Below are 57,356 nucleotides of genomic sequence, written 5' to 3'. Positions count from 1 at the left end.
CGTGCTCGAGGCCCGTTCCGCCACGGACGAACGTTGATTCGGGTCGGGTGATCATGGCCGGACGTGTCGTCTCTTCATCGGATTCGCCGCAGGACAAGCCGTCGAAGTCGCAGGGCGGAAGCTCCCGGGGGTCCGTCTCGAAACGTACCCCTCGCGAAGCGAGCGGCACGGCGCACGGTAATCGTGTGTCGCACCCGTCCCGTTCGTCGCGTTCGGTGTCGTCCGGCTCCTCCACGCGGGGGAGGGGAGACGTCGCTCCGAAGGGCCGTTCCCTGAGTTCCCGGAGCTCCCGCGGAACCTCTGATACGCGCAGCCGGGAAGGGGATTTCGTCGACGCGCGAACCATGCCGCCGCGCAAGTCGGTCTCCGAACGCCTCGACAGCCCTGATTTCGGCGGCCCCGGCCTATTCGCCCGTCCCAAGGTGGTGAACTTCCCCGAACGACTCAAGGAACGCCGCCAGGCGCACCGCCGGGAGGTCGCCATTCGCGCCGTCATTGTGGTGGCAGTGATCGCCGCCATCGTGACGCTGATCTGGGGCCTGCTGTTTTCGCCGTTGCTGCGTCTGCACACCGATCAGATCTCGGTCGGTGGCACGAACACATGGGTGTCGGAAAGCGAGGTCGCCAACATTGCGTATGCGCAACAGGGCAAGTCGCTGCTGCTGATCGACACCGCCGGCATGGAGGACAAGATCAGCGAACTGCCGGGCGTGACATCGGCCACCGCCGTGAAACACTATCCGCACGGATTGGATGTTACGGTGAAGGCCGAAATTCCGGCCGCCGTACTCCGCGCCTCCGACTCCGACTACACGGCCGTGGATCGCGAGGGCCGTGTGCTCAACGCGGTGAACGCCTCGGTGAAGGGCATTCCCGTGATCGAAGTGAAGGACGCCAAGAAGAGCCTGGACAGCAAGGCCGTCAAGCAGGCGCTGCAGGTGCTCGGCTCGCTGGATGAGTCCATGCGGCAGAAGATCACCAAGGTGGAGGCGAAGACCCAGGATTCCATCACCACCACGCTCGAGGACGGCTACACGATCATCTGGGGTAATTCATCGCAGATGAAACTGAAGAAGGCCGTGGTGGACACGCTGCTGTCGAACCCCGATCAGCTTGAAGGGGCGAAGACCATCGACGTCGCCGCCCCGGACAAGGCCACCATCAAATAGGGCGTTTACAAGGAACGCCAGGAGCGACAGGGGGAGAGCCCGTCAGTGCATCAGTTCGTCGGTGTCGTAGTTGATCGTCACTGGACCGTCATTGACCAGGCTCACCTGCATATGTGCGCCGAACCGGCCCTCCTTCACCGTCAACCCGTATGACTCGAGTTCACGATTGAAGTCGTGCCACACCTGTTCGGCATGATGGGGTTCGCCGGCGCCGGTGAACCCCGGGCGGTTGCCGCGGCGCACGTCGGCGAACAGCGTGAACTGCGAGATCGACAGTATGGCGCCGCCCACGTCGAGAATCGACTTGTTCATCTTGCCGTTCTCGTCTTCGAATACGCGTAGATGGGCGATCTTGCGGGCCAGCCACGCCACCTGATCGGGACCGTCCGCATCGGCGACACCCACCAGCAGCATGAATCCGCGATCGATGGACTGGGGAACGAACGGTTCTTCGAAGGAATTGCCGGGCTCGGGAACGACGTCCACGGATGCACGGCTCACTTTCTGCACTACGATACGCATGACGATCAGTGTAGGTATCGCCATACGACATTGCGCGGCCTCCCCGGATGGGGAAGACCGCGCAATGCGATATGTGTGGGTATGGGTACGTATTCGTCAGACGCTACGCCACGTATATGGCGTTTGCGTATACGTCGTCATTTGGTGCCGCGAAGTTCGGCCTCGATCTCCTCGAGGGACTTGCCCTTGGTCTCGGGGATGAACTTGGCCACGAATGGAATGGACAGCACGGCGAACGCGGCGAAGATCGCGAACGGGCCACCCACGTTGTTGTGAAATGCGGCAAGCAGCATCAGGAAGAACTGCGAGACGATGAAGTTGCCGATCCAGTTGGCGGCGGAACCGATCGACGTGCCGATGCCACGCACGGACAGCGGGAAGATCTCACCGATCATCACCCACGCCAGCGGACCCCACGAGACGGCGAAGCCGAGGATGTAGATGGCGATCAGCACCATCGTCGGGATGGCGGCGTGGCTTACGTCACCGAGGAAGTTGAGCAGGGCGAGTGCGATCAGCGAGACGGCCATGACGATGGATCCAATGAACAGCACGGTCTTGCGGTTGAAACGATCCATGAAGATCGTGGCGACGATGGTGGAGGCGAAGTTGACCACGCCGATGCCTACCGACACCCAGATCGCCTGGCTGGCCGGGAATCCAAAGCCCTTGATGAACACCTGCGGCAGGAAGTAGATCACCGAGTTGATGCCCACGAGCTGCTGGAACAGCATGATGCCGATGGCAGCGATGATGGCCGGGCGTGCGGTGGTGAACAGTTCCTTGACGCTGCCCTGTTTCTTGGAGCCTTCAGAGTTGGCGACACGCTGGATCTCGTCGAGTTCGGCGGTCACCTCGGTGGCGTCCATGTCCTTGCGGATCAGCTGCAACACCTTGAATGCGTCACGTACGTCACCCTGCTTGACCAGGTAGCGCGGGGATTCAGGCAGCAGGATGCCGCCGATCAGCAGCAGCACGGACGGAATGAGTGCGGAGCCGAGCATCCAGCGCCAGTCGCTGAAGCCGAGCAGGTTGTGGTTGAGGAAACCCAGGTTCGACACGTAGGCGAGCAGGATGCCGAACGTGACCATGAGCTGGAACAGCGTGGACAGCGAACCGCGATGCTCCTTCGGCGCGAGCTCGGCCAGGTAGGCGGGGGTAAGCGCGGATGCGGCGCCGACGGCCAGGCCGAGCAGGATGCGGGCCATCACCATCCATACGAATCCGGTGGCGGTGGCGGACAGGCCGGAGCCGAGCAGGAACAGTATGGCGGAGACGATAAGCAGCTTCTTGCGGCCGTACTTGTCGGACAGGCCGCCGATGGTCAGCGCGCCGATCATGGATCCGATCAGCACGGAGGAGGTGATGAATCCGGTCTGCGCCGCGTTGAGCGAGAATTCGGATTCGATCAGCGGCGATGCGCCGGAGATGATACCGGTATCGAAGCCGAACAGCATGCCTCCCAGCGCGCCGAAGATAAATATGAATGTGTTATTCAGTGGGAATCGCATCGAATCTCCTTTGTCTCGGTCCTTCCACATTCCATCCCATTGCCCTGATCCCGGAATCCGGCCGGGAAAACAAAAAAGACCTGAGACATGGTCCATACCATGTCTCAGGTCTTGCCTCGTTTTACCAAGTAGCAACCCTGCTGATCAAAACAACTGATTCCTCACAATATAGGAAAATGCAACAGTTGGCAACTCCGGGTGTTTCGCGTGTTGTTTGGTGTAGTGAACGGTGTGGAGGGGTGGAAACCGTTGGGAAACCGTTGGAATCGCAACAAAAAAGCCACCCAAGCGTGTGCTTGGATGGCTTAATTCGTGGAGCCGCCGGGAATTGAACCCGGGTCCGATGACCGTACCCTCAGTCTTCTACGTGCGTAGTCTGCTGGCCAGGTGGCTATCTGTCTGCCCCCGCCGATGTCGCAGACAACTGGCGGCGGGCATAGTCACAGCAAAAGTCCCCGAAGCGCCCTGTGACGCAATGCTTCAGGCAAGTCTCCTAATGACGCTCAGCATCTCCCCGGAAACATGGGAGAGTGAACGGAGCGGCTGCTCGCTGGTTAGATCTGGCGCGAAGCTCAGGCAGCGAGAGCGAACTCAGTGCGGTTAGATTTAGCACTTATTCTTTGCGGGAGGACATTAACGAGCGGACCCCCGCGTTCTCGGCACGCTTCCCTGCGACGAACAGGTCACCGTCGAAACCGATCGACCCCGATGTTGAATTATCAATCAACTGCCGACATAAAAAGCCGGACATCTCAATATAGCGTTGGGATGTCCGACCTGTCAACAAGGAGTGTCGCTCACGGCGAAATCATGAATCATATATTCATGATTTCGGCCGCGGGCGAACAGGGGGAGGAGAGATCGCTCACTCGGCCTTGTGCTTGGCCTCGTACTCGGCGATGTAGTCGGGCATGACTTCCGGGTAGTCCGGCCAGGCGCCGGCCTGGGTGCACACGTACGCGGCGGTGTTCACGGCGGCGCGGTGGGCTTCCTTGAGCGACTTGCCGAGCAGGATGTTGATGGTGAACGCGCCGGAGAAGGAGTCGCCGGCACCGATGGTGTCGGACACCTCCACGCGCGGCGTCGGCAGGGTGGAGATCTCGCCGTCCTTGGCCAGAATGGTGCTGAAGTCGGCGCCGGCGGTCAGGATCACGTAGTCGAGATCGTAGTTGTCCATGAACCACTTGCAGGCTTCCTCGTCGGTGCCGGTGATGCCGAACATCGGGCGCAGCAGGACGAGTTCGTCGTCGTTCAGCTTGAACACGGTGGCGTCGGCCAGCTGCTCTTCGATGAGCTCCTTGGAGTAGTGGTCGCCGCGGATGTTGATGTCGTAGTAGCGCAGGGTCTCGGGGCGGCTCAGCTTGAGCAGCTTCATGATCGTGTCATGCGATTCCTGCATGCGGCAGGCGAGGGAACCGTAGCAGATGGCGTCGGCCTTGCGCACCAGGTCGATGAGGTCCTGGGTGAGGGCGATGTGATCCCAGGCCACGTCCTTGACGATGGTCCACTCGGGGATGCCGTTCTCCAGCTTCACGTCGGCGCGGCCGGTGGGGTAGGCGTTGCGCTGCAGGATGGACTTGATGCCGGTCTTCTCGACCGCGGCCAGCAGCTCGTCGCCAAGCTCGTCCTGGCCGATGGCGCTGATCGAGTAGCCGTCGGCGCCGTTCTTGGTGGCGTGGTAGATGAAGTTGACGGGGGCGCCGCCTGCGCGCTTGCCTTCGGGGATCATGTCCCACAGGATCTCGCCAAGGCTCAGGACGATCGGCTTCTTGTCGGTCATTGGTTTTCCTTTCTTCTGCATCTCATCTCCGAGATGTGCTTGTTGTTTGGTTGTGGTTGATCGGTTTTCGTTCGTGTCGGCGTCCGGTTGTTCGCGGCCCTGGCGGGGTCACAGCCCTTCCATCTGTTCGACAAATTCTGAGGGGTGTTCGAGGAACTGTGCGGTGGCCACCGCGGCGGCGCCGTTGAGTGTGGCGTCGACGGGCAGGTCGGACAGTATGATCTCGGTGGTTTCGTCCAGCACGGGGATGACGCGCTGGGCCACGATGCTTCGCACCCGTTGCAGCATCGGCTCGCCGGCTTCCGCCATGATGTCGCCGATGACGATCTGCTTGGGGTTGAAGGCGTTGATGATGGTGACGCAGCCGTATCCGATGTAGGTGGACACCTCGTGCACCAGCGCGAGCGCCTCCGGATTGCCGTTGCGGGCGAGGGTGAACGCCGCGCGGCAGGCTTCGGCGTGGTGCATGCTTTCGGAGCCGGGAACGAGCCCGGATTCGTTGACCATCTCGTGGAAGGCGATGGCGGAGCAGTAGTTTTCCAGACAGCCGACGTTGCCGCATTCGCACGGCCGGCCGTCGGCGTCGATGCTGATGTGGCCGATCTCCGTGGCCGCGCCGAGTTCGCCGTTGACGAGTTCGCCGTGGTCCATGAGTCCGAGTCCCACGCCTTCGCCGATCAGATAGTAGCCGAGATTGCGTGACGTGGCTTCCGGGTTGAACAGGGCCTGGGCGAGCGCGCCGGCGCGGGCGTCCTGTTCGATGAATACGGGCACGCGGAATTCGGAGGCGAATTCGTCGATGAAGTTGACGTTGCGCCAGCCGAGCATGGAGGTGACCACGGCGGTGCGGCCTTCGTCGCGCAGGTAGGGGCCGGGCACGGCCATGCCGATGGCGACGATGGAGTCGTCCTTGTCGAGGATGGCGCGGATGCGGTTCTTGATGTCCTCGCAGGTCTGCGGAATGGTGTCGTTGCGTACCGGGGGCAGCGTCTGCATGGATTCGAGGTTGCCGCCGAGGTCGAACACGCCGATCTGGGCGAGGGAGCGCGCGAACTTGACGGCGATCACGCGGTATTTGGATTCGTTGAGCTGCAGTCCGATCGAGCGGCGCTTCTTGATGCCGTCGAGGTTGCCGGTTTCGCTGATCACGCCCATGTCGATGAGCTGTGCGGTGATCTTGGTGATGGCGGCGGGGGTGAGGTCGAGTTTGCGGGCGATGTGCGCACGGGAGCATACGCCGTCGCGATGGAGCAGCTGGATGATGCGGGATCGGTTCAGCTCGGCCATGGAGGCGTGCGTGCTGCCGGGTGGTGCGATCATGCGTCCTCCTTGACTTCGTTGTCGGCGGCAGGCGGACTTGCTATTACTGTAGTCCGTATCGTCGTCAATCGTTTGAATTACGTGTTGTGAATATATTAACCTCGTTAATCAATTAAGCGCAAACGCGACACGCGGATGCGAATGATTTTCCCGACGGCATGATGAAAGCCGACTCCGTCATACGCGTCGACGACCGGGTCCGATGACACAGGTGGAATCGGACGGCGTTTTATCGTTTCGATGTGGGAGAATGTGACCACGAGCACATCGTGCACATGACATATATACGAGTCCGGCGAGTAGGAGGGTGCGTTGCCAAGACAGAGAAACGCGGTCGTTGTCACGCATAGGCAGCTGGCGACCACCGGCACCGAAGTCAAGGAAGTGGTGGAGCAGCTCAAGGCCGCTGGCTTCGACGTGACGATCGTGGACAATCTCGAGGCCCCGCCGTTCGCGGCCAGTGAAGTGCAGACGTTCAACCCCGAAACCGAAATCGTGGTCGTGCTTGGCGGCGACGGAACGATCCTGCGCGCGGCGGAACTCGTCAAGGGCACCGACGTGCCGATCGTGGGCATCAACATGGGCCACGTCGGCTTCCTCGCGGAATTCGAAAGCTTCCAGACCCAGGATGCCATCGCCAAGATCGCCGCGCGCGACTACTCGATCGACGAACGCGTGATCGCATGGGTGGACGTGTGGATGCCGGGTGCCACCGAACCCATGCACGATTGGGCCCTCAACGACGTGACCCTGGAACGCGCCGACCGCGGCAAGATGGTGGAACTCAGCATCAGCGTGGACGACGTGGAGATGAGCTCCTTCGGCTGCGACGGCGTGATCGTGTCCACACCCACCGGGTCCACCGCCTACGCGTTCTCCGCGGGCGGCCCCATCATCTGGCCCAACGTGGACGCCCTACAGCTCGTGCCGCTCGCCGCGCACGCCCTGTTCTCCCGTCCGCTGGTCATCGGATCCAAGTCGTCGTTCACGCTCGACATCGCCGAGGACTCCTCGAGCGAAGGCTGGATCTGCTGCGACGGACGCCGTCAGCGGGCCCTGCCGCGAGGAACCCGCGTGGTGGTGCGGCAGTCGCCGAACTCACTGCGTCTGGCACGTCTGGTCGGCGTACCGTTCACCAGTCGTCTGGTAGGCAAATTCGATCTTCCCGTAATGGGATGGCGTGAGTCGGGCAAGAACCGCGGCTCAAAGGAGGGCAAGAGCCGGTAATGCTCGAGGAACTGGAGATCCGCTCACTTGGCCCCATCCGTCATGCAGTGGTGAATCCGGCTCGCGGCATGACCGCGATCACCGGCGAGACCGGCGCCGGAAAGTCCATGCTGCTCAACGCACTCCGACTGATATCCGGCGGCACCGTCTCCGCACGAACCGTATCGGAGGGCGACCGCGAGGCATGGGCGCAGGGCGTATTCGACGTCACGCCGGACAGCACCGTGGGCGCGCTCGCCCGCGAGGCCGGCGCCGAACTCGACGACGACGGACTGTTCCTCGCGCGCACCCTGCCCGCACAGGGCCGGTCGCGCGCCGTGCTTAACGGCAAAAGCGTGCCGCGTGCCATACTGCGTGATCTGACCGACGAACTGGTCGCCATCCATGGTCAGGCCGACCAATTACGTATGGCCGCGCCCGCCAGGCAGCGAGAGTTCCTCGACTCATATGCGGCCGACACGGCCGAGCTCGACGCCTACCGGGCCGCATGGAAACGACTCAACGACTGTGAGGCCAAACTCCGGGCGATCACCGAACAGGAGTCGGAGACCATGCAGCGCGCCGACTATCTGCGCGAATCCATCGACCGCATCGACCGCATCGACCCCCACGACGGCGAGGACGTCGAACTCAAGGCCATGCGCGACCGCATCGAAAACTCCGCCGCCATCATGCAGGGCGTCGGCGGCGCGCTCGCCGCGCTCGACCCCGGTCAGATGGGCGTGGACTCCGAGACCGGCGGCGCGCTCGCCATGATCGAACAGGCCGTGCACTCCCTGCAATCCATTGGCGTGCATGGCGTTTACGACGAGGCGGCCGAACGGCTGAGCACGGTGGAGACGGAACTGTCCGACATCGTCTTCTCGCTTGGGGGCATGCTCGAACAGGAGGACGGCGAAGGCGACCTCGATCAGATCAACGGGCGCATCCACGACCTCGACGAACTCACCAGACGATGGGGGCCCACGCTTGCCGATGTGATCGCATGGCGGGAAAAGGCCGGCTACGAACTCGAGGACCTTGACGCCTCCCCGGAACGCGTGGCGCAGCTCACCAGCGAGCGCGACGCAGCCCGCACGGCGGCGCTTGAGGCGGCCGATCGGCTGGGGGAGCGGCGACGTGAGGCCGCCGACGAACTCGCCGAACAGGTGACCGGCGAACTGGAATCGCTGGCCATGTCCGGAGCCCGGCTCGACATCGAAGTGAGGCGCCGCACTGACGACGGACTTGACGCCCATGGTGGTGACGATATCCGCTTCCTGTTCACCGCGTTCCCCGGCGCCCCGCGACTACCGATGGGCAAGAGCGCATCCGGCGGCGAGCTGAGCCGACTCATGCTCGCACTGGAACTGTCGGCGGCGCAGAAGGGATTCTCATCCGTGGCCGGGCAGGGCATGACGTTCGTGTTCGACGAGGTGGACGCCGGCGTGGGCGGCAGGACCGCGGCCGAGCTCGGCCGACGTCTGGCGAGACTCGCCGAGAATGCGCAGGTGATCGTCGTGACCCATCTGGCGCAGGTGGCCGCATGGGCGGACGCGCAGTTTGTGGTCTCCAAGCATGTCGCCGATTCGAAGTCCGACCCTGCCTCGGCCGACGCCGACACGGTCACCACCGTCGACGAAGTGCGTGACGACATGCGCGTGCACGAGATCGCCCGCATGCTCGACGGCGGCGAAACCGAAACGTCGCTGACGCATGCGCGCGAACTACTCGACGCCTGCCGACTGTGACATCGTCATGCCGGCACGGTGATGTCGGCTCCCGCGGATAGCGTGGGAGCCGTCAAGTTGCAGGGGAACCCGACTCGATGTCGATGACGCGAACACGTCCGGCGTGCGGTGGAACGGGTTGAGAAAGGCATGACGCCTGACCCTTTGAACCTGTTGGTTAACACCATCGTAGGGAGGAACGATTATGAGCGTACTGACGCCCGTATTGTCCATTGCCGGCTCCGACTGTTCCGGCGGCGCCGGAATCCAGGCCGATCTCAAGACCATGAGCGCCAACGGCTGCTTCGCCATGTCCGTGATCACGTCCGTCGTGGCGGAGAACACAGCTCGTGTGATCTCCGTACTCGACGTGGATCCGAAGATCATCGCCGACCAGATCGACGCCGTGTTCGAGGACATCCGTCCGAAGGCCGTCAAGATCGGCATGCTCGACAATCCGGACATCATGCAGGTCGTGGCCGACAAGCTCGTCGAATATAAGGCCGAAAACGTGGTCATCGACCCGGTCATGTACGCCAAGAACGGCGCGCCGCTCATGGACCCCAACTGCATCGACTCGCTCATCAAGATCGTGATCCCGCACGCCGACGTGCTCACGCCGAACATCCCCGAGGCCGAGTGCATCTCCGGCCTGAAGATCACCGATCTCGACGGTCAGAAGGCCGCCGCCAAGGCCATCCAGGAGATGGGCTGCACGTCCGCGCTCGTCAAGGGCGGCCACGCCACCGGCGACGCCATCGACGTGCTCTACGACGGCGAGCGCTTCTACGAGTTCTCCGCCAAGCGCATCAACACCAAGAACACGCACGGCACCGGCTGCACGTATTCGTCGGCCATCGCCGCCAATCTTGCGCTCGGTCACCCGTTCCACGAGGCCATCGACCGCGCCAAGAAGTATGTGACCATGGCCATCGAGCATTCGCTCGAGCTGGGCAACGGCAACGGTCCCACCAACCACTTCTGGGATCTGTATGCGCACGGCCTGGCCGGCTTCGATGCCAATGCCTGATTCCCGTCACGATTCCCGGATGACGACACCCGCCGGCGACACGTCCGCACCGATTCCGTCGGACGCGAACGCCGGCAAGGCCGCCATCTTCGACCTCGACGGCACGCTGCTCGACTCCATGCACGTGTGGACCGACGTGGACAATGAATTCCTGCACAAACGGGGGTTCGACGTGCCCGCCGACTATGCCGAATCCATCGCCCACCTGTCGTTCGAAGGCTGTGCGGAGTACACGATCCGCCGGTTCGGCCTGCCGGACAGTCCGCAGGATCTCATGGACGAATGGAACCGCATGGCATTCGACGCGTACACCACCACCGTGCCGCTCAAACCGCATGCGGGGGAGTACCTGCGGCATCTCAAGGCCACCGGCGCCAAACTTGCCGTGGCCACGAGTCTGCCGCCGCGTTTCCGCGAGGCCGTGCTGCGCCGACTGGGCGTCTACGATCTATTCGACGCGTTCAGCAGCGTGGGCGACGTGGGCGACGTGTCCAAGGACCAGCCCGACGTGTATCTGCACGCCGCCGCCCAGGTGGGCGTGAAGCCAACCGACTGCACGGTGTTCGAGGACATTCTCGTCGGCATCCGCGTGGTCAAGTCCGTCGGCATGCACGCATGGGCCATGTACGACGCGTCGTCGAAGAGCCACTGGCCACAGATCCAGGCCATCGCCGACGGCGTCATGCATGACTTCTCCGAAGCCCCCCGAATCCTCTGACCCTCTCGTTCTTCTTATTGCTTCGTGTCCCTCCCCGGAACTGGCCGGTAACAGCATTCTTCCGTGCTCCTCCCGAGGGAAGAAGCTGGCCGTAATAACGCCGGTCCCATTCCTTCGTGCTCCCTCCAAGGGAGGGAGCTGGCCGGCCAAAAGCCGGCCTGAGGGAGGGATCACGCCCCTCAGACCTCACTTAACACCTCCACCCACCCCGAAAGGACCATCATGCCCCTTACCCGTTTCCTCTCCGACCACCCCTTCGCCGAACGCCTCTACAAGGCCGCCGAACCCGTATGGGAGGAGGGCGTCGACCAGCCCTTCCTGCGTGAGCTCGGCGACGGCACGCTCGACCGTGAGAAGTTCGTGTTCTACATGCTGCAGGACTACCTGTACCTCAACGACTACGTGAACGTGCACGCACTCGCCTTCGCCAAGTGCGACGATCCGAAGATCCGCACGCACCTGTCGACCGCCATCGCCGGCGCGTCCAACGAGACCGAGCACGTGCACGACTTCTTCCGCGACGTGTTCGGCATCACCAGGCAGCAGATGGACGACGCCCGCCAGTCGGCGTTCGCCCGCGCCTACACGTCGAACATGATCGCCATCGCGCACACCAAGCCGCTGGTCGACGTGCTCGTCGCCCTGCTGCCGTGCGCCTGGGTGTACGCCGACTACGGCACGCGCATCGCCGCGCGCATCGGCGACGGGATCGAGACGAACCCGTACCGCGCATGGATCGACATGTACAAGACCGACGAGTTCTGGAATTCCGCCGTCTGGCTGATCGACGACATCGAGAGGCTCTCCGCCGACCTGACCGAGGAACACAAGCAGACGCTCGTCGAACAGTTCGTGGTGGGCGTGGAGCACGAGTACATGTTCTGGGACAGCGCCTACCGCCTCCAGCAGCGCTGGAAGCCCGAGTGGAAGTAGCCTCGGACTCCTCTGACTCCCCTCGACGAGGGGAGTCAGAGAGCCAGGCCTGATCGGCCTTATGCCAGTCTGCGGAACGTGGTCGGATAGTCGTGTCGGCTGCGAAGCGCCGACGCGCCCAACGCCATCACGCCGACGCCGAGCATGATCGGCAGTGCCACCCACGGCGAGACGAGTGTGGACATCAGCGTGAACCCTGTCATTGGTATCAGCGTGATCAGTATCGGAATGTTGAGCGTGCCGGTGGTGGTCGCATGGGACGCCAGCAGCACCTGCTCATTGACGAACGTCAGCGCCGGCACGGCGATCAGCGTGTAGACCATCTCCGGAGTGGTCAGGGAGCGGACCGTCAGCGCGCCGCCGTATAGGCAGTACAGCACCGGCGGCAACAGCATGACCAGGCCCAGCATCATGGGAAGCATGCTCTTCGCCAGCAGATACTGCGTCATCGAACGTCCCGAGCAGCGCATGGCCTCCACCGTGCCGTCGGTCTTCAGCGGTGCGTTCATGCTCATGGTGAGCGTGTGCCCATTCGGGTAGGAGGTTCCCGCGGTAAGCGCCGGAGGGAAATAGGCGATCATCGGCCCGAACAGCATGAACACCATGGCGGTGTACTCGTTCCCCAACCACACGACGAATCCGACGATGTAGACCAGCATCATCACCACCATCAGCACGGTCATCAGCCAGAATGGACGGCTGCGCCTGCAGATCATCCAATCCTTCCAGAGTATTGCCTTCATCATTGTCTCCTTTGCAATGGGTTGTTCCACGACGTCGCGCTATTTCATGTGCAGTCCGAAGTCCACGTCGGTGGTCTCCCTCCCGAGCGTGGCGGCCTCCATGAACGCCGGATAATCGGTGAAATCATGGGTCATGCAGTCCTTGACCAGATGCCGGTTATCAAGGATCACCACGCGGTCGGTCACCTCCCAGCAGTAGTCCAGATCATGGGTGATCGTCATGATCGTGCGGCCATCGGCCCGAAGCTGCTTCATGAGCTCGATGAGCAGCTGCCGGGTGAGCGGGTCCACGGCGTTGGTGGGCTCGTCGAGCATGATGAGCTTCGGATCGAACAGCATGCCCGTCACGATGCCGGCACGCTTTTTCAATCCCGACGACAGCTCCTTCACCTTCTTGTCGAGATGCTCGCCGAGTTCGAACGCCCGGACCATCGGCAGCTCGTCCAGATGCGTGATATCCACCGGATGCGAGTTCTCGTGCGTGGCGTAGAGCATGGCGCGGAACCGGATGTTCTCGCGCACGGTCATGTCGGCGGTCAGATTGTTCGAGTCGGTGAGCTGGAACACGTCCCGCATGGAGGGGAATACGTCCGCGTTGATCACCGCGTCGCCGTGCTGAGGGCGCAGCAGGCCGAGAATCACGCCGAACAGGGTGGTCTTGCCCACGCCGTTGTAGCCGAGAATGCCGATCGACTGGCCGGCCGGCACGTCAAGATTGATATGGTTGAGCACGGGCTTGTGCTTCTTGTATCCGAAGGTCATGTTTCGCACGGACACGGCGATCGGTGCGCTCGTGTCGGGCTTGGTTCGTCCATTGGCGGGAGCGGTGATGGGTTTGGTGGTGGTTGCGGTCATGATGAGTGCCTTTCCTGTGAAGAAGATTGACCAGAGAAACAGAACGAATGCGGTCAGTAGCGGTTCGGTCAGCAGCAGAAGACCGTTCGTGCCGACGATGACGGTGCGTAGTGACGGCACGAGCAGACGGAATGCCAGTATGATCAGCGCGCCGAGCACGCCGGACGGCATGAGTGCGACGATTGCCTGCGCGATCAGATACTGTCGTTTCGGCCGGCCGTTCGCCGTGAACGCGGTCAGTGTGCCGTTGCCGATGTCGCCGCGGATGAGCTCCATCGCGCAGGTGGGTACGAACGACATGAGAAACATGATCAGTGTGACCTGCAGCAGTACCGTGGCGAATGTTCTGCCGGGCTGGATGGCCGTTGCGAGTGCGATGAACAGCACCGTCATGATGCCGGTCACGATCAGCATGATCAACAGCCCGGTATTGCGACAGATCTGCAGCAGATCCTTGTAGAAGATGGCTTTCATATGAGCCTCACATGCCTGATGAGGGAATTTTGGGCAGGCTCACGCCAGCCCTATGCAATAAGTGATTAATAGATACCTATTTTTTGGGAAACGATCTCTCCCGCTGGCTCCCCTCTCCGAGGGGAGCTGTCCGCAAAGCGGACTGAGGGGAGCGTTGCGCTCAGATGGTGTTCGCCTATCCTTCCCCTTGAGGGGAAGGTGTCCGGCAAAGCCGGACGGATGAGGTGACCGTGCCCGGAATCTGACTGGTATCTGACCGGTATCCGATCGCACCTCCCCTCAGTCACCTGCGGTGACAGCTCCCCTCAACGAGGGGAGCCTGAGGAATTCAGCCGCGTTGAATCCGCGCGACGGGTTTGACTCGATAAGGGGAGCCGGAGAAGGGCAGCTAGCCGCCGGCGACGATCTGTTTCAGGGCGGCGACGTGGGCTTGGAAGGCGGCTCGTCCGGCGTCGGTGAACGACGCCCAGGTGACCTTGTACCCCTTGCCGCTGCCGCGTTCCGCCTTCTTGCTCAGCGTCACGTATCCATGGTCGGCGAGCGTCTTCAGATGCTTGGAACAGACGGCATCACTCACGTCGAGCGTGTCCCGCAGCGCGTCGAACCGTAGCTTGTCGTATGCGTCGAGCATCCCGCAGATCCGCAGCCGGACCGGCGCGTGAATCGTCTCATCAAACTTCGGCTCGATCGGGGAATCGTTCGATTTATCGGGCATGCGGATCCTCCTCCGGAGCCACGGGGAGCCTGCTCACTCGGGTCCATTCCCGAATGTGCCAGCGTTCCAGCCCGTAGATCGCCAACGCGGTGAGGACGGCAAGGACGATCGCGCCGATCCAATTGCCGCCGATGAATCCCCATGCGAAGCCGGTCCATGGCAGGAGCAGCTGCGCGATTATCGACGTTAGGTAGGCGGCGAAGAATCGACGATCTCGGAATGCCGCTCGTTTGGCCGAATTTGTAGCGAATGCTGGCATGCCGGTGGTTTTCCGGTACCGAGCGATGAGAAGGAGCGGGGAAAGCACGATCAGCACGAGTGCCGTCATAGTGACGATGTATGCGATGTCCGAGACGAAGCGGCCGCCAAACATCAGTCCAATGCTCCAGTAGGCAAGAACTCCGGGTATATAGAGCAGAGAAAGATGAATACACATCGCCCGCATCCCGTGCTCCGATCGTTTGGCCATACGATCGCGGTCGGAATTCAGTTCATGCAGGCTGTTCAGTGCATCCAGAGCCCCGAGGGCGTCGATTCCGGAAGCGGTATCCGAAGGCATGGTCTCGCTATCACCTGCGGCGGCATTCGGCATGACGGTGTTCGTGGCTGTGGTGATGGACATGTCGGTCCTTTCCTCTCCTGCGCCGGTTGCGGCGGCCTGCGGTTCGGCTTCCGGGTTTCGTGTTTCGTCTGTCATCGCATCCTCCCGACGATGAACCGGTGAACGGTGATGCGGATCGAGGAAAACCCCTTTCCGTTGTGGAAAGCATACCTCTTTCCGTAGTGGAAAGAAGTTCGCGTGTCGCGCTCGCTAAGATGACATACGGATCGCGTCCGATGGACCGGTCGAACCGTATGGCGGTCGTGAAAAGACGGGCCGTACGTCGTCGGACGCCAGCGAAGTCAAGAGGTCAGTCAAGGAGAACGCAACAATGAAGATAGCCGCATTCGAAGTGCGCGACGACGAACGAGAATCATTCGCCGATGAATCGCAGCGCGTCGGCGTGGACGTCGAGCTCCACGCCGAATGCCTTGCTCCGTCCAACGTCGGTCTCGCGGCCGGCTGCGACGGCGTGAGCATCCTCGGGCAGAGCCATATCGACGCCGCGATGATCGACGCGCTCGCCGACGTCGGTGTGAAGGTGGTCGCCACGCGCACCATCGGTTACAACCATATCGATCTCAACGCCGCCAAACGTCGCGGCATCATGGTGCTCAACGCCGACTATGCGCCCAACGGCGTGGCCGAGTACACGGTGATGTTCATCCTGCTCGTGCTGCGCAACTACAAGCCCGCCCTGTGGCGCGGCCAGGTCTACGACTTCTCGCTCGAAGGACTGCAGGGCCGCGAACTGCGCAACCTCACCGTCGGTGTGATGGGAACCGGTCGCATCGGCGCCACCGTGATCCAGTGCCTCACCGGCTTCGGCTGCCGCATCCTCGCCTACGATCCGCATCCGAACCCGAAGGTCGCCGAGCATGCCGAATACGTGGATCTGGAGACCCTGTACGCGCAGAGCGACGTGATCACGCTGCACATGCCACTGCTCGACTCCACGTTCCACATCATCAACCGCGAGACCATCGCCAAGATGAAGGACGGCGTGGTGCTCGTCAACTGCGCCCGCGGCGAGCTCATGGACCTCGACGCGCTGATCGACAACATCGAAGCCGAGAAGATCGGCGGACTCGGTCTCGACACCGTGGAGACCGAGGGGGATCTGATCCACCGCGACCGCCGCACCGACATCCTCACCAACCGCGGTATCGCCTACCTGCGCCAGTTCCCCAACGTGGTGATGACCCAGCACATGGCGTTCTACACCGACGCCGCCGTGCGCAGCATGGTCTCCTGCTCGGTCGACGGCATCCGCGCCGCGATCGTCGACGGTGAGTTCCGTACGCGTATCGCGTAGGTGGGGCACCGGCGTCGTGTGTCGGAATCCGTCGTCGTGTGCGTTCCGTACGCGTATTGCGTAAGGGGTTTGTCGTTCGTCGGCGATGACGATGCCGTGATTGTTGTGGAGCGTGCCGGCGTCGATCCCTCCCCTCAGTCCGGCTGCGCCGGCCAGCTCCCTCCCATGGGGGGAGCACGTGCTCCTTACCTTCGTTCTCCCTCCGAGGGAGGGAGATGTCGCGACTTCGTTGCGACAGAGGGAGGGGTCCCGAATGCTTCCGGATGTCGTTTCGCAAACAACACGGCATCCGCCCTATGATGAACACGTATTCTTCATGATGTTCTCCGGCATGCCGCTCGCCATGCGGGTGGAGTATGCCGTGTTCGTCCTGGCCGTCCTGCCGTTGATCGTGCCGGGCGTGCTATCCGCGCTCATTCGTACGCGTCTCACCGCGATCTCGGCGCGGCTGCGGACCGAGGGCGATGTCTCCGCGCGACTGCTGCCGTATGGCACCATGGTGTCGCTGATCCTGTCCGCGATCATGGCCGCACTGGTATTCGACGCGAATGGCATGAACGATATGGCCGTCGTACCCGGCATGGACTCGACATCGCTCGGCGGCGTGCTGATGATCTGCGGCATCGCGGTCATGCTGTGCGCGCTGACCATGGTGACGCTGACCGTCGCCATCGCGATGACGTCGTCGACGATCGGCGAACTGCTGCGCATGACGCTCGGCCTGCCATCCACCCTGCGCTGCGATCGGCATGTCGCCGACGCCGCGCGCTCCTGGGCCCGCCCGCAATGGGTGCCGCGCTGGGCCCGCTTCTCCCTTCCTGACTCTCGAATCTGAATTCTCCCCGCACCGTCCGTCCAGCGTTGAACGCTGCATTTCGCCAGCACAGCCGGACGTCAGTGGCCCCATTTCACCCTGCCGCGCGGCATCCCTCATTGCCGCCTTCCCCTTGAGGGGAAGGTGTCCGACGAAGTCGGACGGATGAGGTGACGCCACCCCGCATCCCATTCAGATTCATCATTCGCGGCCGCTCTCATCCCGTGAAACAACCATCTCCATACGTGTTCCACACGTTTCACATCACTGTTTCACGCCGATGCGCAGCGGTGCGCCTACTCGTCAGGACATCACCATGCAATTCATCACCACTATTCTTCAGCCCCTGGAATGGCTGATTGCCCAACTGCTCATCCTCGGCCACACGCTGCTCGTCGTCCTCGGCATGCCCGACGGTCCGGGCCTCGCCTGGTGCCTCTCCATTATGGGGTTGGTGCTCGTCATCCGCCTCTGTCTGTTGCCGCTGTTCATGCGTCAGATGACATCCATGCGGCGCGTGCAGGCCATCCAACCGCAACTCCAGCGCATCCAACGCAAATACGCCTCGCGCAAGGATCCGCGCTCGCAGGAGGCCATGCAGCGCGAAACCATGGAACTCTATCGCAAGGAGGGGGCAAACCCCATGGGCTCTTGTCTGCCGGCACTCGTGCAGATGCCGGTGCTGTGCTCGCTGTTCTACACGCTGCAGCGGCTGCCGATGATCGCGAACGGTTCGTCGACGGCTGTCGGCGGTCTCGATCGTGTCGTCGCTGGCGACATCGAATCGTCGCGCTTTCTGGGCGTGCGCGTGGCCGACACGTTCATGACCGCAGGCGGCACGGGGGAGCGCATCGTCATCGGCGCGATCGTGGCGGTGATGTGCGTCACGCTGCTGGTGATGCAATGGCTGCTGACACACCGCAACACCTCCCGCGAGGTCTTGGCGTCCCCGCAGTTCCGTATGCAGCGGATGACGGTGTTCGTGTTCCCGCTGCTCTACGTGTTCTCCGGATTCACGTTGCCGTTCGGCGTGCTGATCTACTGGGTGACCAACAACCTGTGGAACCTTGGCCAGACGCTCGTGCAACTGCACTGGTTCCCCGCACCCGGTTCCATCGCCGGCGAGCGCAAGGAGCTGCGGGATCGTGACCGCGAAAACCGCCGTCGCGCTGCCGCCGGCCTGCCGTCCCTTGAGGAACAGGCCGCCGAAGAGCTGCGCAGGGCCGCGACTGCACGCCGTTCCCGGGAATCCCGTCGTGGGCGTCGGCGCAGGGTGCCCGGCGACTTGGACTGACCCCTCATGGGCCGCGTCCGCTGAACATCCGAAGCCTTGCGACCGATGTACGGTGTAATTCCGTGCTATCGAATGCGTCGTGGCGGGCTGGCCTCGCCATCGGTCATTCGCCGGTTGGGTCTTTGACACGGTCGACGAATGACCGAATGACGCTTCGAGTGCGGGCTATCGGCATGAGCTGGAGATCGTTATTCGTCATATAGCTCAAAGGAAAGATCGGTATTTTCCACTTCGGGGATTTTTTCGATGATTCTCCGCATGATGCCGATCTTGGTTGGCGTATTGCTTTCCGGATTGAACCATAGGTTATTTGACACCGCGAATCCGCGATTGACTTGTGTATGAGAGAAATATCGAGCGGGGAACCTGTCACCGTCCGCGATCGTGTGAATCGTGGCCGGCGCGATTTCGTACAGGGAAACCAGAACGCCTTGGATGGCTTCCACCCATGTTTTTGCCGGGTGTCGTGCTCCTTGGAACGTATATGCGGCTATCTTGCGGTTCCGGTAGTCGAAGTCCTCGTCAAGCGTGTGCTGCTCGTATTCCTTGACCGTGGGGTGATACGTTGTATCGATCTGGGGCCATATCGTTAGGAAGCGTTTCCAGATCAGCTCTTGCCGTTGAAGGATTTCGTTCCGACCCCATGTGTCACAATTCGCGACATAGCGATTCAGTTTGAGACCGCTATCGGCGAAACCGTGGTCACAGTCGCGTTTCTCGAGGAATTCGCCGTTTGAATACTGGGAGTTGTACCCGGTGAGGGTCAGGTTCCCCATGCGATTAAGCCATTCCTTATGAATGCTGGAAGCGTCCTCGCCGAGACTCTTCCTCCACTGTCGTGAGAGGGTTTGCGGCATGATGTGCTCGACGGAAAGAACTCCATCCTCGAGCATGGTGACGATGTTGACGCGTTCCACGTTGTCGGAGTTTTCCAGCCGGTCATACAGATACAGGCGTTTGCGGCTGATCGTGTAGAAGTTGCGATTCCAATACGCCTGTTTGAATTCCTCGTCGCGGGGGAAGCGGCTGCTGGCCTCCCTGCGCAGTAATGCATACTTGAGGGCTTCGAGGTATTCGGCGCCATCGGCTACCGCACGAAGAGCCTCGTAATGTAGATCCTCGAACACTTTGTTCAGCGCATTGGTGCCGATACCGCATACCCAGCGTCTGAATAGGTAATTCTCCACGGTGTCGAGTGCGCTGACAAGATCTTTACGTGAAAGATATCCGCTATCCGAATATTCTAGAACGGAGAGAAGGAATGGGTTCACTACTCCCATTTCAAGCAACCCCAGTCGATGCAGCGCGTTTTCCATATCGGGATCGGTATGCAGTCTGCCGATAATGAAACCGTAATATTCTGAAAACTTCAGAAGTTCCTGGAGCAATGGTTCCATTTCGCGGTTTGCGGCGAATTTGCGGAAAACGGGGTAGACGCGATTGATGACGGGAGTTCTTCGGGTTCGTGAGGTGAGGTAATCGCGGATGAACGCACTGACGTCATAATCGGTGTTTTGCTCGATTGGGTTCCAATACTTTGCGTAGTAGGTCTCTTGCTCGGCTTCCGGAAGATTCATCAGGATGAAGTTCCTGATCTTGTCTCCTTCGCTGAGTCCCAGACCGGTCGAATTCAGACTCTCGAAAATGAGTTGTGCGTCGTCGTCCGGTTCGAGCCTGATGTCTATGACTTCCAGACTTTCGATCGCGTCTTTAAGCTGGTCGGCGTTGAGATCGGTATGGGCGATGCGGTCAAGGAAGTACCTATAGTTCTCGGTGATGTTGGACCCATTCACGAAATTTTCCTCGTTGCCGTTCATTACCTGCGTGAGGGCGTTCTGATCATCTTTGACGAGCTTGAGCTTGAGTTTCTGATCGCTTTCATCGTAGCGGTCCACAAGATATTCGTATCGTATGAAATCGTAAAGACTCGCACGATTGACTTCAATATGGTTTTGTCGTATTTGCTCCAATAGCGCCGCCAAAAGAAGATACGTAGTGGTGATGCGTTGCTGTCCATCGATAAGGATCCGCCTGTCGTCGTAATCCGACTGCGACACAATGCTGCCGAAGAAGTGCGATTGGCGATGCTCATGGATCACGTCTTCGAGATCGTCGAACAGTCTTTGGCACTGCTCTCGTTTCCAGTCATAGTTTCTTTGATAGATGGGAATGACAAAACGGGTATTTGCGCCCTGGAGCATCTTTGTCAGCTTCTTTGCGTCGCCTCGCATGGTCCTACCTTTCTTGAGGATCCTAGAACGGAACGGACGGACATTGTTGTATTCGTCATACTGCGTATTCAACAACACTGTTGGTCGGTGAATGCAGAAATGTACACATGGTGGACTTTCAGAAGGGTATGAAAGGGGGTATTGGATTGAGTGGTTGCCGGGAGTTGGACGCAATGCATGCCGAGTTTCGTTTTTGTCGTCAAGTCGAAAATAGATCAACGCTGTTAGGACGAAGTTTTCGAAAAGTGTTATAGTTAGTCTATAACAAATAGAATGCATTGGTGTGAAAGGAGGCTCGGGTGATCATCGAAATCGACCAAAGCGATGACGTGCCCATTTACGAGCAGCTGCGGCGGCAGATCATCGCGGCCATCGCCAACGACGAACTGCTCCCCGGCGACAAACTGCCCAGCGTCCGATCATTGGCCGTGGATCTTGGCGTCAACCTGCATACCGTCAACAAGGCCTACGCATTGCTGCGCGACGACGGATATCTGAACATGCGTCGGGGGTCCGGTGCGGTAGTCGCCGACCGTCGTGCCGACGAGAGCCATGGTTCGACCGCCGTGGATGACGCGCAATGGCCCGTCATGCATGAGGAGCTGCGACGGATCATTCTCGAATACAAGGCGCGCGGCGGCACCGTGGAGTCGTTCCTCGCCGCCGTGCATCGGCAGTGTGCGTCGATCTATGGCCCGCAGAACCCAGATCGGAATGAGGAACGGCGTTCCGACAACGACATCCCGCCGAGGAGGTCATCATGAACACGACAACGACCGTTACGATCATGACGCTGATCACGTTCCTGCTGGCCCTGCTCGTCGCCATCGGCATGGCCGCAATGCCATGGGTGACCGATCGACGCGAATGCTTCGGCGTCTCCGTGCCGAACGTCGCACATGCGGACGATCAGGTGTGTGGACTCAAGCGCGCCTACGCTACGGCGGTGAGTGCGACCGCAATCGTCATGATCGCCATCGCGGCCCTGATGTGGTGGCGCAGCGGCGCCGTCCCGGCCATGGTGACCATGACCATGGCAATATTGGCGGAACTGCCGATCGGCTTTGCCGCGCAGCAGATCTGCCGTCGGCGCATGCTGACGCTCAAGCGGGATCATGGCTGGAAGGCCGACGCATCACGCCGCGCGGCACTGGTGGGGGAAGGAACGCCACGCCCGCTGGGCCTTGCATGGGAGCTGCTGCACGTTCCCGCGCTCGCCATCACCCTCGCCGTGGGATGTCTGGGATATGCCGACATGCCACAGCGGGTGCCCATGCATATGAACGCCGCCGGAAAGATCGACGCATGGGCGGACAAGAGCCCTATGCTCATCTGGTATGCCGCCGGCCTCCAGCTGCTGCTCGCCGTCCTGATGACGATCTCGCATCTGGTGCTGCTGCATGCGAAGAAGCCGACCGATCCGAATCGTCCCGCGTCCTCCGCCTACGCATATGGTGTGTTTCGGAAAGCATGGAGCGTCTATGCGGTCGTGGTCGGTCTTCTGGTGGCGATGGGCATCGGTCTGGGCATACAACTGAGCACGATCGGAGTGGTAGGACTGGACGTGATCGGTTTGATCATGATGGTCGTCGGTGTTGCTGCGCTCGCGGGCGCGGTGGTGATCGGACTGATCTACGGGCAGAACGGCTCACGAGTCTATGCGACGAGTCGTGACGATGACGACGGCACGGCATCCGACGACGATCGGCATTGGAAGGCCGGCGTGTTCTACTGGAACCCCGACGATTCGGCCGTGATGGTGCCCAAGCGCTTCGGCGTGGGTTGGACGTGCAATTTCGCCCGTCCGCTCACCTGGGTGATCATGCTTGCGCTGATGGCGCTGTGCTTCGGCGGCATCGCCTTCGCCGTGATGATGTAGCACGGTATATGCCTGCGGAGTGCTCTACGACTGGACGCGAGTTGGAATGTCATGGCGTTCGGTGATGTGATGCAATCGCTGCGGGTGTGAACGTGGTTGGCCGGGCACCTCATCAGTCACGCGGTGCGTGACAGCTTCCCCTCGAGGGGAAGCGGGGCTGCGAGCAGCCCCAATTTCCTGCATGGCCTTATCCCTTTTCCTTCCCCCTTGAGGGGAAGGTGGCGGCCGAAGGACGACGGATGAGGTGTCCGACCAGCCAGTCGGGCTCCCATCCGACATACGAAAAAGCCGACTCTCCTCATCAAGGAGAGCCGGCATAAACGCGTTGTGTTTACCGGGCGCAGCCCAACAACGAGCCTACTTCTCGGCGGCGGTGCGGACGTAGTCCTTCATCGCGTCGATCTCCACCACGTCGTCGAAACGCACGTCGGCGGTCTCCAGTCCGCGCAGCGCGGCCGGGGCCGTGGTGCCGGTGGCCTTGGCGAGCACGTCCATGCACTCGAAGTCGGTGCCCTCGGCGTCCAGACCAAGGGACTCGTTGACCACGCGCGGGAACTTGTACGGGCTGGCGGTGCTCAGCAGCACGCGCGGCGTCAGCGGATCACGCGGGATCTGCTGCATCACGAAGTAGCCGCACGCCGTGTGCGGATCGATCACGTAGTGGTTCTTCTCCCAGCAGTCGTGGATCGACTCGCGCACCTGATCCTCGTCGGCCCATCCGCAGCCGAACAGGGAACGGATCTTGGCCAGCATCGGCTCGGGGACCTCGAACGCGCCCCACTGGTTGAGGTCGTTCATGAGCATGGAGATCAGACGGGTGTCCTTCTCGGAGAAGTAGTAGAGCATGCGCTCCAGATTCGACGAAACGAGGATGTCCATCGACGGGGAGATGGTCTGGAAGAACGGACGCTGACGGTTGTACGTTCCCGAGGTCAGGAAGTCGAACAGCACGTTGTTCTTATCGGAGGCGACGATCAGGTGCTTGACCGGCAGGCCGAGCAGCTTGGCGTAGTAGCCGGCCAGAATGTCGCCGAAGTTGCCGGTGGGCACGCAGAACTCCACCTCGTCGCCCACGTTGATCACCTGATCCTCGAGCAGCTGCGCGTAGGCGGCGAAGTAGTACACCACCTGCGGCACCAGACGACCCACGTTGATCGAATTGGCGGAGGAGAGCACCGTATGCGACTTGTCGGCCAGCTCGGCAGCGAGATCCCTGTCGCCGAAGATGCGCTTGACGGCGGTCTGCGCGTCGTCGAAGTTGCCCTTGACCGCGCACACGTTCACGTTGGCGCCGGCCTGCGTGGTCATCTGCAGCTGCTGGACCTGGCTGACCTTGCCCTCCGGATAGAACACGGTGATGGCGGTGCCCGGCGCGTCGGCGAAGCCGGCCAGCGCGGCCTTGCCCGTGTCGCCGGACGTGGCGGTGAGGATCATGATCTTCTCATCCGGATCGCCGTCGGCCGGCGTGGTGCGTGCCATGAATCGTGGCAGGATCTGCAGCGCCACATCCTTGAAGGCGCTCGTCGGTCCGTTGAACAGTTCGAGGATGTAGTCGTCGCCCAGGGGCTTGAGCGGCGTGATGGCCGGATCGGACCACTGGTCGCCGTACGCCTCGCGGATGCAGTCGGCCAGTTCCTCCTCGGTGAAGTCCGGCAGCAGCTTGGCGAGCACGGTCTGTGCGATCTGCTGGTAGCTCTTGCCCGCCAGGGAGGCGATGTCGACGCGTTCGGCGCCCAGCGAGTCGGAGACGAACAGGCCGCCGTCGTCGGCGATGCCCTTGCGGATGGCCTGCTTGGCGGTGAGCGAATCGGTGGTGCTGCGCGTGCTGTGGAAAGTGGTCACGGTCAAAACCCTCGGAATCTCCTAGAAAACATTGTGTGAACAGTCGCCAGTCTACCGGCAGCGCTGGGCAAGCACGGTCATCCATCTCATACGGCCTGCACATGACCGTGGCTCACGCACGACGTTTATGAGACAAAACCGTTATGTGAATTGGTTCGTTACAAACGCCGTCCTAAACTGAACGGGTCATTCAACATCCGTGTGCAACGAAGTGAGGAGCACCATGACGGAACAGACGTCCTACCCCCAGAAGCCGGGCGACGCGTTCAACGCGCCGATTGCCGAAGCCGATCCCGAGATCGCCGATATCCTGACCGGAGAGCTGCATCGCCAGCAGGACGGTCTCGAGATGATCGCCTCCGAGAACTTCGTGCCGCGTGCCGTGCTGCAGGCGCAGGGTTCCGTGCTCACCAACAAGTACGCCGAAGGCTACCCGGGTCGCCGCTACTACGGCGGATGCGAGCAGGTCGACAAGCTCGAGACCATCGCCCGCAACCGCGCCAAGGAACTGTTCGGCGCCGAATACGCCAACGTGCAGCCCCACTCCGGCGCCCAGGCCAACGCCGCCGTCTATCAGGCGCTCGTCAAGCCCGGCGACACCGTGCTCGGCCTCGCGCTCGACCACGGCGGTCACCTCACCCACGGTATGAAGATCAACTTCTCCGGCCGCTTCTACCACGCCGAAGCCTACGGCGTGAACCCGGAGACCTTCCGCATCGACCCGGAGATCATCCGCCAGCGCGCGCTGGAAACCCACCCCGCCATGATCATCGGCGGCTGGAGCGCCTACCCGCGCATCGAGGACTTCAAGGCCATGAAGGAGATCGCCGACGAGGTCGGCGCCAAGTTCTGGGTCGACATGGCCCACTTCGCCGGTCTGGTCGCCGCCGGACTCCACCCGAGCCCGGTGCCGTACGCCGACGTGGTGTCCTCCACCGCGCACAAGACGCTCGGCGGCCCGCGTTCCGGCTTCATTCTGGCCAAGCAGGAGTACGCCAAGAAGCTCAACTCCGCAGTATTCCCCGGCCAGCAGGGCGGCCCGCTCATGCACGTGATCGCCGGCAAGGCCGTGAGCTTCAAGGTGGCCGGCACCCCCGAATTCAAGGACCGCATGCAGCGTACGCTCGACGGCGCCAAGATCCTCGCCGACCGCCTCACCGCCGACGACGTGAAGGCCAACGGCATCTCCGTGCTCACCGGCGGCACCGACGTGCACCTGGTGATGGTGGACCTGCGCAACAGCGAGATGGACGGCCAGCAGGGCGAGGATCTGCTCGCTCAGTGCGGCATCACCATCAACCGCAACACCGTGCCGTTCGACCCGCGTCCGGCCTCCGTGGCCTCCGGCCTGCGCATCGGCACCAGCGCCCTGGCCACCCGCGGCTTCGGACCCAAGGAATACGAGGAGGTGGCCGACATCATCGGCACCGCGCTCGCGGCCGGCAAGTCCGCCGACGTCGAGGCGCTCAAGGCCCGCGTCGACAAGCTCGTCGAGGACTTCCCGCTGTACCCGGGTCTCGATCAGGTGCACTGATCTCGCCGATCGGGCTTGACGACCGTCGCTGACGATCGTCGTTTTCGTTGACATATACCGCCATGTCCACCCCGCCTTGGGGAGGATATGGCGGTATATTGGCATGAACGGACGTTTCACGCATACGGAGGGGAGTTTCATGGCCGAACAGAACAGCCCGGCGGACGGCGTCTTCGACGCGGTGTGCGCCATGGCCGACAGGGCCGCGCATGCCCAACAGTCGCTTGCAGGGGCGAACACCGATGTCAAGAACGCGCTGCTGCTCGACATCGCCGATGCTCTGGTGGCCGGTTCCGAAGTCATCGAACGCGCCAATGCCGAGGACATGGACGAGGCTCGTGAATCGGGTATGAGCCAGGGACTGCTCGACCGCCTGCGTTTTGACGCGAGCCGCATCGCCGCCACCGCGGACGGCGTGCGCAACGTGGCCACGCTGCCGGACCCGGTGGGGGAGATGGTGCGCGGGCGCAATCTGCCCAACGGAATGCGGCTCAATCAGATCCGTGTGCCGATCGGCGTGATCGGCATGATCTACGAGGCCCGTCCGAACGTGACCGTCGATGTAGCGTCACTGTGTCTCAAGTCAGGCAACGCGGTGCTGTTGCGCGGCGGTCATGCCGCCCGGCGCACCAATGAGGCCACGCTTGCGGTGATCGGCGACGTGCTGTCCGCCCATGGCTTCGATCCGGCGCTGGTGGCCAGCGTCGACCGGTTTGGTCGTGACGGCGCCACCGCCATGATGCAGGCGCGCGGGCACATCGATCTGCTGGTGCCGCGAGGCGGCGCTGGGCTGATCCGCGCCGTGGTGGAGAACTCCAAGGTGCCGGTCATCGAGACCGGCGCGGGCAATGTGCACATCTACGTCGACGAATCAGGCGACCTCGGCAAGGCGCTGCCGATCATCATCAACGCCAAGACGCAGCGCGTGGGCGTGTGCAACGCCGCGGAGAAACTGCTCGTGCACGCGTCGGTGGCCGAGGAGTTCCTTCCCGTGGTGGCGCATGCGCTCACCGAGCATGGCGTGAAACTGCACGCCGACGAGGCCGCGCTGAGCATCATCGTCAACGCCGGCATCGACGGACTCGACATCGAGCCCGCCACCAAGGAGGACTGGGCCACCGAATATCTCGACTATGAGATGGGCATCAAGGTGGTGAATTCGCTCGACGAGGCCATCGACCACATCAACGCCTATTCCACCGGGCATACCGAAGCGATCATTTCCGAAGACTATTCACACATCGAACGCTTCACCAGCCGCATCGATTCGGCCGTGGTGATGGTCAACGCCTCCACGCGCTTCACTGACGGCGGCATGTTCGGTCTGGGAGCCGAGCTGGGCATCTCCACGCAGAAGATGCACGCCCGAGGGCCGATGGGACTGGAGGAGCTGACGACGACCAAATGGATCGGATACGGAACGGGACAGGTGCGCGCATGAGCGAAAACAATGAGAACGAATACGACTTCGACGAGATGGTGCGTCGCGCCGAAGCCTCCGACGAGCGCAACATATGGCTGCGTGTGGCCGCCGAACGGCTGAGCATCGTCCGCTATGTGTTCCTGGTGCAGATCGAGGACGGCATCCCCACGGCGTCGCAGCGCGCCTCGCTGGAGTATGCCGACGCGGTGCTGATCGGCTGGCCCGATGCGGACGCCGAGGACGTGGTCGAGGTGCAGGGCGACGAGCTGAAGACCATCACCGGCCATGTGAGGATGATGGAGGAGTACATCACCCGGTTCCGCGAGTGCGAGCGCGAGAACAACATCGATGGCATGACCGACGTGCTCATTCGCATTTCGGAGCAGGTCGCGGAGATCCGAAAGCGGTTCCAGCCCGGATTCCCGCTGCCCACGTTCGCCGAGATCCGTCGCGTGGTGCAGGAGGAATGGGACGAGGACATGGATCGCATCGACCCGGATTCGAGCGGCAGCGCCAGCAGCGTGGAGCAGGAGTCGGAGGCCGAGGACGCGCAGCAGCGTGCCGGAGGACAGGCATGAGCGGTACGGTGAGCGGTTCCTCCATGAACGACTCGTCCATTCTGAACGAGCTGCCGTCGCGGAACATGTCCGAGCTCAGCGGGCTCGGCAAGGGCTCGTGGGGCAGGCGTTCGGCGCGTGGCAATCGCCATCGGGTGCCGCGCATCGGCATCATGGGCGGCACGTTCGACCCGATCCACAACGGCCACCTGGTGGCCGCGTCCGAAGTGGCGTGGGTGTACGACCTCGACGAGGTGATGTTCGTGCCCACCGGCCGGCCCGTGTTCAAGCTTGACAAGGCCGTGACCAACGCCGAGGACCGGTATCTGATGACCGTGATCGCCACGGCGTCGAACCCGCAGTTCACCGTCTCCCGCGTGGACATTGACCGTCCCGGCGTGACCTACACGATCGATACGCTGCGCGACATCCATGCGGCCCGTCCGGACGCCGAGCTGTTCTTCATCACCGGCGCGGACGCGGTGGCCGAGATCATGCGGTGGAAGGACGCCGACGAGATGTGGGGACTGGCCCATTTCGTGGCCGTCTCCCGCCCCGGATACTCGCCCGACATGCAGACACTGGACGTGCCGGCGCGCGCGGTCGACATGCTCGAGATCCCCGCGCTGGCGATCTCGTCGACGGATGTGCGCCGACGTAGCCGTGACGGCGAACCGGTGTGGTACCTCGTGCCGGACGGCGTGGTGCAGTACATTTCGAAACACGGTCTCTATCACTGACCATCGTTGATATTCCAAGGAAAATTACGGTCTGTACGTGGGTTGGCTGTCAAAGTCGGCCTCTATAGTGGGCAATTGTCGTCGGACCTCACACACGTTTGGAGATATGGTGAGCGCAATCCTCGAAGGAAAGCCTGATAAGAACCTCATTCTCGTCACCGGAAGGGCCCATCCCAGGCTGGCCACCGATGTGGCGGATCAGCTTGGCATCGATATTCTGGAGACGACGTCGTATGACTTCGCCAACGGCGAGATGTACGTGCGTTACACCGAATCGGTGCGTGGCGCCGACGTTTTCGTACTGCAGAGCCACACCACCCCGGTGAACAAGTCGATTATGGAGCAGCTCATCATGATCGACGCGCTGAAGCGCGCCTCGGCCCGCTCCATCACCGCCGTGTGCCCGATGCTTGGCTATTCGCGTCAGGACAAGAAGCATCTCGGCCGTGAGCCCATCTCCTGTCGTCTGGTCTTCGATCTGCTCGCCACCGCCGGCGCCGACCGCATCATGAGCGTCGATCTGCATGCCGCGCAGTCCCAGGGCTTCTTCGACGGTCCGGTCGATCATCTCATCGCCATGCCGGTGCTGGTGGACTATGTGCGCGACCGTCTCGACCTGTCCAATATCGCCGTCGTGTCGCCCGACGCCGGTCGCATCAAGGTGGCCGAGCAGTGGGCCCAGCGTCTTGGCGGATGCCCTCTGGCGTTCGTGCACAAGACCCGCGACATCACGCGTCCGAACCATGCCGTCGCCAACCGTGTGGTCGGTGAGGTCAAGGGCAAGGACTGCGTGCTCGTCGACGATCTGATCGACACCGCCGGCACCATCGCCAGCGCCTGCCAGGTGCTTAAGGACGCCGGAGCCAAGTCCATCACCGTGGCCGCCACGCATGGCGTGCTGTCCGGCCCTGCCGTGGAGCGTCTGAAGAACTGCGGTGCCCGCGAGGTCGTGCTCACCGACACCGTGCCGATCCCGGTGGAGAAGCGTTGGGAAGGCCTGACTGTGCTGTCCATCGCCCCGCTGCTGGCCAGCGCCATCAAGGCCGTGTTCAGCGACGGTTCGGTGGCCGAGCTGTTCGATACGTACCCGACCCACCACGGACAGGGATTCCTGTTCGCCTGACCGATCGCGACACACTGCGGTACGGTTGGCATTCCAACGGTACCGCGGTTCCGTCCGTCACGTTCTCAAGGTCATGGCATAATAGAAACTCGGCGGTTCATCCGCCGTTCCCCCATGGTGTAATGGCAGCACACGGGTCTTTGGAACCCTTTGTCTTGGTTCGAGTCCAGGTGGGGGAGCATGACCGAAAGGGTCCGATGACGCTCGCGTCGTTCGGACCCTTTTTCCATACCGACGATAATCAATCAACCAGCGGATCCGCGTGGATCCGCGATCACAAGGAAAGTGAAGATTCCCATGGCATTCAGCGCCGCGATTATTCTGGCCGCAGGTGAAGGCACCCGCATGAAGTCCGCCGATCCGAAGGTGCTGCACACTCTGGCCGGCAAGACGTTCCTCAACCGTGTGATGTCGTCCATTCGCGCGCTTGACCCGGGCATTCTGGCCGTGGTGGTGCATTACCAGGCCGAGCGTGTGGCCGCCGCCGCCCGTTCGTACGACGAGAACGTGACCATCGTGCAGCAGGACGACATTCCCGGCACCGGTCGCGCCGTGCAGTGCGCCATGGAGCAGCTTTCCGCCGACGGACAGCTGGACGGATCCGTGCTCATCGCCGCGTCCGACATGCCGCTGCTCGACAGCGACACGCTGCGCCAGCTCATGGACTTCCACGCCGCGTCCGGCAACTCCGCCACCGTGCTGACCACCATTCTCGACGACCCGACCGGCTACGGCCGCATCATCCGCGATTCCGAGGGCCATGTGCTGCGCATCGTGGAGCAGAAGGACGCCAACTCCTCCGAACTTGCCGTGCACGAGGTGAACACGTCGGTGTACGTGTTCGACGCCAAGGTGCTGGCGCAGGCCATCGCCGGCCTGTCCAACAACAACGCCCAGGGCGAGTTCTACCTGACCGATGCCCTGGAGAAGGCCAAGGGCTTCGGTGGCGTGGGCGCCTACGCCGCGCCCGACGCGCTGGCCGTGGAAGGCGTGAACGACCGTGTGCAGCTCGCCTCGCTCGCCAAGCAGCACAACCGCCGCGTGTGCGAGGCGTGGATGCGTGCCGGCGTGACGATCCTCGACCCCGACACCACGTGGATCGAGGACGACGTCGAGCTTGCCCGCGACGTGACCGTCCTGCCCGGCAGCTTCCTGCAGGGTCACACCACCGTTGGTGAGCGTGCCGTCGTGGGCCCGTACACCACGCTGATCGACGCGGTGATCGACGAGGAGGCCGTGGTCGAACGCTCCCGCGTGCAGGGCAGCCATATCGGCAAGGCCGCGAACATCGGCCCGTGGACCTACCTGCGCCCCGGCAACGAACTGGGCGAAGGCACCAAGGCCGGCGCGTTCGTGGAGATGAAGAAGGCGCACATCGACAACGGCACCAAGGTGCCGCACCTGAGCTACGTGGGCGACGCGCACGTGGGCGAGCACACCAACATCGGCGGCGGCACCATCACCGCCAACTACGACGGCAAGCGCAAGCACCACACCGAGATCGGCTCCGGCGTGCACGTGGGCGCCGGCAACCTGTTCGTGGCTCCGGTGACCGTGGGCGACGGCGTGACCACCGGTGCCGGATCCGTGGTCCGTCACGACGTGCCCGCCGACTCCATGGTCTACTCGGAGAACACGCAGCACGTGGTCGAAGGCTGGAAGCCCGCCGAGTAAGCAGTAAGACTCGGGTCCGAAGGCCGGCGGACCGGTCGGCCGTCATCCGCATCGTAAACGCGCATCGTAAATGACAGTGTGAAAGGAGCGTCCGTGCCCGCAGCACAGGATTCCATCGATTCCGTACGCGTCGCCGCCCAGGCGGCCGACTCCATCAAAGCCACCGACATCGTGGCGTTCGACGTGAGCGAGACGTTGGGCATCACCGACGCCTTCCTGATCGCATCGGGTTCGTCCGACCGTCAGGTCACGGCCATCGCCGACGAGATCGAACGCCAGCTGCACGAACGCCGTCATCTCGACGCGCTCAACTGCGAAGGCAAGACCGAAGGCGAATGGGTGCTGCTCGACTTCGGCGACTTCGTGGTGCACGTGATGCTCGACGACAAGCGTGAATACTACGATCTGGAACGCCTGTGGGCCGACTGCCCGGCCATCGACCTGCAGCTCGAACACCCCGAGACCACGGACGCGACTGCGGCCGCGGCGGAGGAACGCTGACATGGCACAGTCACCGATTCGGAGTGAACACGTCCACTCGATCACGCTCGTCCGTCACGGACGCACGGCATACAATGCCGCCGGCCGTCTTCAGGGACAGACCGACATCCCGTTGGACAACGCCGGCATGTGGCAGGTGGAACGCGCCGGCGAGTCGCTGCGCAACCTCTATGTGCATAGCGGCGATGATGGCCATGCGGCCACGAAGCAGCTGGTCGTCAGCTCCGATCTGATCCGCGCCATGCAGACCGCCCACGCCTTCGCCGACCCGCTCGGCCTTGAGGTGCATCCCGATCCGCGCGTGCGCGAGCGCGACTTCGGCGATTGGGAGGGCCGTACCCTACGGGAGCTCAAGGAACGCTGGCCCGAGGACTTCGTCTCATGGCTGGGATTCCGCGGCGGTGAGATGAATCACGGCGCCGAGGACAAGCGTGACGTGGGCGCGCGAGGCGCGGAGGCGGTCAACGACTGGGCGCATCGCGCCGGGAACGACACCGATCTGTTCGTGTTCTCCCATGGCGCATGGATCTCGCAGACCCTGCAGACCCTGCTGGGGCTGAGTGTCGTATATCCCGATTTCGCGTCGCTGATGTCGATGCGCAATGCGCACTGGGCGCGGCTGATCCCCATGGACCAGCCGGACGGCACGATCCGCTGGCGTCTCGCATCGTTCAACCAAGGTCCCGCCGCCGTAGAGGAGGGCGGATGGGCCGATCCCAAACTGCCGTAGATCATGACACGCATTCCGTACAGCCTCGTCCATGAGACGTTCGGTTCGAACGGCTTGTGACGGGGATGTGACGGAGTGTAAGAATTTGTGTGCAGATGAACGATTCCCCGCCGTGTCGCGCGGGATTTCGTCTACGCTGACCCCTGATAACGGAACACATCACAACTGAAATCCATGTAGAGGGGTCCATTGTTCAAGAAGTTCTTTAAGAACATATCGACCGTTCCCGTCATCGCCGGCGCACTCGCCGCGGTGACGTCCTTCCTGTTCTCCGCGAAGATCGGCATCGCGGGTTCGGTGATCGGCACGGCGGTCGGCTCCATCGTCTCCACGGTGGCCTCACAGGTCTACCAGAACGTACTGCGCGAATCCGGAAAGAAAATCCAGGAGGTCGTGCAGATCAACTCCGATGACGACGATGCCGAATCGTCGTCGGAATCCGAACAGTCCACATCGTCCAATCCCACGGCGTCCGCATCCGCGACGGGCGCACCTACGGGCGGTCAGGCCGCAGAATCCGATGCCACGCAGGTCCTCGGCGGCACGACCGCCGATGGTACGCAGGTCATGCCGGCCGTGGGGATGGCACCCAGGTCCTTCCCACGGTGGACGGCGACACCACCCGCGTGCTGTCCTCCACCGGAACTCCGATCGATGGTACGCAGGTCATGCCGGCGGCGACGCACGGCGGACGTACCACGATCTCCGGCGCAGCCGGCACCGGTACCAAGAACGTCAAGGGCGTGCTTGCCGCGTCGAAGGCCGCCGAGCAGTCGAACCATCGCAAGGCGATCATCATCTCCGTGGTCACCGCTCTCGTGGCCGTGGGCATCAGCGCCGGCGTGGTGCTGCTGCTCACCAACGGTCAGGGCACCGATGACGTGGTCCGTCGTCACCTGCCGTCGCAGACGCAGACCACCCAGACCGTGACGCCGAGCGAAACCGCCACGACCACCGCGCCGACCGAAGGCAAGACCGGCAGCGCGTACGAGCCCACGGATGAATCCACCAAGAGCACGGGGGAGAGCACCGGCAGCACGTCGGAGTCCACCAAGGGCACCAGCGGCACCGGTTCGTCCAGCGATTCGACCTCCGGCACCAGCGGCAGCACCGGCACTGGTTCCACGGGTTCCGATTCGACTTCCGGCACCGGCTCGAGCAGCTCGAACTCCGGCACCGGCAGCACCGGTTCCGATTCGTCCGGTTCCGGCACCAGTGGTTCCACGGGCTCGGATTCGACCTCGGGCACGAGTGGATCCAGTGGCTCGAACTCCGGTTCCGGCACCGGCAGCACTGGTTCCGATTCGTCCGGTTCCGGCACGAGCGGCTCCAGCGGCTCGGACAGCGGCACCGGTTCCGGCACCACCACAGGCAGCTCCAGCACCACTGCTATTCAGTAAGCCGAGATCGGGAGTCCAAACGAAAGATATCCGGCAGACCATGCTGCATGCGATGTCTCGTTTGGATTCCCGATTTTGGTAGTTGGGGGGCTTGGTAGTCGGAGCGTGACATGTTCGGCGGCTTGTGAGGGTTCGCGGTGTTGTGTTTCGACTCCCGAGTTTGGGAGTCTGGGTGGGGCCGGGTTTGGGAGCCGGGGTGAGACACGCCGAAGGTTGCGTGGATTCGGGTGGTTGCGTAATATGTCTCAAGTCGAAACGACCGGTTGGTTGTGGCCGATGGCCATCTGACTGACGGGGCTATGGCGCAGCTGGTAGCGCATCTCCATGGCATGGAGGGGGTCGGGGGTTCGAATCCCCCTAGCTCCACGGACGAGGTCCGGGATCCGAATGGGTCCCGGACCTTTTTCAATTTCTCCGCACGATCCGTGCCGTCCCCGCGGTCCGCGTCCCGGCCTCCTCGTCGGTCTCGCCGGGGCCTGCGGGCACGTTCCGTCCGCATCATGGAACTGAAGCCTGGTTTTGTCCCATCATGCGGGAGCATCCGCTCTTTGGGGCGTCAATATCCCGTTTTCGGGTCGATTTTCGGGAATTTGACGCCCCAGAGAGCGGAATCCGGGTATTCGACGCCCCAAATCGTGCGGATAGTGCGGGAGCGGCCAGACGATCATGCGTCTTTCGAAACCGCGCGCATATCATGACAGGTATGAAACGGGGAATGATCATTGTCATCGCAGTCATGGCCGTGCTGGCAATCGTCGTAGGTGCACTGTTTTGGTGGAAAACCACGGTGCCCGACGGTGATCGTCATTCCACCGGTGCCACGACATTGTTCTCAGCCGGCACGTCCGACGGAACATCCGGGAATGGAACACCTAGGATTGTGGTCACGAACATCACCAGCCCCGTGGACTACGACAACGACGGCGTGGACGACTACACCGACATCGTTCACGGCGCCCGAGCCGAAGCCGAACGCCACCCCACCTATGACGACGGCTACTATCAGGGCGGCTATCCTCCGGCGAACAGGGGAGCGTGCACCGACCTGGTCTGGCGCGCATTCCGGGACGCCGGCTACGATCTCAAGGCCATGGTCGATGCCGACATCGCGGCGAATCGTAGCCACTATCCGGCCATCACCAAACCGGATCCCAACATCGACTTCCGCCGCTCCGGTACGCTCGATGCGTTCTTCTCCGCCTACGGACAGACGCTCACCACCGACGTCCATCCGGGAGACGCGGCCAATCTGTCCCAATGGCAGCCCGGCGACATCGTCGTCTTCGACCACGACCAGCACATCGGCATCGTATCCGACCGGCGCAACGATCAGGGCGTGCCCTACATCCTGCACAACAATCATCAGAAAGGCAGCATGGAAGAGGACTACCTGAGCCGGACCAAACGCCGCGCCGTCACCGGCCACTACCGGTTCGACGCGAGCCGGATACCGCAAGACGTCCTCAAGGCGTGGCGGGGCTGACACCGAAGTCAGGGCCGGGGCTATCCTTGTTGAGGTATTTGTGAAGACACTGCTGGTGAAGACACAGGTATTGGCAACGAAAGAACGATGGGCGTACGCGAACGGAAAGTACGACGACCGGGTGAAGGCAGGTGATGTGCGATGATGAGGACTTTCAGCACCGTCAGTGGGCAGATCGAGCAGATTGAGAAACCGGCTCCCGGATCATGGATATGCCTGAGTGAACCCACCGACGTGGAACTCGCCACCGTCTCCGAGATCTGCCACATCGATCTGGCCGACCTGCGCGCCCCCCTGGATGACGAGGAGAGGTCGCGTGTGGACGTCGAGGACGACTACACGATGATCATCGTCGACATCCCGACCGTGGAGGAGCGCGGCGGACGCGACTGGTACGAGACCATCCCGTTGTCGATCATCATCGTGGACGACGTGATCATCACCGTATGCATGCAGGACACCCCGGTGCTCCACCCGTTCATGGAAGGCACGATCCGCGGATTCAACACGTTCATGAAATCCCGCTTCATCCTGCAGATCCTGTACCGCAACGCCACCATGTACCTGCGCTATCTGCGCATCATCGACCGCGAAAGCGACAAGCTGGAACTCAAGCTTCGTCACTCCATGCAGAACCGTGAGATCCTGATGCTGCTCGAGCTGAGCAAGACCTTGGTCTACTTCACCACCTCGCTCAAATCGAACGAAATCGTGATGGAGAAACTCAACACGCTCACCCGCATCCGCCAGTACCCCGACGACGAGGACCTGCTCGAGGACGTGATCATCGAAAACAAGCAGGCCATCGAGATGGCGAACATCTACAGCGGCGTTCTTGCGAACATGACCGACGCGTTCGCCTCGATCGTGTCGAACAACCTGAACAACGTGATGAGGATCTTCACCATCATCTCCATCACGCTGTCGATCCCCACGCTCGTGTTCTCCATGTACGGCATGAACTTCCAGGAAGGCATGCTCGGCATGCCGTTCACCGACAAGCCATGGGGATTCATCGTGGTGATCGGCATATCGCTGCTGGTCTCCGTGCTGGTGACATGGTTCCTCACCCGCTCCCGCATGTTCAAGTAGGGCGCCACATGACGATGCGACGGACGGCGATCAGGGCCGCGGCGGCGCTGCTGGTGGGAGTCATGACCATGCCGCTCGCCGCCTGCGGCCGCAATCCGCTCGACGTGAGCGAGGTCACCGGGCCGAGGATCGTGATCGGCGTGACCTTCGACCAGCCGGGCATGGGACTGCGCAAGGGCAACCAGTACAGCGGATTCAACGTCAAGGTGGCCGAATACGTGGCCCACAAGCTCGGTTATGCGAAATGGCAGATCGTATGGGAAGAGGCGCCATACGACCAGCGCGTGACGATGCTCGCCGACGGCGACGTGGACATGGTCACCGGCATGTACATCGACAAGGACACCGCCGACAGCACGACCGCGAAGGCCGAACTCGGCTACGATTTCGCCGGACCGTACCTCGCCGGACGACAGGATGTCATGATGCTCGCGCAGGACGCCGACGACGTCCACACGATCGGCGATCTCGCCGGACGACGGGTATGCGTCGTCGCCGGCAGCCGCACCGTAGACGACCTCAACCATGTGCTCGGCTCATCGGTCACCATGCTCGAACAGCCCAGCGCCACCCAATGCACCACCGCACTGATGACCGGCATGGTCGGCGCGGTCTCCGCCGAAGCGGCGGTGCTGGCCGGCATGGCGGCCTCGGCGGACACCGCCAAGGTGGAACCGCTCGGACTCGACTACGCGCAGGGCGAGTACGGCATCGGACTGAAGACCGGCAGCGACAAGCTCGTCTCACGGGTCAAGGCCGCGCTCGCCGACATGAAACGCGACGGATCGCTGACCCGCGCCTACGCCGAAACGTTGGGCGAGGTGGGCTACAAGCCCTGACCGGCGCCGTTTCGCCGTGATCCGTATCGGTGCGTTCGCCGGACGTTCACCAACTGGGACGGCGGATGCGGCGTGTCCGGATGTGTGGTGATAATTGCCCCTGTTACTTGGAATTTTGTCAGACAAAGGAGCAACATGGCGCAGGACGCAACCGAGGCCGATGTCGCACAGCGGAACGAGAACGGGGAACCCGCCTTCCGATACAACGCCGCTCTGGCGCAGAAGATCGAGGAGGACTGGCAGAAGCGCTGGGATGAGGAAGGCACCTTCTGGGCGGCCAACGTCAACGGCGATCTGAAGGACGGCGAAGGACGCAACGCCGAGGGACGCCCCTCGTACTTCGCCATGGACATGTTCCCCTATCCTTCGGGCAAGGGCCTGCATGTGGGCCACCCGCTCGGCTACCTCGCCACCGATGTGGTCAGCCGCTACCATCGCATGAAGGGCGAGAACGTGCTGCACGCCATGGGCTACGACGCCTTCGGCCTGCCCGCCGAGCAGTATGCCGTGCAGACCGGCCAGCACCCGCGCGTGACCACCGAGGCCAACATCGCCAACATGCGCCGCCAGCTGCACCGCATGGGCCTGAGCTTCGACAACCGTCGTTCCTTCGCCACCATCGACCCCGGCTACGTGCGCTGGACGCAGTGGATCTTCTCCCGCATCTACGACGCCTGGTACGACGAGGACGCCACCAACCCCAGCGGTTCCAAGGGCTCCGCACGCCCGATCAGCGAACTGGTCGCCAAGTTCGAATCCGGCGAGAAGGCCATCCCGGGCCACGAGTCCGACGGCAAGGCCTGGGCGGATCTGACCGAAGCCGAGCAGCAGGACATCCTCAACGACTTCCGTCTCGCCTACATCTCCAAGTCTCCGGTCAACTGGTGCCCTGGTCTGGGCACCGTGCTCGCCAACGAGGAGGTCACCGCCGAAGGCAAGTCCGAGCGCGGCAACTTCCCCGTCTTCCAGCGTGAGCTGCGCCAGTGGTCCATGCGTATCACCGCCTACGGCCACCGTCTGATCGAGGACCTCGCCACCATCGACTGGCCCGAGAAGGTCAAGCTCATGCAGCGCAACTGGATCGGCGAATCCCACGGCGCCTCTGTGCACTTCACCGTGGCCACGCCGAACGGCGAGCGCGACATGGAGATCTACACCACCCGTCCCGATACCCTGTTCGGCACCACCTTCGCCGTGGTCTCCCCGGAGCATCACCTGCTCGAGGACGTGCCCGCCGAGTGGCCGGCCGAGACCCCGGAGCAGTGGAAGGGCGGCTACGCCACGCCGGTCGAGGCCGTGAAGGCCTACCGTCTGGCCGCCGAGTCCAAGACCGCCAAGGATCGTGTGGACGAGGGCGGCGAGAAGACCGGTCTGTTCACCGGCCTGTACGCCGTCAACCCGATCACCGGCGTCAAGCTGCCGCTGTTCACCGCCGACTACGTGCTTATGGACTATGGCACGGGCGCCATCATGGCCGTGCCGGGCGGCGATCAGCGTGACTACGACTTCGCCGTGAAGTTCGGTCTGCCGGTCATCTACACCGTGCAGCCGCTGCCGGAGTCCGGCGACGATCTGGCGAACTACGAGGGCAAGGCCCCGTTCGTCAGCCACGACGGCATCGTGATCAACTCCTCCGTGGATGCCACCGCCGCCAAGGGCGACGCGCTGAGCCTCAACGGTCTGCGTGTGGATGACGCCATCGCCAAGGTGAACGCCTGGCTGGAGTCCGCCGGCGTGGGCAAGGGCACGGTCAGCTACCGTCTGCGCGACTGGCTGTTCAGCCGTCAGCGCTACTGGGGCGAGCCCTTCCCGATCGTCTACGACGAGGACGGCACCCCGCATCTGCTGCCGGATTCGGCGCTGCCGATCAACCTGCCCGACGTGCCCGACTACGAGCCGCGCACCTTCGATCCGATGGACGCCGAGTCCAACCCGGAGGCGCCGCTGAGCCGCAACGAGGACTGGGTCAAGGTCACGCTCGATCTGGGCGACGGTGAGAAGACCTACTACCGCGACACGAACACCATGCCGAACTGGGCGGGCTCCTGCTGGTACTACATGCGCTACCTCGATCCGACCGACACCAAGCACATGGTGGAGAAGGACGAGTTCGACTACTGGATGGGTCCGAACCACAACGCCACGGCCGGCAAGTCGGGCGGCGTGGACCTGTACATCGGCGGCGTGGAGCATGCGGTGCTGCACCTGCTGTACTCGCGCTTCTGGCACAAGGTGCTCTTCGATCTGGGCTACGTGGATTCGGCCGAGCCGTTCCACAAGCTGTTCAACCAGGGCATGATCCAGGCGTACGCCTACACCGACGACCGCGGCCAGTACGTGCCCGCCGCCGAAGTGGTGGAAGGCCCGGCCGACGAGAACGGCGAGCCGACGTTCACCTGGCACGGCCAGCACGCCAACCGCGAGTTCGGCAAGATGGGCAAGAGCCTGAAGAACATCATCACGCCGGACGACATGTACGCCAACTACGGCGCCGACACGTTCCGCCTGTACGAGATGAGCATGGGCCCGCTGGACGAGTCCCGTCCGTGGAACACGCGCAACGTGGTGGGCGGCATGCGCTTCCTGCAGCGTCTGTGGCGTAACGTGATCGACGAGAACACGGGTAAGGCGCACGTGTCCGACGCCGAGCTCGACGTCAAGACGCTCAAGCTGCTGAACAACACGATCCACGACGTGACTGTGGAGATGGAGGCCATGCGTCCGAACACGGCGATCTCCAAGCTCATCGTGCTCAACAACCACCTGACCGGTCTGGATTCCGTGCCGCGCGCCGCGGTGGAGCCGCTGATCCTCATGCTCTCGCCGATCGCCCCGCACATCTGCGAGGAGCTGTGGAGCAGGCTCGGCCATGCCAAGTCGCTGGCGCACGAGCCGTGGCCGGCGGCCGACGAGCAGTATGTGGGTCAGGATTCCGTCACCGCCGTGGTGCAGGTCAAGGGCAAGGTGCGTGGCAAGCTCGAGGTGAGCCCCGACATCTCCGCCGAGGAGCTGGAGAAGCTCGCTCTGGCGCTGCCCGCCGTGCAGTCCCGTCTGGGCGGCCAGCCGCCGCGCAAGGTGATCGTCAAGGCCCCGAAGATCGTCTCCGTGGTGCCCGCCAACTGATCCGATCCCCGCGCAAGCGGTGTGATAGGTGTGATATAGGCTCCCCTCGCCGAGGGGAGCTGTCATGCGACGCATGACTGAGGGGAGTACCCGCCGAAATTTCGTTCGGCGGCACTCCTCGGCAACCAGTCGTGCCTGGCAAGGCAGCTCCTCCCAGGCCGGGAGCCTTTCGTGTATTCCCTGCGATCTATCCGTAGTCTGTCGCCTGTTATCCGCATCGGCATACAGTCCGATGCAGCTCATGCGAGGGGGCCTCATTCGACCACATCGGCCGGAACCCTTGTCCGATCGCAGAATCCGGGCCCAAGGTGGAACCGTGCCCAGACCTGTACTTTCCACCGAACCGACCATTGAATCATGGCGCATCCGTGACCTGCCCATCACCGATGTGCCGCTTCCTGCCGGGTTCGTCATCGACGACGATGAACCGTTCCCGCTGGCTCCCGCAGATCCGTCGGGCATGGCACTCGCAAGGGACGAGTCGGACACATCATCGTCTCTGGTATCTTCGTCGTCCGCCATGTTGGGCATGCTTGCCGGTGTGACCGTGGGCGACGGCGGCGTCGACGACCTGTTGGAGCAGCGGACCGCGCGCGACCGGCCGAGACTGGCGTTGGAACCGCGACATGCGACCATCATCATTCTGATCCTCGTACTGGCCCTGAGTCTCAGTCTGACCCTGCTCGTGCAGCAGGGCATGAGGCTCAGCACGATGTCGTGGAACGCGGCAGACGGTACGGCCGGCGCTTCCTCGACCTCGCCGTCGGACACTCCGGACGTTCCGTCCCCGGACGAATCCGCCACGCCATCGGATACACCATCGGATGCACCGCAGGAGTCGCCGGATACCAATGCGACGGGCGACCCGTCCGCCGCCCCCTCGGCGTCACCCACATCCACGCTGATCGACCTCAACACGGCCAGCTCGGAGCAGCTGCAGACCATCAAGGGCATCGGTCCGGTCACCGCGCAGCGCATCATCGATCATCGTACTGAAATCGGCCGTTACACCAGCGTCGATCAGCTGCTCGACGTTCCCGGCATCGGCGCCAAAACGCTGGAGAAGATCCGCCCCTACGTCGAGGTGCGATCATGACGGGTGTCCATACGCGTATGCGGGCCGGCAAACGTCGTCGGCCCCGTCGTAGCCGACGCATACGGCGGCCTATATGGCCATGCCGTCGTGCGTCCACCCGACCGTACCGCAGCCGGGAACAGGGAAGCCGGGACTGGCGCATGCTGCCCTGCGTGGTCGTCGTCTGGACCACGCTGCTTGCCGAGCACGCGGCGTTCGGCCATATCTGCAACGGTGCCGTCGGTGACATGACGTTAATGGCACGATGGCCACGACAGGCATTCGGGCCGATATGGCCGGCCGCCGCGATCGTGCTGCTTCTATTGATCATGCCGATCGTGGTCGCCGTGGCATATTGGCGTATCCGGCGACGTCGTTTGCACCGCCACCACTGTCATCGGCGAGACTCCGCCCTGCTCTGTCACGGTGTCGTGATCGTCACGGCGATGGTGTGCGCATGCGTGTCCGGAGGCCTGCATGATCTGGTTCAATCAACAGATCCGATCATCGACGTCGTTGCCGAGAACGGCGGTGCCGCCATGGTGATCGGTACGGTGAGCGTGCCGATGACCGTATCGGCACTGCGTGACGCCGACTGCCAGACCGACATACGCGTGCATGGCGTGAGCGTCGACCGCATTCGCTCACCGTCGTCGATCACGATACGCGTCTATGCGACCGGCCAATCCTGCGTTTTCCGTCAGGGCGCCGACTACCGTGTCGTCGGAACCCTGCAGCGGCCACGATTCGGTGGGGCTCCGGCCTGGCTGATCGTCGATGACGCATCGGATGCGGTGACCGAAGTAAGGGAACCGGCATGGTGGCGTCGCGCCGGCACCATCATGCAGGAATCCTTCATTCGCGTCACCCGGCGTCTTCCTGATCACGGACAGGTGCTGGTACCGGGGCTTACGCTCGGCGTACTCGGCCAGGACGTCGTTATGACGCCATGGTCGGCGCCTGCACAGACCGACGACACCACCGCCGACGTGGACGAAGCGTATGCGCAACGACTGGAGGACGACTTCAAACAGGCCGGCATCATGCATCTCATGGCGGTGTCCGGTAGTCACTTCGTGCTCGCCTCCACGGTGACGCGACGGCTGTGCGCACGGTTTCTGATCCCGCGATGGGCGACGTCGGTGGGCGTCGTCGTCGCGTATATGATGCTCGCCACGCTGGTCTACCCGTCCGATTCGGTGCTGCGTGCCGCGATCATGGGGCTGGGCGGTGCCGCGTGCCTTCTGGCCGGCCGCAGAACGCAGGCGTTATCCGGGCTCAATTGGACGGTGATCCTTGCGCTGCTGATCGATCCGTCGCTGGCCCACAGCTACGGCTTCGCCCTGTCATGCACCGCCGTATACGGACTGGTCCTGTGCGGGGACGCCGTGACCCGGTTCCTACGCGGATTCCTGCCGCGAATCCTGGCCGACACGATGGCCGTGACCATCGCCGCGCAGACCTTCGCCCTACCCGTGCAGATCATGATGACCCCGCAGCTACCGGCGTTGTCCGTGCCGGCGAACATGCTGGTCGCCCCATTCGTGGCGTTCACGACCATCGCCGGACTGCTGGCGCTCTGCGTGTCGTGGGCGGTACCGGCATTGGGCTTCGCCTTCGCCTGGATCGCCTGTCTGGGAACGCTGCCGCTCGAACGATGTGCCACACTGATCGGCGGATCGCGGTTCAGTGTTCTGCCCTGGCATGAGGGAGCGAAGGGCGCCATGGCCGTCGCCGCGTTCGAACTGGCCGTGCCGTTGACCATCATGATGGTCCGTGCCATGGTCCGTGTCATCGCCCGTGGCGCACTGCCATGGCGAGGCCCGGAACAGGATCGCGTCGCGTACGGCGGCGACGATGACGGCACGCCATATCGCGCACGATACATGGAACGCGTCGGCGCATGGTGGAGGGAAACACGAACCATGCTGTTTGAACGGGACGTCGGCGATGTCCAGCATTGACGGAACATTAGGAGGCATGGCATCAGCACAAGGCAAGGGCGTGTCGCCCGTCCGCATCGTATACGGCGGCGACCGGTTCCTCAACACCCAGAACATGCGCGACCTGTGTCACGAGGCCTGTGAACGCCGGCCCGACGCGGAGCTTGTGGAACTCGATGCCGCCGAATGCGACGCCTACGCCTTCGACGAGGCCGTCAGCCCGTCGCTGCTGTCCGACATCTCGATCGTGGAGATCCGCAACCTGCAGTCCGCCGACGACCGGCTTGGTGACGCCCTGATCTCCTACACCAAGCAGGCGAAGGCTGACCCGTCCAATTCCAGCATGCTGATCTGCCAGCATGAGGGCGGTCCCAAGGGCAAGCGCATTCTCGACGCCATGGTACGTGCCGGGGCGCAGCGCATCGACGTACCCGATCTGAAGAAGGCCGACGCGAAGATCAACTTCGTCTACCAGCGCTTCGAACGCGAAGGCCGGCGCGTCGACCCGCTCGCCGCCCAGCAGCTCGTCGGCGTACTGGGGGAGAAGACCGGTGAGCTCGCCGCCATGTGCTCCCAGCTGTGCTTCGACTTCGACGACGAGGTCATCGGCCTTGAGCGCGTCAACCAGTATCTGATCGCCAACCCGCAGGTCACCGGCTTCATGGTGGCCGACAAGGCCATGGAAGGACGCACCGCGGAGGCCATCGTCGCCATGCGATCCGCCATCGAACAGGGCACCGATCCCATCGCTCTGATCGGCGCGCTCGCCATGAAGCTGCGCACGCTTGCCAAGGCGTCCGCAGTGAAGTCGGGCGCCATCTCGCAGGCGGAGGCGAAGACGAATCCGTGGGTATTGAAGAACGCCACCCGACAGCTGCCGGGGTGGACGTCCGCCGGACTGTCCCTCTGCATCCGCATGCTCGCATGGGCCGACGAACAGAGCAAGACCAACGGCGGCGATCCGGTCTACGCGCTGGAACGCTCCATCGAGACCATCGCCGTCAAGGGACGTGGCTGAACGTCGGCGCACCACCATTCACCAATCATCGAGGACACATGAACGAGACCAACGATCATACGATGACCATTCCGAACAACGCGACCGTCATACAGGCGCCGACCGCCGACGACATGCGACGAATCGGCAAGGAACTGGCGCACATCGTCCACGGCGGCGACGTGCTGTTGCTGTCCGGGCCGCTGGGCGCCGGCAAAACCACCCTCGCCCAGGGATTCGGCGCGGGACTGGGCATCGACGAGCCGATCGTGTCGCCCACGTTCACCATCGCCCGCGAACTCGACGGCAGGTTCGCCGACGGCACGCCCGCGCATCTGGTGCACGTGGACGCCTACCGTCTCGGCGGCAACGCCTACGCCCCAGGACAGGACGCAGTCGGGCGACTCCTCGACGAACTCGAATCCTTGGGACTCGACGAGGAGCTCGAGGATCCCAGCGACAATACGGTGATCCTCATGGAATGGGGTGAACAGATGGTCGCGGCCCTCGCCCCCGAACGCTTGGAGATCCACATCGACCGACCCGTGGACGGCACCGCGGCGGTACGTGCCGACGGCGAACTGACCGGCGACGGCAACCGCATCGTGACCCTGATCCCGGTCGGTGATGCATGGCGCAGCCGCCAACTGCCGGCATAGCACCGATCGGTGTAGACTCACTACAGGTTTTCGCAGGGTCTGACGCAGACAGGGAGGAACACATGGGCTGCACACTGGTGATCGACACCTCATACGGGTCGACGGTGGGCGTCGTGGGACACGAGCCGATCATCGAAACCGACTCGCGCACCCACGTCGAAAAACTGCAGGGCAACATCGCCCAGGCCATCGAACAGTCCGGCAACACGCCGCAGGACATCGACACCATCATCGTAGGCACCGGCCCAGCGCCGTTCACCGGACTGCGCGCCGGCATCATCACCGCCAAGGCGCTCGCCTTCGCCACCGGCGCCACGCTCATCGGACAGAACATCCTCGAACCGCAGGCGCAGTGGAATCTCGCACGCCGCGCCGAGAACGGCACCTCCGACGACAACGCCACGCCGCATGTGCTCACACTCGCCGTCAATGACGCCCGACGCAAGCAGCTGTATTTCGAACTGTGCGACGTATCGTCCGACACCGACCATGACGGTGTCATCGTGCCGTTGATCGCCATGGACATCGACTACCCCGCATCGATCGTGGACCGCGTGAACCGGGCCGTGACCGAATACGCGGCCGGGCATGGTCACGACGCCGCCACGATCATCGTCGACGTCGTGGGACACGGCGCCGGCAAGTACGCGACCGTGCTGCAGGGCATCGAACGACTCGGCGACATCGTCGACGAATCCGTACTCGACCAGCGAGACGACTGGTCCATCTTCGCCGCACAGGCCGAGCGCGGTCACGAAGCCCGGCCGGACGCGCCGATCGAACCGCTGTACCTGCGTCGGCCGGACGCCGAGGTACCCAGCCCGCTCAAGCATGTGCTCAACCACGCCGGCGCGGAAAGGACCGCCTGATGCTCATCGCATTGGAGGACCTCGACCGTGACACGGTCGTCGGTGCGTTCGCCGCACTCGAGGCCGAACTCTTCGGCAAAGGTGCGTGGAGTGAGAACGCCATCCGGCAGGAGCTCGACGCGCCAGCCCGCACCTACGTGTTCGACGTGGACGACGCCACCAAGACCATCCGCGGCTATGCTGGCTTCTGGTACGACGGCGACGACGCGGAACTCATGACCATCGGCGTGGACAAGGCCCATCAGCGGCAGGGCATCGCCGCCGCACTGCTCGGCAGACTCCTGCAGGACGCCGAACGCCAGGGCGCGCGACGCATGCTGCTCGAGGTCCGCGTGGACAACGACCCCGCCATCGCGCTCTACCAGCGGTTCGGTTTCACCGTCATGGGACGGCGCAAACGCTACTACCAGCCCGAAGGCATCGATGCGTACACGATGAGCGTCGACATCCAACCCCACGTCATGGGATTCCAGGCGTCGGACGGTGACGCCGACGGCACGAACCACCAACACGAGACCATCAACCACGACAACGAAGGAGCGGCACAATGAGCGAACCCGTGGTGCTCGGCATCGAATCCACCTGCGACGAAACGGCCGCGGCCGTGGTGCGCGGAGGCACCCTCCTGTCGAACGTGGTCGCCTCCTCCATGAACGAGCACGCCCGCTACGGCGGCGTGATCCCCGAAATCGCCTCCCGCGCGCACGCCGAAGCATTCGTGCCCGTGGTCTCCAAGGCGCTCGCCGACGCCGGCCTCGATATCGCCGACGTGGACGCGATCGCCGTGTCCGCGGGGCCGGGACTGGCGGGATGCCTCGCTGTGGGCGTCTCCGGCGCCAAGGCGCTGGCCTACGCGGCCGGCAAGCCCATCTACGGCATCAACCATGTGATCGGGCACATCGCCGTCACTCAGCTGCAGTTCGGCCCGTTCCCGGACGACACGCTGGCGCTGATCGTCTCCGGCGGCCACACGTCGCTGCTGCATGTCAAGGACGTGGCCCGGCATGTCGACGTGGTCGGCACCACGCTTGACGACGCGGCGGGGGAGTGCTTCGACAAGGTGGCCCGTCTGCTCGGATTCCCCTACCCGGGAGGCCCGCACATCGACCGTCATGCACAGCAGGGCAACCCGCACGCCATCAAGGTGCCGCAGGGCCTCACCCAGGGCAAGGCCGGCGCCAAACATCCGTATGACTTCAGCTTCTCCGGCGTCAAGACCGCCGTGGCCCGCTGGATCGAGGAGCGTCAGGCCGCCGGCGAGACCATTCCCGTGGACGACGTGTGCGCCTCGCTGGCCGATTCGGTGGCGTCCGTGCTGGCCAAGAAGGCGGTGCGCGGCTGCGAGCAGTACGGATCCCGCACGTTGATCGTGGGCGGCGGTTTCTCCGCCAACTCGCAGCTGCGCGCCAAGCTGCTCGAGGTCGGTGCGCAGCACGGCATCGAGGTGCGCATCCCCGAGATCAGACTCTGCACCGACAACGGTGCCATGGTGGCCATGCTCGGTTCGAATCTGGTGCAGGCAGGCGTCAAGCCCAGCAGTCCCGATTTCCCCATCGACTCGGCCATGCCCATGTCCAAGATCTGCATGGAGTAGCCGCACCGGCATGCCGTACCATACCGGCGGTCGTCCGGCGGTCGCGACGACGACGTCGACCGATCGCCGGACGGCTCGGCATGCAGCGGATTGATTGCCTGATTCCTGATTCAGTCGCGCAGATCGCGGCCCCGATGAATGGCCTCCGTCGTGATCACGAGTTCGGTCAGAGTGATATGCAGAGCGTCGCAGACCGCCCAAAGCTTGTCGATGCTCACCGACCGTTCCCCACGTTCGATCTTTCCCATATACGATCGGTCGATTCCGGCGTCCAATGCCAGACGCTCCTGACTGAGATTGTGTCGTTTGCGTAGCTGGACGATGGCCTGTCCGAGCTCCCTGCGCCGCTGCATTGCCGATTCATGCGGAGTCATGCCCTCCGATGGCGTGATGTTCGTAACCATAGGGGCCATGGTCGAATTCATGGGCTATACAGTCCACGGCATATAGTCCGTATTTACGCCTATGGTGGTCTCTCGGCACACGAACTGTGCTACGGTAAAGTGCTACTGGCACCCGTAGCCCCCCGTGGGCATCCTAGGGAGAAAGAATTTTCATGAATATCCTTGCCGAGCTTGAATACATCGGACACAATACAGCTGCGGTGGCGGATCTTCTGTCCAATATCGACGACGATACGTTATCCGACGTCTTCAATGCGCTTGATCCCGCCAAAGACACGTTCTTCAGGAATATCGCCGGAGTGGAGATGATGAAGCGCAACCTGCCGATCGACGGGCATGGCGACATTGTGGTGGAGAAGATCTGGCCGAGGGATTCGCAGTAACGACGACGTGACGTGGGGGAGTCTGTACCCCCGAATCGAAAAGGATCGCGACTGCGGCCACTGCGGTCAGGTCCCGTCGGAATCCTCCGTCCAAACCCTCCGATCGTCGATCATCGACGGAGTTCGGTCAACGGAGTTCGGTCATGGGGGATACCGACGGACTCGCTCGTCGACACGAGCAACTGATAAAAAATAACAAAAAACCCGAAGCCATATGGACTTCGGGTCTAACAATTATGTGGTGCGCCAGACAGGATTCGAACCTGCGACCTTCTGATCCGTAGTCAGATGCTCTAATCCGCTGGGCTACTGGCGCATGCTGTCTAAATCGACAACTCAATTAATATAACTCGTATTTGCGTATGTGCCAAATCGGCGTGTCGCATCTGTGGGGTATGGTGATATCCGTTGTTTTTCAAGGCCTCGGAGGGGAGTGGTGCGCGTGGCCGACATGGGAACCGGGAACGATGCCAAGGCAAGGACCGGGGGAGTATGGCATACGATTCGCCGTGTGGCGGCGTCGGACACGATCTCCGGTCTGATCATGCTGGGCTTTGCCCTGGCCGGACTCCTGCTGGCGAACATTCCCGCCACGGCTCATGTGTTCGAGGCGGTATCCGAAATCCACATCGGCGTGCCGCACACCAATATCGATCTGGGGATCGGCCATTGGGCCCAAGACGGTCTGCTCACCGTGTTCTTCCTGGTCGTCGGATTGGACCTCAAGCAGGAGCTCACCACGGGATCGTTGGCCAATCCCAAGGCCGCCGCCGTGCCCATGGCCTGCGCCGTGGGCGGCATGGCGGTGCCGCCCGTGCTGTTCCTGCTCACCGTCTCGCTGTTCTCCATGTTCGGGCCGGGGCCGGCCGGCATGGATGTGGTGGCCACCGGTAGCGCCCACGCATTCGCCGACATAGCCCGCGGCTGGGCGGTGCCCACGGCCACCGACATCGCATTCTCCCTCGCCGTGCTCGCCCTGTTCGCCAAGGGGCTGCCCGGATCCATCCGCGCGTTTCTCATGACGTTGGCCACTGTGGACGATCTGCTCGGCGTGATCGTGATCGCCCTGTTCTTTTCCAGTCTCAACGCCTGGTACTGGTTCCTTGGCATCGCGGCCTGCGCCGTCGCATGGGCGTGGCTGGTCAGACGGCGGCGTGTGCCGTGGCCGGCCGTCGCGGTGATCGGCGTGCTCGCCTGGGTGATGATGTTCGAAGCGGGTGTGCATCCCACGCTCTCCGGCGTGCTCGTCGGCCTGCTGACTCCGGCCCGTGAAGTCCATGGCGAGTCCACGCCGCGCGCCGAACGGTACAAGGACAAGCTGCAGCCGTTCTCCGCGCTGTTGGCGCTGCCCATCTTCGCACTGTTCGCCACGGGTGTGCATTTCGAGACGCTGAGCGTGCAGATGTTGCTGTCGCCGGTGGTGATGGGCATCGCCGTCGCCTTGGTGGTCGGCAAGCCGGTGGGCATCATGCTCACGGCATGGCTGTCCACCCACCTTGCCGGACTGAAGCTCGCCAAGGGATTGCGCGTGCGGGATCTGTTCCCCGCGGCCTGCGCCTGCGGCATCGGATTCACGGTGTCGTTCCTCATCGCATCGCTCGCCTACGTCGATACCGAACTGTCCGGCGAGGCGCGATTCGGCGTGCTGATGGGGTCACTGATCTCCGCGGCGATCGCGGGCGTGCTGCTCAGCCGTCAGGCGAAACGATTCCGCGAACGTATCGATTGATATTGGTAAGGTGAGGTCGTCGCCGATAGGGCGCGAAGGAGCTGAACACGTGACGAAGATCGTACAGAACGGCGGAAAGAAGTCCAAGCCGGGCAAGAGCGGCAAGGCCAAGACCCACAAGACCAAGGATCATAAGTCCGACCAGACCAAGGACACGGTCAAACCCAAAACCAAACTCAGGACGGACAAGAGTCATGGTAAGGGCCACGGCAAATCGCATGGCAAGGATTCCGTTGCACCCGTGGCGCCCACGCCGATGCCGGCACCCATGACCGTACCTGAGGCCGTCGCCGACGCCGAGCCGGCCGTCGTGCCGTCCGTCGCGCCCGTGGAATCGGATTCCCCCTACGACGGCACCTACTATCGTGGTCCGGTCGTCATGCGCGGATCCATGATCCCGAAGGACACCACCAGCGGCAACCTGCTGCGTGCCGACGACCGCACCGACTGGCTGCACATGGATCCGTGGCGCGTGCTGCGCATCCAATCCGAATTCGTCGACGGGTTCGGCGCACTGGCCGAGATCGGTCCCGCGGTGGCCGTATTCGGCTCCGCCCGCACGCAGCGCACCGATCCCGCCTACAAGGCCGCACGACGTATGGGACGGCTGCTGGCGGAACGCGGCGTGGCCACGATCACCGGTGGCGGTCCCGGCATCATGGAGGCCGCGAATCGTGGCGCCTCGCTGGCCGGAGGCACATCGGTGGGACTCGGCATCGAACTTCCGCACGAGCAGGGGTTGAACAACTACATCAATCTCGGCATGACCTTCCGTTACTTCTTCGTACGCAAGACCATGTTCGTCAAATATTCGTCCGGTGTGATCGTCTGCCCGGGCGGTTTCGGCACACTTGACGAAATGTTTGAAGTACTGACTCTGGTGCAGACGCACAAGGTCACCACCACGCCGATCGTACTGTTCGACACGGCATACTGGCAGGGCCTGTTCGACTGGATCCACGGTACGCTGATGGACCGTGGCATGATCTCGCCGATCGACCCGAATCTGGTGACGCTCACCGACGACCCCGACGAGGCGGTGGACTATGCCACCCGCCTCATCGGCAAGCGGGATTAGCGTTTGATGCTGAGAATCATGCCGGTGCCCACGGGGATCAGCGCCGAATCGAACCGTTCGTCGTCGAACGCGTCGTCGATCAGCTGACACATACGCATCATCCGACCATTCGCGTCGGATGATGCGGTGGCACTCGCTGTGGCGGGGGATCCGGCATCGCTCGTGTCGATGGCGCCGCGCAATGCTAGGGCGTCGCATAGCATGAGCACGCCGTCGCGTCGCAGCAGACGATCGGCATGATCGAACGCGCCGCTGTAGTTCTGCTCGTCACCGGTCACTATCACCATGTCGTAGTCGCCGGGGTTGAGCCGGGGGAGGAACACATCGGCCTTGGCATTGACCACGCGCAGCTTGACGTGCGTATGATCCTGCATGCGGGCGAACGCGCGGCGGATCAGCGTGGTGCCCTGCGCCGACGAATCCACGGCGGTGAGCTGGCCGGGAACGTCGTCGGGCAGCGCGTTCAGGGCGCCGATCAGATGCACGGTCTCCACCAGCGCGCCGGTACCCAGAATGATCACCGATCGTGCCCGGGTCTGGCGCACCTGAATCGCCATGAACCGGGCCTGCGCCGCCGAACCCTGTTCGAATCCGGCCTCCAGCGCCTGTCGGCGCAGTTCGTGCAGCAGATCCGATTCGTTGTCGTATGCGGTGTCTTCGATGAATTCCCAGCCGTTGGCGAGCTTGGAATAATCCCGTCCGCTCATCACTCGGCCTCCGACGACACCCTCGCCGCATCCACCTTCTGAATGGTCTGCCACAGTTCCTCACCGACATCGATGCCCTTGGGGCAGTGCATCGAGCAGGCGCGTACGGACTGGCAGGCGCGGGCGCCGTCGGGCTCCATCAGCGCCGTCAGTCGAGACGCGGTCGCGTTGTCGCGCGAATCGTTGATGAATCGGGATGCCGCGATCATGGCGGCCGGACCGATGAACGCGTCACCGCCGGCATACACCGGGCAGCTGCCCTCGCACACGCCGCAGGCGATGCAGTTGCTCAACAGCTCGTACCGGGCAAGCTGTTCGGGATTCTGCAGGTATTCGAACGCGTTGATCTTGCCCTCATCGGTGACCTGCAGCTCGCCGGCCGCCTTGAGATACGGTTCGAGCTTGCGAATCTGGTCAAGCATCGGATCGATGTCGGCGATTAGATCACGCTGCGTGGGAAAACCGGGAAGCGCCGCCAGTTCGATGACCAGCGTGGTGTCCGGGTCGAGCGCATCAAGATCCAGGGCATGCGCATCGGCATCCACGGGCTCGCCGGTGGGACGGAAACCGTCGTCGCCGACGAAACCGGGGGTGTCGGGGCGAACCCAGTCACGCACCTTGGCGGTGCACAGCAGCGTGGGGGTGCCGTTGATCGCCACCGCATCCGAGCCGCACATGCCATGCCCGCAGGAGTAGCGGAAGGCGAGCGACGGATCCTGCTCGCGTTTGATGGCCAGCAGACAGTCCAGCACCGAATCGCTGGCATGAACGTCAAGCGTGTAGTCCTGCGTCCAACGCTTACCGCGGGCGCGATTCGTGCGGCCCGCGCCGGCATCCGCGCCGAATGGGGACTTCGAACGGGAGCCGAACGGGCTGCCGCCGCGACGACGGCCGGGCCGTTCGGGTTTCGGGGTGAAACGGGAGACGCGCAAGGTCACCGTAAGCATACGGTCAACTGCGGCATTGGTCATGAATGTTCTTCTCCTCGCAAATTCGTACGTACTGTCACCACAGTGTACTCAGTGCGGTGACGCGAAATCGTGCCTGCCGTCAGTACTGACGGGCCTTCGGCGGGTATGCGGTGATCGTCACCGGCTGCCAGTCGACGCTGCGGCCACGGGTCACCATGGAGTGCGCCAGGAACCGCTCGTCGTCACGCTGCGGATGATCGGTGCGGCAGAGCGAACCGCGCGACTCCTCACGCGCGTCGGACGCGGTGAGCATCACGGCGGCAAGCGCGACCAGATGGCGGGCTTCGAGGATCGCGGTGAGCTCCTGATTGTAGGCGGCGGTGTCGCTGTGCGCGTGCAGCCGCTCGGCGCGCGGAGCCAGCTCGCCGTCAAGCGCGGCGAGCGCCGACACGATGCCGTCATGATCGCAGCGCACGGCGGCGTAGCGTTCCATCAGCGCGCCCAGATCGGCCATCAGACGATAGGGGTTGTCGTCGGGCTGCGCGTCGTCAGCCGTGTCGTCGTCGGCGCCGACGGATTCGGCGTCGGCCGGCTGCAGCAGCGACTTGATTTCGGCCTCGCGGCGTGAGGCGGCGTCATCCACGGTCGTGGAATCGACGTCGATCATCTCCTCGTCCGGCATGCCGGCCATGGGATCGTCGGCGATGTCCGCGGCGATCGTGGCACCGGTGCGCGAGCCGAACAGACAGGCGTCAAGCAGTGAATTCGCGCCCAGACGGTTCGCGCCATGCACGCTGACGCAGGAGCACTCACCGGCGGCGAACAGTCCATCGACGATACGGCGGGCGCCGTCGACCCATTCGTAGACATTGCCGTCGGCGGTGATCGGAATGCCGCCCATCGTGTAATGCGCGGTCGGCTTGATCGGGATGAGATCATGCGCGGGGTCGAGTCCGGCGTATTCACGCACCGTGTCGCACACTTCGGGCAGCTTCTCCCGAAGCGTCTGCTCGCCGATGCCGGTCAGATCGAGCCACACGCAGTCCTTCGGACCATTCGGGTCCTTGGGATCGGCCACGCCGCGGCCGGCATCCACTTCGGCCACGATGGAACGGGACACCACGTCGCGCGCCGCCAGATCGCCATGGCCGGGCGCGTACCGGTCCATGAAATGCTCGCCGTCGGCGTTGAGCAGACGCCCGCCCTCGCCACGCGCCGCCTCGGACAGCAGAATGCCGGTATGCGCCAGACCGGTGGGATGGAACTGCACAAACTCGGTGTCCTCCAGCTGCAGACCGGCCTCAAGCGCCAACGCCATACCGTCGCCGGTCAGATCCCACGAGTTCGACGTGGTGTGGAAAAGCCTTCCGGCACCGCCGGTGGCCAGCACGATGTTGCGCGCGTTCACGCCATGCACCTTGCCGGTATGGGTGTCGATCACCACCAGACCGCGGGCCGTGGCATGGCCGGCACCGTCACGCTCCACCACCAGATCGCTCACATACCATTCCTCGGCGAATTCGACGCCCTCCTTGACGCACTGCTGCCACAGAGCGTGCAGGATCTGATGGCCGATACGGTCGGCCGCATAGGCGGTGCGTCGCACCGGCTGCTTGCCGAACTCCGCGGTGTGGCCGCCGAACAGACGCTGGGCGATGTGCCCGTCCTCGGTGCGGGAGAACGCCACGCCATCATGCTCGAGACCGATCACCATGGAGGGAGCCTCCTTGGCGAGGATCTCGGCCATATCCTGATCGGCGAGCCAGTCACTGCCCTTGATGGTGTCGTAGAAATGCCAATGCCAGTCGTCATGGTCGATATTGCCCAGACTGGCCGCGATGCCGCCCTCGGCGGAACCGGTATGGGAGCGCAACGGCTGCAACTTCGAAATCACCAGAACACGAGGGGTGCGCCCCTCCTCCTTCATCTGCGCGAACCGCTCCGACCTGACCAGTCCCAGACTCGCCGACAGACCTGCCGCGCCGGCACCCACGATTACCACGTCATACTGTGTTTCCAACTGCTTCGGACTCATATATTCGATTGTCCCACAAGCCATGACCGGCCATAAGCGGCGGCGCTCGCCGATGATGGTTCATACCGACGGCCGGTATGACGGTCATCGGAACGCCGTGCGGCGGATAATGGGAGCCATGGAACAGACGTTTTCCCAGCGTGTCTACGATGTGGTCCGCCGCATTCCCCGGGGACGGGTGGCCACGTACGGTCAGGTGGCGGCTTTGGCGGGGGCTCCGCGTTCGGCGCGGTTCGTGGGGTTCGCGCTGCACTCCAACCCCGAGCCGGGTGTGATTCCCTGCCATCGTGTGGTGTTTCGCGACGGTTCGCTGGCTCCCGGTTTTGCGTTTGGCGGGCCCGAGCGCCAGCGTGCGCTGCTGGAGGAGGAAGGGGTGACGTTCGTCCCGCCGTCCGATGGACATCCGTGCGGTGCCGACGGCTGGAAGGTCGATCTCGACCGTTGCCAATGGCGGGCGTGACCGCCGTTCGTGCTCCGCTGCTACAGCGGGTGTCGGACGCTGAGATGATCCTCTGGCATGGGCCTGGCCCGTGTGGCGCCGGCGATGGCGATCGTGCCGTCCGCGTCCACGGCGATGCGGCCGGACGTCTCCAGTGCGGTGAGCGCCTGCTGCGCGCCGGCGACGCTGATGACCTTTCCCGGATGACGGCTGCGTAGCTCGGCCAGCAGGGTGTCGGCGGTGCAGACGGTGTCGCGTCGGCGCAGCGCGCGGATGGCGGTCATCATCATCGACTGCAAAGGGTCGGCGATGTCGCTGTCGTTTGGTGTGACGCCGTCGGTCCGGTCCGTATCGGCATGACCGGTATCGAACCGGTTGTCCTCATCGACGGCGGCTGCACACGGCGTGACCGACAGATATGGCGTGTGTTCGGCATGACAGATGTCGCCGATGTCCGTGGCCGAGGCGAGCAGTACGGCCTTGCCGTCATGGACCAGACGATTGCAGCCGGTGTTGTACGGTTCATCGATATCGCCGGGTGCTGCGACCAGCGTCCGGTTCATCTCCGCGGCCCACGTGGCGGTGTTCAACGCTCCTGAACGATGCCGGGCTTGGGCAACGACGACCACGCCGGCCATGGCCGCGATGATGCGATTGCGCAGCAGAAAGCGCCTCGCCTCGGGGATGGTGCCGGGAGGCATTTCGCTGACCAGCGCGCCGCCGGCGGTGAGCATGGCGTCGAACAGGCGGAAATTGCAGGAAGGACCGCGACGCTCCACCCCGCCGGCGAACACCGCCACCGTACGCCCCGCATAATCGGGGTCGTCCGAGTCCTTCCGTTCCTCCCTCGCCGCGAGCGCGCCCCAGTGTGCCGCCGCGTCCGCTCCTTTGGCGCCGCCCGACACCACAAGATGGCCGTGCCGGGCGGCCTGCAGCCCCACGTTACGTGCCACGAACCGTCCGTAGTCGTTGATGTCCCGAGACCCGACGACGGCGACCGGTTCGTCGCAGCTGACCAGCGCGGCCGGGTCTCCCATGCCCCACAGGCACAGCGGAGGCGCCCAGTCGGATCGGATGGCCAGATCGTCGAGCTGATGCGGCCAGTACGGGGATGCGGGACCGATGATCCACTGCCCGCCATGGAAGGTGAGACGATCGGCCAACGGCTCCCAGCCGCACAACGGCAGAGCGGCGAGACGTTCACGCCACCGTTCGAGCGCGGCATGGAATCGTTCCATGCCGCGGGCGTCGGCACGTCGCCCCCATCGGGCGGTGCCGACGATGAACAGACGGTCCAGTTCGGTCGGTGCCTTGCCGATCGCCGCGTCGATGCGGTCCATGTCGTCGAGCCAGTCGGGCGGGGACGCGGTGATCGGAGCGGCGATCAGGGACAGCAGCAGACTTGCGGATTGCGAACCTTTGAGCGCGGCGAACATCAGGGCGTCCGGACCGTCGGTGCAGAAGGACAGGGCGGCGCGTGATAATACGTCGGCGTCGAGAGTGAGGTTCCTCCCTCGCCGCGAGCGCGCCCCAGTGTGCCGCCGCGTCCGCTCCTTTGGCGCCGCCCGACACCACAAGATGGCCGTGCCGGGCGGCCTGCAGCCCCACGTTACGTGCCACGAACCGTCCGTA

General features: G+C 63.2%; 51 protein-coding genes, 3 tRNA genes, 1 other RNA gene, 2 pseudogenes and 1 riboswitch (1 of these 58 running past the window's edge). Of the genes and pseudogenes, 38 read left to right on the top strand and 19 right to left on the bottom strand.

Going from position 1 to position 57,356, the window contains the following annotated elements; genetic code table 11:
- Window positions 1–37, top strand: the end of a protein-coding gene (gene murC / locus D2E23_RS03740) for a UDP-N-acetylmuramate--L-alanine ligase (RefSeq protein ID WP_126029667.1). It extends 1,544 nt beyond the left edge of the window; 37 of the gene's 1,581 nt are visible here — the last part of the coding sequence; its start codon lies off the left edge, out of view; its stop codon occupies window positions 35–37.
- A 307-nt stretch (window positions 38–344) separates the two neighbouring features.
- Window positions 345–1,169 (top strand): cell division protein FtsQ/DivIB, encoded by an 825-nt coding sequence (locus tag D2E23_RS03735; protein ID WP_240541500.1) that lies wholly within the window; start codon window positions 345–347, stop codon window positions 1,167–1,169.
- 42 nt (window positions 1,170–1,211) lie between these two features.
- Here the strand turns inward: D2E23_RS03735 and dtd are convergent, their stop codons facing one another.
- From dtd to D2E23_RS03710, 5 genes are all read right to left on the bottom strand, one after another.
- On the bottom strand, window positions 1,212–1,691 hold the full coding sequence (dtd, locus tag D2E23_RS03730) for a D-aminoacyl-tRNA deacylase (protein ID WP_126029827.1): 480 nt from the start codon (window positions 1,689–1,691) through the stop codon (window positions 1,212–1,214).
- A 137-nt stretch (window positions 1,692–1,828) separates the two neighbouring features.
- Window positions 1,829–3,232 (bottom strand): sugar porter family MFS transporter, encoded by a 1,404-nt coding sequence (locus tag D2E23_RS03725; protein WP_240541501.1) that lies wholly within the window; start codon window positions 3,230–3,232, stop codon window positions 1,829–1,831.
- A 280-nt stretch (window positions 3,233–3,512) separates the two neighbouring features.
- Window positions 3,513–3,909, bottom strand: a transfer-messenger RNA (tmRNA) gene (ssrA, locus tag D2E23_RS03720).
- 158 nt (window positions 3,910–4,067) lie between these two features.
- On the bottom strand, window positions 4,068–4,982 hold the full coding sequence (locus tag D2E23_RS03715; protein WP_126029664.1) for a carbohydrate kinase family protein: 915 nt from the start codon (window positions 4,980–4,982) through the stop codon (window positions 4,068–4,070).
- Window positions 4,983–5,090: 108 nt separating this feature from the next.
- Window positions 5,091–6,302, bottom strand: coding sequence for an ROK family transcriptional regulator (locus D2E23_RS03710; protein WP_126029663.1), 1,212 nt, complete (start codon window positions 6,300–6,302; stop codon window positions 5,091–5,093).
- Window positions 6,303–6,614: 312 nt separating this feature from the next.
- Between D2E23_RS03710 and D2E23_RS03705 the strand changes: the two genes are divergently transcribed.
- From D2E23_RS03705 to tenA, 5 genes are all read left to right on the top strand, one after another.
- On the top strand, window positions 6,615–7,529 hold the full coding sequence (locus D2E23_RS03705) for an NAD kinase (protein ID WP_126029662.1): 915 nt from the start codon (window positions 6,615–6,617) through the stop codon (window positions 7,527–7,529).
- A complete protein-coding gene (recN, locus tag D2E23_RS03700; protein WP_126029661.1) occupies window positions 7,529–9,259 on the top strand; it encodes a DNA repair protein RecN in 1,731 nt (576 codons plus the stop codon). The genes D2E23_RS03705 and recN overlap by 1 nt, the downstream gene beginning before the upstream one ends.
- Window positions 9,260–9,310: 51 nt before the next feature.
- A riboswitch (TPP riboswitch) is annotated at window positions 9,311–9,451 on the top strand.
- Window positions 9,444–10,268, top strand: coding sequence for a bifunctional hydroxymethylpyrimidine kinase/phosphomethylpyrimidine kinase (gene thiD / locus D2E23_RS03695; RefSeq protein WP_206431986.1), 825 nt, complete (start codon window positions 9,444–9,446; stop codon window positions 10,266–10,268). (Overlaps the previous riboswitch by 8 nt.)
- A 19-nt stretch (window positions 10,269–10,287) precedes the next feature.
- Complete coding sequence (locus D2E23_RS03690; RefSeq protein WP_126029660.1) at window positions 10,288–10,986, top strand: HAD family hydrolase; 699 nt, start codon at window positions 10,288–10,290, stop codon at window positions 10,984–10,986.
- Window positions 10,987–11,208: 222 nt separating this feature from the next.
- A complete protein-coding gene (tenA, locus tag D2E23_RS03685) occupies window positions 11,209–11,919 on the top strand; it encodes a thiaminase II (protein WP_126029659.1) in 711 nt (236 codons plus the stop codon).
- 59 nt (window positions 11,920–11,978) lie between these two features.
- Here tenA and D2E23_RS03680 read toward each other — a convergent pair whose 3' ends face one another.
- The 4 genes from D2E23_RS03680 to D2E23_RS03665 form a co-directional block, all read right to left on the bottom strand.
- Window positions 11,979–12,665 carry a hypothetical protein gene (locus tag D2E23_RS03680; RefSeq protein ID WP_126029658.1) on the bottom strand — a complete coding sequence of 229 codons (687 nt, stop codon included), beginning with the start codon at window positions 12,663–12,665 and terminating at the stop codon, window positions 11,979–11,981.
- Window positions 12,666–12,701: 36 nt separating this feature from the next.
- Window positions 12,702–13,991, bottom strand: coding sequence for an ATP-binding cassette domain-containing protein (locus D2E23_RS11790; protein WP_241227202.1), 1,290 nt, complete (start codon window positions 13,989–13,991; stop codon window positions 12,702–12,704).
- A 388-nt stretch (window positions 13,992–14,379) separates the two neighbouring features.
- On the bottom strand, window positions 14,380–14,706 hold the full coding sequence (locus D2E23_RS03670) for a transcriptional regulator (protein ID WP_126029657.1): 327 nt from the start codon (window positions 14,704–14,706) through the stop codon (window positions 14,380–14,382).
- Complete coding sequence (locus tag D2E23_RS03665; RefSeq protein ID WP_126029656.1) at window positions 14,696–15,403, bottom strand: hypothetical protein; 708 nt, start codon at window positions 15,401–15,403, stop codon at window positions 14,696–14,698. Before D2E23_RS03665 ends, D2E23_RS03670 begins: the two co-directional genes overlap by 11 nt.
- A 235-nt stretch (window positions 15,404–15,638) precedes the next feature.
- Between D2E23_RS03665 and D2E23_RS03660 the strand changes: the two genes are divergently transcribed.
- From D2E23_RS03660 to yidC, 3 genes are all read left to right on the top strand, one after another.
- Complete coding sequence (locus D2E23_RS03660) at window positions 15,639–16,622, top strand: D-isomer specific 2-hydroxyacid dehydrogenase family protein (protein WP_126029655.1); 984 nt, start codon at window positions 15,639–15,641, stop codon at window positions 16,620–16,622.
- 316 nt (window positions 16,623–16,938) lie between these two features.
- Window positions 16,939–17,457, top strand: coding sequence for a hypothetical protein (locus tag D2E23_RS03655; RefSeq protein WP_126029654.1), 519 nt, complete (start codon window positions 16,939–16,941; stop codon window positions 17,455–17,457).
- A gap of 295 nt (window positions 17,458–17,752) precedes the next feature.
- Window positions 17,753–18,730 (top strand): membrane protein insertase YidC, encoded by a 978-nt coding sequence (yidC, locus tag D2E23_RS03650; RefSeq protein WP_241227201.1) that lies wholly within the window; start codon window positions 17,753–17,755, stop codon window positions 18,728–18,730.
- 188 nt (window positions 18,731–18,918) lie between these two features.
- Here yidC and D2E23_RS03645 read toward each other — a convergent pair whose 3' ends face one another.
- Window positions 18,919–20,961, bottom strand: coding sequence for a DUF262 domain-containing protein (locus D2E23_RS03645; protein WP_164520656.1), 2,043 nt, complete (start codon window positions 20,959–20,961; stop codon window positions 18,919–18,921).
- Between the two features lie 299 nt (window positions 20,962–21,260).
- Between D2E23_RS03645 and D2E23_RS03640 the strand changes: the two genes are divergently transcribed.
- Together D2E23_RS03640 and D2E23_RS03635 are read left to right on the top strand one after the other, a co-directional pair.
- Complete coding sequence (locus D2E23_RS03640; protein WP_126029652.1) at window positions 21,261–21,725, top strand: GntR family transcriptional regulator; 465 nt, start codon at window positions 21,261–21,263, stop codon at window positions 21,723–21,725.
- On the top strand, window positions 21,722–22,840 hold the full coding sequence (locus D2E23_RS03635) for a DUF1648 domain-containing protein (RefSeq protein ID WP_126029651.1): 1,119 nt from the start codon (window positions 21,722–21,724) through the stop codon (window positions 22,838–22,840). The genes D2E23_RS03640 and D2E23_RS03635 overlap by 4 nt, the downstream gene beginning before the upstream one ends.
- 357 nt (window positions 22,841–23,197) lie before the next feature.
- Here D2E23_RS03635 and thrC read toward each other — a convergent pair whose 3' ends face one another.
- Window positions 23,198–24,682 (bottom strand): threonine synthase, encoded by a 1,485-nt coding sequence (gene thrC, locus D2E23_RS03630; RefSeq protein WP_126029823.1) that lies wholly within the window; start codon window positions 24,680–24,682, stop codon window positions 23,198–23,200.
- Between the two features lie 223 nt (window positions 24,683–24,905).
- Between thrC and glyA the strand changes: the two genes are divergently transcribed.
- The 9 genes from glyA to D2E23_RS03585 all read left to right on the top strand — a co-directional run bounded on the left by glyA (window position 24,906) and on the right by D2E23_RS03585 (window position 32,964).
- On the top strand, window positions 24,906–26,216 hold the full coding sequence (glyA, locus tag D2E23_RS03625) for a serine hydroxymethyltransferase (protein ID WP_093960508.1): 1,311 nt from the start codon (window positions 24,906–24,908) through the stop codon (window positions 26,214–26,216).
- Window positions 26,217–26,355: 139 nt separating this feature from the next.
- Entirely contained in the window at window positions 26,356–27,657 is a 1,302-nt protein-coding gene (locus tag D2E23_RS03620; RefSeq protein WP_126029650.1) for a glutamate-5-semialdehyde dehydrogenase, read from the top strand.
- Window positions 27,654–28,217, top strand: coding sequence for a phosphoribosylglycinamide synthetase (locus tag D2E23_RS03615; RefSeq protein WP_420897289.1), 564 nt, complete (start codon window positions 27,654–27,656; stop codon window positions 28,215–28,217). Before D2E23_RS03620 ends, D2E23_RS03615 begins: the two co-directional genes overlap by 4 nt.
- A 23-nt stretch (window positions 28,218–28,240) precedes the next feature.
- A complete protein-coding gene (nadD, locus tag D2E23_RS03610; protein ID WP_206431993.1) occupies window positions 28,241–28,936 on the top strand; it encodes a nicotinate-nucleotide adenylyltransferase in 696 nt (231 codons plus the stop codon).
- A 106-nt stretch (window positions 28,937–29,042) separates the two neighbouring features.
- Window positions 29,043–30,059, top strand: a complete 1,017-nt coding sequence (locus D2E23_RS03605; RefSeq protein ID WP_126029648.1) for a ribose-phosphate diphosphokinase — start codon at window positions 29,043–29,045, stop codon at window positions 30,057–30,059.
- 108 nt (window positions 30,060–30,167) lie between these two features.
- Window positions 30,168–30,238: transfer RNA gene (locus D2E23_RS03600), tRNA-Gln, on the top strand.
- Between the two features lie 118 nt (window positions 30,239–30,356).
- Window positions 30,357–31,733 (top strand): bifunctional UDP-N-acetylglucosamine diphosphorylase/glucosamine-1-phosphate N-acetyltransferase GlmU, encoded by a 1,377-nt coding sequence (gene glmU / locus D2E23_RS03595; protein WP_126029647.1) that lies wholly within the window; start codon window positions 30,357–30,359, stop codon window positions 31,731–31,733.
- Between the two features lie 93 nt (window positions 31,734–31,826).
- Window positions 31,827–32,234: a ribosome silencing factor gene (rsfS, locus tag D2E23_RS03590; protein WP_126029646.1), complete on the top strand. Its 408-nt coding sequence runs from the start codon at window positions 31,827–31,829 to the stop codon at window positions 32,232–32,234.
- A 1-nt stretch (window position 32,235) separates the two neighbouring features.
- Entirely contained in the window at window positions 32,236–32,964 is a 729-nt protein-coding gene (locus tag D2E23_RS03585; RefSeq protein WP_126029645.1) for a histidine phosphatase family protein, read from the top strand.
- Between the two features lie 131 nt (window positions 32,965–33,095).
- On the opposite strand, the gene D2E23_RS11570 is transcribed toward D2E23_RS03585, so the two are convergent.
- Window positions 33,096–33,287 (bottom strand): hypothetical protein, encoded by a 192-nt coding sequence (locus tag D2E23_RS11570; protein WP_164520655.1) that lies wholly within the window; start codon window positions 33,285–33,287, stop codon window positions 33,096–33,098.
- A gap of 282 nt (window positions 33,288–33,569) precedes the next feature.
- On the opposite strand from D2E23_RS11570, the gene D2E23_RS03575 reads away from it, so the two are divergent.
- The 13 genes from D2E23_RS03575 (at window position 33,570) to tsaD (ending at window position 48,038) form a co-directional block, all read left to right on the top strand.
- The gene (locus D2E23_RS03575; protein ID WP_164520654.1) at window positions 33,570–34,364 is read left to right on the top strand and encodes a hypothetical protein; all 795 of its coding nucleotides are present in this window, start codon (window positions 33,570–33,572) and stop codon (window positions 34,362–34,364) included.
- 293 nt (window positions 34,365–34,657) lie between these two features.
- A tRNA-Ala gene (locus D2E23_RS03570) sits at window positions 34,658–34,730 on the top strand.
- Window positions 34,731–35,244: 514 nt separating this feature from the next.
- Window positions 35,245–35,847 carry a DUF1287 domain-containing protein gene (locus D2E23_RS03565; RefSeq protein WP_241227200.1) on the top strand — a complete coding sequence of 201 codons (603 nt, stop codon included), beginning with the start codon at window positions 35,245–35,247 and terminating at the stop codon, window positions 35,845–35,847.
- A gap of 141 nt (window positions 35,848–35,988) precedes the next feature.
- Window positions 35,989–36,939, top strand: coding sequence for a magnesium transporter CorA family protein (locus D2E23_RS03560; protein WP_126029642.1), 951 nt, complete (start codon window positions 35,989–35,991; stop codon window positions 36,937–36,939).
- Between the two features lie 8 nt (window positions 36,940–36,947).
- Window positions 36,948–37,778, top strand: a complete 831-nt coding sequence (locus D2E23_RS03555) for a transporter substrate-binding domain-containing protein (RefSeq protein WP_164520653.1) — start codon at window positions 36,948–36,950, stop codon at window positions 37,776–37,778.
- Window positions 37,779–37,913: 135 nt separating this feature from the next.
- The gene (leuS, locus tag D2E23_RS03550; protein ID WP_126029640.1) at window positions 37,914–40,901 is read left to right on the top strand and encodes a leucine--tRNA ligase; all 2,988 of its coding nucleotides are present in this window, start codon (window positions 37,914–37,916) and stop codon (window positions 40,899–40,901) included.
- A gap of 316 nt (window positions 40,902–41,217) precedes the next feature.
- Window positions 41,218–41,997 carry a helix-hairpin-helix domain-containing protein gene (locus tag D2E23_RS11565; protein ID WP_241227199.1) on the top strand — a complete coding sequence of 260 codons (780 nt, stop codon included), beginning with the start codon at window positions 41,218–41,220 and terminating at the stop codon, window positions 41,995–41,997.
- Window positions 41,994–43,940, top strand: a complete 1,947-nt coding sequence (locus D2E23_RS03540; RefSeq protein WP_126029638.1) for a ComEC/Rec2 family competence protein — start codon at window positions 41,994–41,996, stop codon at window positions 43,938–43,940. The genes D2E23_RS11565 and D2E23_RS03540 overlap by 4 nt, the downstream gene beginning before the upstream one ends.
- Before the next feature lie 16 nt (window positions 43,941–43,956).
- Window positions 43,957–44,937: a DNA polymerase III subunit delta gene (holA, locus tag D2E23_RS03535; RefSeq protein WP_126029637.1), complete on the top strand. Its 981-nt coding sequence runs from the start codon at window positions 43,957–43,959 to the stop codon at window positions 44,935–44,937.
- 62 nt (window positions 44,938–44,999) lie between these two features.
- A complete protein-coding gene (tsaE, locus tag D2E23_RS03530) occupies window positions 45,000–45,575 on the top strand; it encodes a tRNA (adenosine(37)-N6)-threonylcarbamoyltransferase complex ATPase subunit type 1 TsaE (RefSeq protein WP_164520674.1) in 576 nt (191 codons plus the stop codon).
- Between the two features lie 62 nt (window positions 45,576–45,637).
- The gene (tsaB, locus tag D2E23_RS03525) at window positions 45,638–46,444 is read left to right on the top strand and encodes a tRNA (adenosine(37)-N6)-threonylcarbamoyltransferase complex dimerization subunit type 1 TsaB (protein ID WP_126029635.1); all 807 of its coding nucleotides are present in this window, start codon (window positions 45,638–45,640) and stop codon (window positions 46,442–46,444) included.
- Complete coding sequence (gene rimI, locus D2E23_RS03520) at window positions 46,444–46,995, top strand: ribosomal protein S18-alanine N-acetyltransferase (RefSeq protein WP_126029634.1); 552 nt, start codon at window positions 46,444–46,446, stop codon at window positions 46,993–46,995. The genes tsaB and rimI overlap by 1 nt, the downstream gene beginning before the upstream one ends.
- A complete protein-coding gene (tsaD, locus tag D2E23_RS03515; RefSeq protein ID WP_126029633.1) occupies window positions 46,992–48,038 on the top strand; it encodes a tRNA (adenosine(37)-N6)-threonylcarbamoyltransferase complex transferase subunit TsaD in 1,047 nt (348 codons plus the stop codon). The genes rimI and tsaD overlap by 4 nt, the downstream gene beginning before the upstream one ends.
- A gap of 110 nt (window positions 48,039–48,148) precedes the next feature.
- Here the strand turns inward: tsaD and D2E23_RS03510 are convergent, their stop codons facing one another.
- The gene (locus D2E23_RS03510) at window positions 48,149–48,412 is read right to left on the bottom strand and encodes a helix-turn-helix domain-containing protein (protein WP_240541505.1); all 264 of its coding nucleotides are present in this window, start codon (window positions 48,410–48,412) and stop codon (window positions 48,149–48,151) included.
- 182 nt (window positions 48,413–48,594) lie between these two features.
- On the opposite strand from D2E23_RS03510, the gene D2E23_RS03505 reads away from it, so the two are divergent.
- Entirely contained in the window at window positions 48,595–48,825 is a 231-nt protein-coding gene (locus D2E23_RS03505; protein WP_126029632.1) for a hypothetical protein, read from the top strand.
- Between the two features lie 239 nt (window positions 48,826–49,064).
- Here the strand turns inward: D2E23_RS03505 and D2E23_RS03500 are convergent.
- A tRNA-Arg gene (locus tag D2E23_RS03500) sits at window positions 49,065–49,141 on the bottom strand.
- 135 nt (window positions 49,142–49,276) lie between these two features.
- Between D2E23_RS03500 and D2E23_RS03495 the strand changes: the two are divergent.
- Both D2E23_RS03495 and D2E23_RS03490 read left to right on the top strand, forming a co-directional pair.
- Window positions 49,277–50,536: pseudogene (locus D2E23_RS03495) on the top strand (Na+/H+ antiporter NhaA); the annotation flags it as partial.
- A gap of 274 nt (window positions 50,537–50,810) precedes the next feature.
- A complete protein-coding gene (locus D2E23_RS03490) occupies window positions 50,811–51,632 on the top strand; it encodes an LOG family protein (RefSeq protein ID WP_126029819.1) in 822 nt (273 codons plus the stop codon).
- Here D2E23_RS03490 and D2E23_RS03485 read toward each other — a convergent pair.
- From D2E23_RS03485 to D2E23_RS03475, 3 genes are all read right to left on the bottom strand, one after another.
- Window positions 51,629–52,339, bottom strand: coding sequence for an O-methyltransferase (locus tag D2E23_RS03485; protein WP_126029631.1), 711 nt, complete (start codon window positions 52,337–52,339; stop codon window positions 51,629–51,631). The two genes, D2E23_RS03490 and D2E23_RS03485, sit on opposite strands and share 4 nt — an antisense overlap.
- Window positions 52,339–53,310 carry a succinate dehydrogenase/fumarate reductase iron-sulfur subunit gene (locus D2E23_RS03480; protein WP_164520652.1) on the bottom strand — a complete coding sequence of 324 codons (972 nt, stop codon included), beginning with the start codon at window positions 53,308–53,310 and terminating at the stop codon, window positions 52,339–52,341. The genes D2E23_RS03485 and D2E23_RS03480 overlap by 1 nt, the downstream gene beginning before the upstream one ends.
- A 79-nt stretch (window positions 53,311–53,389) precedes the next feature.
- Window positions 53,390–55,285, bottom strand: a complete 1,896-nt coding sequence (locus D2E23_RS03475) for an FAD-binding protein (RefSeq protein WP_126029630.1) — start codon at window positions 55,283–55,285, stop codon at window positions 53,390–53,392.
- Between the two features lie 118 nt (window positions 55,286–55,403).
- On the opposite strand from D2E23_RS03475, the gene D2E23_RS03470 reads away from it, so the two are divergent.
- Window positions 55,404–55,745, top strand: a complete 342-nt coding sequence (locus D2E23_RS03470) for a methylated-DNA--[protein]-cysteine S-methyltransferase (protein ID WP_126029817.1) — start codon at window positions 55,404–55,406, stop codon at window positions 55,743–55,745.
- A gap of 20 nt (window positions 55,746–55,765) precedes the next feature.
- On the opposite strand, the gene D2E23_RS03465 is transcribed toward D2E23_RS03470, so the two are convergent.
- Together D2E23_RS03465 and D2E23_RS12005 are read right to left on the bottom strand one after the other, a co-directional pair.
- Complete coding sequence (locus tag D2E23_RS03465) at window positions 55,766–57,163, bottom strand: DNA-processing protein DprA (RefSeq protein WP_478213000.1); 1,398 nt, start codon at window positions 57,161–57,163, stop codon at window positions 55,766–55,768.
- Window positions 57,164–57,230: 67 nt separating this feature from the next.
- A pseudogene (locus tag D2E23_RS12005) lies at window positions 57,231–57,356 on the bottom strand (DNA-processing protein DprA); the annotation flags it as partial.

Source organism: Bifidobacterium callimiconis, assembly GCF_003952005.1.
Taxonomy (GTDB): Bacteria; Actinomycetota; Actinomycetes; order Actinomycetales; family Bifidobacteriaceae; genus Galliscardovia; species Galliscardovia callimiconis.
This window is presented reverse-complemented; position numbering and strand designations above follow the sequence as displayed.

Bases quoted from the DNA above. Each gene is read 5' to 3' on its own strand.
- D2E23_RS03735 (WP_240541500.1), top strand. From the start codon at position 345: ATGCCGCCGCGCAAGTCGGTCTCCGAACGCCTCGACAGCCCTGATTTC.
- dtd (WP_126029827.1), bottom strand. From the start codon at position 1,691: ATGCGTATCGTAGTGCAGAAAGTGAGCCGTGCATCCGTGGACGTCGTT.
- D2E23_RS03725 (WP_240541501.1), bottom strand. From the start codon at position 3,232: ATGTGGAAGGACCGAGACAAAGGAGATTCGATGCGATTCCCACTGAAT.
- D2E23_RS03715 (WP_126029664.1), bottom strand. From the start codon at position 4,982: ATGACCGACAAGAAGCCGATCGTCCTGAGCCTTGGCGAGATCCTGTGG.
- D2E23_RS03710 (WP_126029663.1), bottom strand. From the start codon at position 6,302: ATGATCGCACCACCCGGCAGCACGCACGCCTCCATGGCCGAGCTGAAC.
- recN (WP_126029661.1), top strand. From the start codon at position 7,529: ATGCTCGAGGAACTGGAGATCCGCTCACTTGGCCCCATCCGTCATGCA.
- thiD (WP_206431986.1), top strand. From the start codon at position 9,444: ATGAGCGTACTGACGCCCGTATTGTCCATTGCCGGCTCCGACTGTTCC.
- D2E23_RS03690 (WP_126029660.1), top strand. From the start codon at position 10,288: ATGACGACACCCGCCGGCGACACGTCCGCACCGATTCCGTCGGACGCG.
- tenA (WP_126029659.1), top strand. From the start codon at position 11,209: ATGCCCCTTACCCGTTTCCTCTCCGACCACCCCTTCGCCGAACGCCTC.
- D2E23_RS03680 (WP_126029658.1), bottom strand. From the start codon at position 12,665: ATGATGAAGGCAATACTCTGGAAGGATTGGATGATCTGCAGGCGCAGC.
- D2E23_RS11790 (WP_241227202.1), bottom strand. From the start codon at position 13,991: ATGAAAGCCATCTTCTACAAGGATCTGCTGCAGATCTGTCGCAATACC.
- D2E23_RS03670 (WP_126029657.1), bottom strand. From the start codon at position 14,706: ATGCCCGATAAATCGAACGATTCCCCGATCGAGCCGAAGTTTGATGAG.
- D2E23_RS03665 (WP_126029656.1), bottom strand. From the start codon at position 15,403: ATGACAGACGAAACACGAAACCCGGAAGCCGAACCGCAGGCCGCCGCA.
- D2E23_RS03660 (WP_126029655.1), top strand. From the start codon at position 15,639: ATGAAGATAGCCGCATTCGAAGTGCGCGACGACGAACGAGAATCATTC.
- D2E23_RS03655 (WP_126029654.1), top strand. From the start codon at position 16,939: ATGATGTTCTCCGGCATGCCGCTCGCCATGCGGGTGGAGTATGCCGTG.
- yidC (WP_241227201.1), top strand. From the start codon at position 17,753: ATGCAATTCATCACCACTATTCTTCAGCCCCTGGAATGGCTGATTGCC.
- D2E23_RS03645 (WP_164520656.1), bottom strand. From the start codon at position 20,961: ATGCGAGGCGACGCAAAGAAGCTGACAAAGATGCTCCAGGGCGCAAAT.
- D2E23_RS03635 (WP_126029651.1), top strand. From the start codon at position 21,722: ATGAACACGACAACGACCGTTACGATCATGACGCTGATCACGTTCCTG.
- glyA (WP_093960508.1), top strand. From the start codon at position 24,906: ATGACGGAACAGACGTCCTACCCCCAGAAGCCGGGCGACGCGTTCAAC.
- D2E23_RS03620 (WP_126029650.1), top strand. From the start codon at position 26,356: ATGGCCGAACAGAACAGCCCGGCGGACGGCGTCTTCGACGCGGTGTGC.
- D2E23_RS03615 (WP_420897289.1), top strand. From the start codon at position 27,654: ATGAGCGAAAACAATGAGAACGAATACGACTTCGACGAGATGGTGCGT.
- nadD (WP_206431993.1), top strand. From the start codon at position 28,241: ATGAACGACTCGTCCATTCTGAACGAGCTGCCGTCGCGGAACATGTCC.
- D2E23_RS03605 (WP_126029648.1), top strand. From the start codon at position 29,043: ATGGTGAGCGCAATCCTCGAAGGAAAGCCTGATAAGAACCTCATTCTC.
- glmU (WP_126029647.1), top strand. From the start codon at position 30,357: ATGGCATTCAGCGCCGCGATTATTCTGGCCGCAGGTGAAGGCACCCGC.
- D2E23_RS03585 (WP_126029645.1), top strand. From the start codon at position 32,236: ATGGCACAGTCACCGATTCGGAGTGAACACGTCCACTCGATCACGCTC.
- D2E23_RS11570 (WP_164520655.1), bottom strand. From the start codon at position 33,287: ATGGAGCCGACCGCCGTGCCGATCACCGAACCCGCGATGCCGATCTTC.
- D2E23_RS03560 (WP_126029642.1), top strand. From the start codon at position 35,989: ATGATGAGGACTTTCAGCACCGTCAGTGGGCAGATCGAGCAGATTGAG.
- D2E23_RS03555 (WP_164520653.1), top strand. From the start codon at position 36,948: ATGACGATGCGACGGACGGCGATCAGGGCCGCGGCGGCGCTGCTGGTG.
- leuS (WP_126029640.1), top strand. From the start codon at position 37,914: ATGGCGCAGGACGCAACCGAGGCCGATGTCGCACAGCGGAACGAGAAC.
- D2E23_RS03540 (WP_126029638.1), top strand. From the start codon at position 41,994: ATGACGGGTGTCCATACGCGTATGCGGGCCGGCAAACGTCGTCGGCCC.
- holA (WP_126029637.1), top strand. From the start codon at position 43,957: ATGGCATCAGCACAAGGCAAGGGCGTGTCGCCCGTCCGCATCGTATAC.
- tsaE (WP_164520674.1), top strand. From the start codon at position 45,000: ATGACCATTCCGAACAACGCGACCGTCATACAGGCGCCGACCGCCGAC.
- tsaB (WP_126029635.1), top strand. From the start codon at position 45,638: ATGGGCTGCACACTGGTGATCGACACCTCATACGGGTCGACGGTGGGC.
- rimI (WP_126029634.1), top strand. From the start codon at position 46,444: ATGCTCATCGCATTGGAGGACCTCGACCGTGACACGGTCGTCGGTGCG.
- tsaD (WP_126029633.1), top strand. From the start codon at position 46,992: ATGAGCGAACCCGTGGTGCTCGGCATCGAATCCACCTGCGACGAAACG.
- D2E23_RS03510 (WP_240541505.1), bottom strand. From the start codon at position 48,412: ATGACTCCGCATGAATCGGCAATGCAGCGGCGCAGGGAGCTCGGACAG.
- D2E23_RS03505 (WP_126029632.1), top strand. From the start codon at position 48,595: ATGAATATCCTTGCCGAGCTTGAATACATCGGACACAATACAGCTGCG.
- D2E23_RS03490 (WP_126029819.1), top strand. From the start codon at position 50,811: ATGCCGGCACCCATGACCGTACCTGAGGCCGTCGCCGACGCCGAGCCG.
- D2E23_RS03485 (WP_126029631.1), bottom strand. From the start codon at position 52,339: ATGAGCGGACGGGATTATTCCAAGCTCGCCAACGGCTGGGAATTCATC.
- D2E23_RS03480 (WP_164520652.1), bottom strand. From the start codon at position 53,310: ATGACCAATGCCGCAGTTGACCGTATGCTTACGGTGACCTTGCGCGTC.
- D2E23_RS03475 (WP_126029630.1), bottom strand. From the start codon at position 55,285: ATGAGTCCGAAGCAGTTGGAAACACAGTATGACGTGGTAATCGTGGGT.
- D2E23_RS03470 (WP_126029817.1), top strand. From the start codon at position 55,404: ATGGAACAGACGTTTTCCCAGCGTGTCTACGATGTGGTCCGCCGCATT.